Annotated in this window: 57 protein-coding genes (2 of these 57 running past the window's edge); 34 read left to right on the top strand and 23 right to left on the bottom strand. The window is 59.4% G+C overall.

Annotation, left to right across the window (positions count from 1 at the left end):
* Positions 1-1,349: the 3' portion of an adenylate/guanylate cyclase domain-containing protein gene (locus tag AC2TAD_RS05850; RefSeq protein WP_480866509.1), read on the top strand. Its footprint begins 34 nt before the window's first position; 1,349 of the gene's 1,383 nt are visible here — the last part of the coding sequence; its start codon lies off the left edge, out of view; the stop codon is at positions 1,347-1,349.
* Between the two features lie 78 nt (positions 1,350-1,427).
* Here the strand turns inward: AC2TAD_RS05850 and AC2TAD_RS05845 are convergent, their stop codons facing one another.
* Entirely contained in the window at positions 1,428-2,564 is a 1,137-nt protein-coding gene (locus AC2TAD_RS05845; protein WP_480866507.1) for an alkane 1-monooxygenase, read from the bottom strand.
* A gap of 61 nt (positions 2,565-2,625) precedes the next feature.
* A complete protein-coding gene (mutY, locus tag AC2TAD_RS05840; protein ID WP_480866505.1) occupies positions 2,626-3,681 on the bottom strand; it encodes an A/G-specific adenine glycosylase in 1,056 nt (351 codons plus the stop codon).
* An 81-nt stretch (positions 3,682-3,762) separates the two neighbouring features.
* On the opposite strand from mutY, the gene AC2TAD_RS05835 reads away from it, so the two are divergent.
* Positions 3,763-4,269 carry a DUF721 domain-containing protein gene (locus tag AC2TAD_RS05835; RefSeq protein WP_480866504.1) on the top strand — a complete coding sequence of 169 codons (507 nt, stop codon included), beginning with the start codon at positions 3,763-3,765 and terminating at the stop codon, positions 4,267-4,269.
* Positions 4,270-4,283: 14 nt separating this feature from the next.
* On the top strand, positions 4,284-4,940 hold the full coding sequence (locus tag AC2TAD_RS05830) for a DsbA family protein (RefSeq protein ID WP_480866502.1): 657 nt from the start codon (positions 4,284-4,286) through the stop codon (positions 4,938-4,940).
* Between the two features lie 33 nt (positions 4,941-4,973).
* Here AC2TAD_RS05830 and lpxK read toward each other — a convergent pair whose 3' ends face one another.
* The 4 genes from lpxK to AC2TAD_RS05810 are packed head-to-tail and all read right to left on the bottom strand — an operon-like array spanning position 4,974 to position 9,324.
* Positions 4,974-5,972, bottom strand: coding sequence for a tetraacyldisaccharide 4'-kinase (gene lpxK, locus AC2TAD_RS05825; protein WP_480866500.1), 999 nt, complete (start codon positions 5,970-5,972; stop codon positions 4,974-4,976).
* Positions 5,959-7,194 carry a 3-deoxy-D-manno-octulosonic acid transferase gene (locus AC2TAD_RS05820; protein ID WP_480866499.1) on the bottom strand — a complete coding sequence of 412 codons (1,236 nt, stop codon included), beginning with the start codon at positions 7,192-7,194 and terminating at the stop codon, positions 5,959-5,961. The genes lpxK and AC2TAD_RS05820 overlap by 14 nt, the downstream gene beginning before the upstream one ends.
* Positions 7,191-7,991, bottom strand: coding sequence for an inositol monophosphatase family protein (locus AC2TAD_RS05815; protein ID WP_480866497.1), 801 nt, complete (start codon positions 7,989-7,991; stop codon positions 7,191-7,193). The genes AC2TAD_RS05820 and AC2TAD_RS05815 overlap by 4 nt, the downstream gene beginning before the upstream one ends.
* A complete protein-coding gene (locus tag AC2TAD_RS05810; RefSeq protein ID WP_480866495.1) occupies positions 7,978-9,324 on the bottom strand; it encodes a TldD/PmbA family protein in 1,347 nt (448 codons plus the stop codon). The genes AC2TAD_RS05815 and AC2TAD_RS05810 overlap by 14 nt, the downstream gene beginning before the upstream one ends.
* Positions 9,325-9,490: 166 nt before the next feature.
* Here AC2TAD_RS05810 and AC2TAD_RS05805 point away from each other — a divergent pair, with 166 nt between their 5' ends.
* The gene (locus AC2TAD_RS05805) at positions 9,491-10,219 is read left to right on the top strand and encodes an FkbM family methyltransferase (protein WP_480866494.1); all 729 of its coding nucleotides are present in this window, start codon (positions 9,491-9,493) and stop codon (positions 10,217-10,219) included.
* Between the two features lie 35 nt (positions 10,220-10,254).
* Here AC2TAD_RS05805 and AC2TAD_RS05800 read toward each other — a convergent pair whose 3' ends face one another.
* A complete protein-coding gene (locus AC2TAD_RS05800; protein WP_480866492.1) occupies positions 10,255-11,778 on the bottom strand; it encodes a DUF2125 domain-containing protein in 1,524 nt (507 codons plus the stop codon).
* Between the two features lie 139 nt (positions 11,779-11,917).
* Between AC2TAD_RS05800 and AC2TAD_RS05795 the strand changes: the two genes are divergently transcribed.
* The 3 genes from AC2TAD_RS05795 to AC2TAD_RS05785 are packed head-to-tail and all read left to right on the top strand — an operon-like array spanning position 11,918 to position 14,000.
* Positions 11,918-12,661 (top strand): SDR family oxidoreductase, encoded by a 744-nt coding sequence (locus AC2TAD_RS05795; protein WP_480866490.1) that lies wholly within the window; start codon positions 11,918-11,920, stop codon positions 12,659-12,661.
* Positions 12,658-13,266 (top strand): enoyl-CoA hydratase/isomerase family protein, encoded by a 609-nt coding sequence (locus AC2TAD_RS05790; RefSeq protein ID WP_170754589.1) that lies wholly within the window; start codon positions 12,658-12,660, stop codon positions 13,264-13,266. The genes AC2TAD_RS05795 and AC2TAD_RS05790 overlap by 4 nt, the downstream gene beginning before the upstream one ends.
* Positions 13,263-14,000, top strand: a complete 738-nt coding sequence (locus tag AC2TAD_RS05785; RefSeq protein WP_480866488.1) for a VOC family protein — start codon at positions 13,263-13,265, stop codon at positions 13,998-14,000. Before AC2TAD_RS05790 ends, AC2TAD_RS05785 begins: the two co-directional genes overlap by 4 nt.
* Here the strand turns inward: AC2TAD_RS05785 and AC2TAD_RS05780 are convergent, their stop codons facing one another.
* Positions 14,001-14,297: an HNH endonuclease gene (locus tag AC2TAD_RS05780; RefSeq protein WP_170355396.1), complete on the bottom strand. Its 297-nt coding sequence runs from the start codon at positions 14,295-14,297 to the stop codon at positions 14,001-14,003.
* 45 nt (positions 14,298-14,342) lie between these two features.
* Here AC2TAD_RS05780 and AC2TAD_RS05775 point away from each other — a divergent pair, with 45 nt between their 5' ends.
* On the top strand, positions 14,343-15,521 hold the full coding sequence (locus tag AC2TAD_RS05775; protein ID WP_170754584.1) for a TIGR03862 family flavoprotein: 1,179 nt from the start codon (positions 14,343-14,345) through the stop codon (positions 15,519-15,521).
* Here AC2TAD_RS05775 and holA read toward each other — a convergent pair.
* From holA to AC2TAD_RS05755, 4 genes are all read right to left on the bottom strand, one after another.
* Positions 15,518-16,546, bottom strand: a complete 1,029-nt coding sequence (gene holA / locus AC2TAD_RS05770; protein WP_480866487.1) for a DNA polymerase III subunit delta — start codon at positions 16,544-16,546, stop codon at positions 15,518-15,520. The two genes, AC2TAD_RS05775 and holA, sit on opposite strands and share 4 nt — an antisense overlap.
* A complete protein-coding gene (gene lptE, locus AC2TAD_RS05765; protein ID WP_480866485.1) occupies positions 16,543-17,034 on the bottom strand; it encodes an LPS assembly lipoprotein LptE in 492 nt (163 codons plus the stop codon). Before lptE ends, holA begins: the two co-directional genes overlap by 4 nt.
* Entirely contained in the window at positions 17,021-19,555 is a 2,535-nt protein-coding gene (gene leuS, locus AC2TAD_RS05760; protein ID WP_480866483.1) for a leucine--tRNA ligase, read from the bottom strand. The genes lptE and leuS overlap by 14 nt, the downstream gene beginning before the upstream one ends.
* A 72-nt stretch (positions 19,556-19,627) precedes the next feature.
* A complete protein-coding gene (locus tag AC2TAD_RS05755) occupies positions 19,628-20,116 on the bottom strand; it encodes a DUF3576 domain-containing protein (protein ID WP_170355391.1) in 489 nt (162 codons plus the stop codon).
* Positions 20,117-20,398: 282 nt separating this feature from the next.
* Between AC2TAD_RS05755 and AC2TAD_RS05750 the strand changes: the two genes are divergently transcribed.
* Positions 20,399-21,412: a porin gene (locus tag AC2TAD_RS05750; RefSeq protein ID WP_480866481.1), complete on the top strand. Its 1,014-nt coding sequence runs from the start codon at positions 20,399-20,401 to the stop codon at positions 21,410-21,412.
* A gap of 102 nt (positions 21,413-21,514) precedes the next feature.
* Positions 21,515-22,174, top strand: coding sequence for a YggS family pyridoxal phosphate-dependent enzyme (locus AC2TAD_RS05745; protein ID WP_480866479.1), 660 nt, complete (start codon positions 21,515-21,517; stop codon positions 22,172-22,174).
* On the opposite strand, the gene AC2TAD_RS05740 is transcribed toward AC2TAD_RS05745, so the two are convergent.
* The gene (locus AC2TAD_RS05740; RefSeq protein ID WP_480866477.1) at positions 22,158-22,658 is read right to left on the bottom strand and encodes a L,D-transpeptidase family protein; all 501 of its coding nucleotides are present in this window, start codon (positions 22,656-22,658) and stop codon (positions 22,158-22,160) included. The genes AC2TAD_RS05745 and AC2TAD_RS05740 overlap by 17 nt on opposite strands.
* The gene (gene ribA / locus AC2TAD_RS05735) at positions 22,655-23,749 is read right to left on the bottom strand and encodes a GTP cyclohydrolase II (RefSeq protein WP_170355387.1); all 1,095 of its coding nucleotides are present in this window, start codon (positions 23,747-23,749) and stop codon (positions 22,655-22,657) included. The genes AC2TAD_RS05740 and ribA overlap by 4 nt, the downstream gene beginning before the upstream one ends.
* Before the next feature lie 161 nt (positions 23,750-23,910).
* Here ribA and AC2TAD_RS05730 point away from each other — a divergent pair, with 161 nt between their 5' ends.
* The 6 genes from AC2TAD_RS05730 (at position 23,911) to AC2TAD_RS05705 (ending at position 28,524) form a co-directional block, all read left to right on the top strand.
* Complete coding sequence (locus AC2TAD_RS05730; RefSeq protein WP_170355386.1) at positions 23,911-24,597, top strand: response regulator transcription factor; 687 nt, start codon at positions 23,911-23,913, stop codon at positions 24,595-24,597.
* A gap of 223 nt (positions 24,598-24,820) precedes the next feature.
* Entirely contained in the window at positions 24,821-25,813 is a 993-nt protein-coding gene (locus AC2TAD_RS05725; protein ID WP_480866476.1) for an NAD(P)H-dependent flavin oxidoreductase, read from the top strand.
* Between the two features lie 83 nt (positions 25,814-25,896).
* A complete protein-coding gene (locus tag AC2TAD_RS05720) occupies positions 25,897-26,685 on the top strand; it encodes an exodeoxyribonuclease III (protein ID WP_170355384.1) in 789 nt (262 codons plus the stop codon).
* A gap of 76 nt (positions 26,686-26,761) precedes the next feature.
* Positions 26,762-27,679 (top strand): thioredoxin, encoded by a 918-nt coding sequence (gene trxA / locus AC2TAD_RS05715; protein WP_480866474.1) that lies wholly within the window; start codon positions 26,762-26,764, stop codon positions 27,677-27,679.
* Positions 27,680-27,706: 27 nt separating this feature from the next.
* On the top strand, positions 27,707-28,348 hold the full coding sequence (locus tag AC2TAD_RS05710; RefSeq protein WP_170355382.1) for an LON peptidase substrate-binding domain-containing protein: 642 nt from the start codon (positions 27,707-27,709) through the stop codon (positions 28,346-28,348).
* Entirely contained in the window at positions 28,345-28,524 is a 180-nt protein-coding gene (locus tag AC2TAD_RS05705) for a Trm112 family protein (RefSeq protein WP_170355381.1), read from the top strand. Before AC2TAD_RS05710 ends, AC2TAD_RS05705 begins: the two co-directional genes overlap by 4 nt.
* Here AC2TAD_RS05705 and AC2TAD_RS05700 read toward each other — a convergent pair.
* Positions 28,521-29,783, bottom strand: a complete 1,263-nt coding sequence (locus tag AC2TAD_RS05700; protein WP_480866472.1) for an FAD-dependent monooxygenase — start codon at positions 29,781-29,783, stop codon at positions 28,521-28,523. The genes AC2TAD_RS05705 and AC2TAD_RS05700 overlap by 4 nt on opposite strands.
* 52 nt (positions 29,784-29,835) lie before the next feature.
* Here AC2TAD_RS05700 and AC2TAD_RS05695 point away from each other — a divergent pair, with 52 nt between their 5' ends.
* From AC2TAD_RS05695 to AC2TAD_RS05680, 4 genes are all read left to right on the top strand, one after another.
* Positions 29,836-31,164, top strand: a complete 1,329-nt coding sequence (locus tag AC2TAD_RS05695) for an amidase (RefSeq protein ID WP_480866470.1) — start codon at positions 29,836-29,838, stop codon at positions 31,162-31,164.
* Positions 31,165-31,271: 107 nt separating this feature from the next.
* On the top strand, positions 31,272-32,453 hold the full coding sequence (locus AC2TAD_RS05690) for an aminotransferase class I/II-fold pyridoxal phosphate-dependent enzyme (RefSeq protein WP_170756525.1): 1,182 nt from the start codon (positions 31,272-31,274) through the stop codon (positions 32,451-32,453).
* A 14-nt stretch (positions 32,454-32,467) separates the two neighbouring features.
* Positions 32,468-35,365, top strand: a complete 2,898-nt coding sequence (locus tag AC2TAD_RS05685; protein WP_480866468.1) for a DNA translocase FtsK — start codon at positions 32,468-32,470, stop codon at positions 35,363-35,365.
* Positions 35,366-35,404: 39 nt separating this feature from the next.
* Positions 35,405-36,001 carry a LolA family protein gene (locus AC2TAD_RS05680; RefSeq protein ID WP_480866466.1) on the top strand — a complete coding sequence of 199 codons (597 nt, stop codon included), beginning with the start codon at positions 35,405-35,407 and terminating at the stop codon, positions 35,999-36,001.
* Positions 36,002-36,013: 12 nt separating this feature from the next.
* Here the strand turns inward: AC2TAD_RS05680 and AC2TAD_RS05675 are convergent, their stop codons facing one another.
* Positions 36,014-36,595, bottom strand: coding sequence for a transglycosylase SLT domain-containing protein (locus AC2TAD_RS05675; RefSeq protein ID WP_170355376.1), 582 nt, complete (start codon positions 36,593-36,595; stop codon positions 36,014-36,016).
* A 60-nt stretch (positions 36,596-36,655) separates the two neighbouring features.
* Positions 36,656-37,537 (bottom strand): AEC family transporter, encoded by an 882-nt coding sequence (locus AC2TAD_RS05670; protein WP_480866465.1) that lies wholly within the window; start codon positions 37,535-37,537, stop codon positions 36,656-36,658.
* An 80-nt stretch (positions 37,538-37,617) separates the two neighbouring features.
* Between AC2TAD_RS05670 and hspQ the strand changes: the two genes are divergently transcribed.
* On the top strand, positions 37,618-37,944 hold the full coding sequence (gene hspQ, locus AC2TAD_RS05665; protein ID WP_170355374.1) for a heat shock protein HspQ: 327 nt from the start codon (positions 37,618-37,620) through the stop codon (positions 37,942-37,944).
* A 22-nt stretch (positions 37,945-37,966) separates the two neighbouring features.
* Here hspQ and AC2TAD_RS05660 read toward each other — a convergent pair whose 3' ends face one another.
* The 3 genes from AC2TAD_RS05660 to AC2TAD_RS05650 form a co-directional block, all read right to left on the bottom strand.
* Positions 37,967-39,544, bottom strand: coding sequence for a gamma-glutamyltransferase family protein (locus tag AC2TAD_RS05660; protein ID WP_480866463.1), 1,578 nt, complete (start codon positions 39,542-39,544; stop codon positions 37,967-37,969).
* Between the two features lie 209 nt (positions 39,545-39,753).
* Positions 39,754-40,176: an ATP-binding protein gene (locus AC2TAD_RS05655; protein ID WP_480866462.1), complete on the bottom strand. Its 423-nt coding sequence runs from the start codon at positions 40,174-40,176 to the stop codon at positions 39,754-39,756.
* Between the two features lie 42 nt (positions 40,177-40,218).
* Positions 40,219-40,557: an STAS domain-containing protein gene (locus tag AC2TAD_RS05650; RefSeq protein WP_170527408.1), complete on the bottom strand. Its 339-nt coding sequence runs from the start codon at positions 40,555-40,557 to the stop codon at positions 40,219-40,221.
* A 102-nt stretch (positions 40,558-40,659) separates the two neighbouring features.
* On the opposite strand from AC2TAD_RS05650, the gene AC2TAD_RS05645 reads away from it, so the two are divergent.
* The gene (locus AC2TAD_RS05645; RefSeq protein WP_170754548.1) at positions 40,660-41,832 is read left to right on the top strand and encodes a thiolase family protein; all 1,173 of its coding nucleotides are present in this window, start codon (positions 40,660-40,662) and stop codon (positions 41,830-41,832) included.
* A 59-nt stretch (positions 41,833-41,891) separates the two neighbouring features.
* Entirely contained in the window at positions 41,892-42,344 is a 453-nt protein-coding gene (locus AC2TAD_RS05640; RefSeq protein WP_170754546.1) for a GAF domain-containing protein, read from the top strand.
* 6 nt (positions 42,345-42,350) lie between these two features.
* Here the strand turns inward: AC2TAD_RS05640 and AC2TAD_RS05635 are convergent, their stop codons facing one another.
* Complete coding sequence (locus AC2TAD_RS05635) at positions 42,351-42,692, bottom strand: DUF1294 domain-containing protein (protein WP_480866460.1); 342 nt, start codon at positions 42,690-42,692, stop codon at positions 42,351-42,353.
* 57 nt (positions 42,693-42,749) lie between these two features.
* On the opposite strand from AC2TAD_RS05635, the gene AC2TAD_RS05630 reads away from it, so the two are divergent.
* The 9 genes from AC2TAD_RS05630 to rarD all read left to right on the top strand — a co-directional run bounded on the left by AC2TAD_RS05630 (position 42,750) and on the right by rarD (position 53,405).
* The gene (locus tag AC2TAD_RS05630; protein ID WP_170783659.1) at positions 42,750-43,319 is read left to right on the top strand and encodes an XRE family transcriptional regulator; all 570 of its coding nucleotides are present in this window, start codon (positions 42,750-42,752) and stop codon (positions 43,317-43,319) included.
* Positions 43,320-43,943: a LysE family translocator gene (locus AC2TAD_RS05625; protein ID WP_480866458.1), complete on the top strand. Its 624-nt coding sequence runs from the start codon at positions 43,320-43,322 to the stop codon at positions 43,941-43,943. It abuts the gene before it with no gap.
* Between the two features lie 4 nt (positions 43,944-43,947).
* Positions 43,948-44,328 carry a GFA family protein gene (locus tag AC2TAD_RS05620; protein WP_480866456.1) on the top strand — a complete coding sequence of 127 codons (381 nt, stop codon included), beginning with the start codon at positions 43,948-43,950 and terminating at the stop codon, positions 44,326-44,328.
* A 15-nt stretch (positions 44,329-44,343) separates the two neighbouring features.
* Positions 44,344-46,791, top strand: a complete 2,448-nt coding sequence (locus AC2TAD_RS05615) for a GcvT family protein (protein WP_480866454.1) — start codon at positions 44,344-44,346, stop codon at positions 46,789-46,791.
* Positions 46,792-46,793: 2 nt separating this feature from the next.
* Positions 46,794-47,846 (top strand): alcohol dehydrogenase family protein, encoded by a 1,053-nt coding sequence (locus tag AC2TAD_RS05610; protein WP_480866452.1) that lies wholly within the window; start codon positions 46,794-46,796, stop codon positions 47,844-47,846.
* Positions 47,847-47,860: 14 nt separating this feature from the next.
* Positions 47,861-48,754: a homocysteine S-methyltransferase family protein gene (locus AC2TAD_RS05605; protein WP_480866450.1), complete on the top strand. Its 894-nt coding sequence runs from the start codon at positions 47,861-47,863 to the stop codon at positions 48,752-48,754.
* A gap of 4 nt (positions 48,755-48,758) precedes the next feature.
* Positions 48,759-49,703: a GlxA family transcriptional regulator gene (locus AC2TAD_RS05600; protein WP_480866449.1), complete on the top strand. Its 945-nt coding sequence runs from the start codon at positions 48,759-48,761 to the stop codon at positions 49,701-49,703.
* A gap of 89 nt (positions 49,704-49,792) precedes the next feature.
* Complete coding sequence (locus AC2TAD_RS05595) at positions 49,793-52,246, top strand: GcvT family protein (RefSeq protein ID WP_480866448.1); 2,454 nt, start codon at positions 49,793-49,795, stop codon at positions 52,244-52,246.
* 253 nt (positions 52,247-52,499) lie between these two features.
* Positions 52,500-53,405 (top strand): EamA family transporter RarD, encoded by a 906-nt coding sequence (rarD, locus tag AC2TAD_RS05590; protein ID WP_480866446.1) that lies wholly within the window; start codon positions 52,500-52,502, stop codon positions 53,403-53,405.
* Here the strand turns inward: rarD and AC2TAD_RS05585 are convergent.
* Together AC2TAD_RS05585 and AC2TAD_RS05580 are read right to left on the bottom strand one after the other, a co-directional pair.
* Positions 53,396-54,100 (bottom strand): SGNH/GDSL hydrolase family protein, encoded by a 705-nt coding sequence (locus tag AC2TAD_RS05585; RefSeq protein WP_480866445.1) that lies wholly within the window; start codon positions 54,098-54,100, stop codon positions 53,396-53,398. The genes rarD and AC2TAD_RS05585 overlap by 10 nt on opposite strands.
* 1 nt (position 54,101) lies before the next feature.
* Positions 54,102-54,512 (bottom strand): nuclear transport factor 2 family protein, encoded by a 411-nt coding sequence (locus tag AC2TAD_RS05580; protein WP_480866443.1) that lies wholly within the window; start codon positions 54,510-54,512, stop codon positions 54,102-54,104.
* A 95-nt stretch (positions 54,513-54,607) separates the two neighbouring features.
* Here AC2TAD_RS05580 and AC2TAD_RS05575 point away from each other — a divergent pair, with 95 nt between their 5' ends.
* A complete protein-coding gene (locus tag AC2TAD_RS05575; RefSeq protein ID WP_480866441.1) occupies positions 54,608-55,255 on the top strand; it encodes an RluA family pseudouridine synthase in 648 nt (215 codons plus the stop codon).
* A 285-nt stretch (positions 55,256-55,540) separates the two neighbouring features.
* Positions 55,541-55,905, top strand: partial view of a helix-turn-helix transcriptional regulator gene (locus AC2TAD_RS05570; RefSeq protein ID WP_480866439.1) — the 5' portion only. The gene runs 328 nt beyond the window's last position; the window shows 365 of its 693 coding nt (coding positions 1-365); it begins with the start codon at positions 55,541-55,543; its stop codon lies off the right edge, out of view.

Below are 55,905 nucleotides of genomic sequence, written 5' to 3'. Positions count from 1 at the left end.
GCCGGTTTTTTGTGACACAACCAGACAGCTACGATCTGGACAACAAATACACCGAGGCCGCGCTGGAAAAGCACAAGCGCGAAGGGTTGGAACTGGCCGTACGCGCACGTTGGGTCGCGATGGGACTGACCGGTGTGCTTTTGGTCTTTCTGAATCCCCAGTGGGAGGTGATGTGGTATCATTTCATTCTACTGCTGATCTGCGCAAACGGTTGGTTCATCCGACGTGCGGGCCGTGTCGGGCAATCGCGGGTCGAACTGCTTTTGATCTTTGTGGATCTTCTGATCATGACGCTGGGCATGATCATCCCGAACCCGTTCAGCGACGACGTCCGGCCACTGGCCATGCAGTACAGGTTCGATAACTTTCAGTATTTCTTCATTATTCTGGCGGCGGGAACACTTGCTTATTCCTGGCGGACAGTTGTGGCAATCGGGTCGTGGACTGCGATGATGTGGACTATTGGCTGGATCGTTGCGTGGTGGGTTGCGACTCCGATACCCGGTCTCAGCGAACGGGTTGCTCAGGCGTTGGCTGGCTATCCTGACGTGGCCGAGTTCATGGACCCAAACAGCTTTATGCCGTCGCTGCGCATTCAGCAGGTCATTGTGTTCGTGATGGTTGCCGTGACGTTGGGTATCTCGATGCGACGGCTGAACCGGTTGTTGATGACAAATGCCGGGTTGGAGCGGGAGCGCGCCAACCTGTCGCGCTATTTTTCGCCCAATGTGGTGGAAGAGCTGAGCCAAAATGATGAGCCGCTCAAACAGGTACGCAAGGAAAATGTCGCGGTTTTGTTCATAGATATCGTTGGGTTTACCAAATACGCGGCCGGGCGCGATCCATATGAAGTGATCGAAGTCCTACGCGGGTTTCATGCCCGGATGGAGACCGAGGTGTTTCGCCATCACGGCACGTTGGACAAGTATCTGGGGGACGGGTTGATGGCCACGTTCGGAACTCCGGTGCCCACGCCGCTGGACGCCAGTAATGCTGTGGCTTGCGCGCGGGACATGGTGGGGGTCATCAACCGTTGGAATGTTGAAAGACGGCGGCTGGGCGAGCCGGAAATACGGGTTGGGATCGGTGTTCATTACGGCTCGGTCGTATTGGGAGATATTGGGGCGAACCGGTTGGAATTTGCCGTCATAGGCGATGCGGTGAACGTGGCCGCAAAACTAGAGGCGCTGACCCGCGATTTTGACGTCAAAGTGGTGCTGAGTGACGAGGTTTGTGCCCAGCTTTCCGAGGAAGGATCAAACGCTGCGACTTTGACCGAAGGATTTGTGCGACGTACAGGTCAGAGCGTGCGGGGTGTAGAGCATCCGATGGATATTTGGGTGATGTAGGTGCTCCCGCCAGTCTGTACGGCATCAAAGATGCCCTAAAGACTGTTGGGCCGGGCAGCGCGCGGGAGCGCGCTGCGGTCATGCGGAGGGCAACGGGTTTCGCGACTTATTGTAGGGCGTCCAGTTGGTTATCTCGGGGTAGTATTGCCGCCTCCATGCCTTGACACGGGGGTTCATAACGCGCCTCCACAGGGGCGGTATCATGGCGGCAACAGTCATAACGGGATAGCCGTAGGGCAATTGCGGCGCTGCGTCCTGTGAATGGTGTTGCAGCAGGGGAAAGCGGCGGTTGGGTTTGTAGTGGTGGTCCGAGTGGCGCTGTAGATTGATCAGCAGCCAGTTCGACGCCTTTTGCGAGGCATTCCACGAGTGGCGGGGCTGGACATGCTCGTATTTGCCCTCGCCCAAGTGTTTCCGGGTCAGGCCGTAGTGTTCGACATAATTCACCAGCTCCAGTTGCCAGATCGCAACGCCGGCCTGAATCAGGAACAAGGCAAGGCCGGAAAGACCTCCGATCAGCAGGGCCAGCAGCAGCATTCCTGCCTGCAACGCCCAATAGCGCCAGAACGGGTTTGCGCGGTCTGTCCACGGGCGATCTTTGCGGGCCAGCTTTTCGCGCTCGGCGCGGAAGGCCGAAGTTAGGCATTGCCACAGGACACGAGGGTAAAAGCGATGGAAGCCTTCGTTATATCGGGCGGTGACAGGATCTCGGGGGGTGCCGACAAAGCGGTGATGGACCAGCAGGTGTTCCGATCGGAAATGTGAATACAGCACCATCGCCAGCAAGATATCCCCCAGCCAGCGCTCAGCCCGGCCTTTTTGATGCATCAGCTCGTGGCTGTAATTGATCCCGATCGTGCCCGAGATTACGCCCATGCCAAAGAACAGCCCGATCTTGGACGCCGTGGACAGGTGGTTTGTATGTGTCGCGAACCAGATCAACCCGAACAGGGTCAGGAACTGAACCGGCACCCACGCTTTGGTCAACAGGATATGCCAGTGCAGCGCAGTGTCGGGAGTGTCGGGGTCGGCGTTGCTTAGTTCCAGCCCGGTTAGCTTATCCAGTGCGGCAAAGGCCCACCATGTTGAAAGTGGCACCAAAACCACCCACCACCCGCCTAGAACAGCAGTGACCCAGATCAGTGGGATTAGCAGGAATGAAACCCAGAACGGCAGGGCTGATTGCCATCGGGACAGGATGTCTGGTGCGATCATGTATCAGGCTCCGCAGAGATTGAGGCGAGTCTAGCCACAGTTCGAATCGCTGTACAACGCGTTATCGACCGCGCCACAGGTCGTGCGCCTTGCGCATTACCGTTGGCAGATCACCTGGGCGAAACTGGTGTTTGTCTAAGATTATCAGACCGTCGGGCGACGTGTCGTCTGGCAGGTCGGTCGTCCAGACGCGCAAGATCAGATGAAAATGAGTGAAGGTGTGGCGCACCTCTGCAGGCAGAACTTGCCAATCGGCAGCAAAAGGGGGCGTTTCGACCGGCGCGTCGGACCAATCAGAGCCAGGCCAGCCTAGCATTCCGCCCAACAGTCCTTTGTCGGGGCGGCGTTCTAGCAAAACGGCCCCGTCTCGTCGCTGGGCGATGTAAACATGGCCGTATCGCGTTGGTTTTGGCTTCTTTGGCGTTTTGCGCGGCAGGTCCGCCTGTGTTCCGGCCTTGCGGGCCCGACAGGGTTCGCGCAAAGGGCAAATTCCACAGGCCGGAGATTTTGGCGCGCAGATCGTTGCGCCTAAATCCATCACGGCCTGAGCATAATCTCCGGGTCGGGCCTGCGGGGTGTGTGCGGCGGCCTTGTCTTTCAGCTGCGGTTTTGAGCCGGGCAGGGGATCGTGTATGTCGTGCAGCCGTGCCATGACACGTTCGACATTGCCGTCCAGCACCGTCTCGGGGCGATCGAAGGCAATGGCCGAGATAGCGGCGGCAGTATAAGGGCCGATGCCGGGCAGCGTCAGCAAAGCTTCGTAGGTGTCGGGGAACTGACCGCCATGTTCGTCCGCCACCACGCGGGCGCATTTCAGCAGGTTGCGAGCGCGGGCGTAGTATCCCAAGCCGGCCCACTCGCCCATGACCTGATCATCTAGGGCTGCGGCCAGCGCCTGCACCGTGGGCCAACGCGTCGTGAACCGCATGAAATAGTCGCGCACGGCGGCCACGGTGGTCTGTTGCAGCATCACTTCGGACAGCCAGACACGATAGGGGTCGGGCAGCACCCCGGCGGCCCGATCTGTGGGGCTGACGCGCCACGGCATCTGGCGGGCGTGGCGGTCGTACCAGCCCAGCAATTCGCTGCTGACGTCAAATTCGCCTGTGTCACGCAATTTTTAATCATCTCCCTGTCGGGTTTCGCTGGCGCCCGGTGTTCTGCCCTCTACAATAGTGGTGCAGGAGTTGGAAACCAGATGCAGCGCAGACGTTCTTCGACCCGCGGGTTCAAACGCACCGCGACATTGCTGAATACGCAGATCAGGCGTGCGGGCGAAAGCCGCGGGTTTGCCGTGTCGCGCATCCTGACTCACTGGGCCGAGATCGTGGGACAGGATATGGCCGCCATCGCGCGGCCTGTGAATGTGGGCTATGGTAAGGGCGGCATGGGGGCGACGCTGACTGTGCTGACTACCGGCCCGCAGGCACCGATGCTTGAGATGCAAAAGGAACAGCTGCGCGGCAAGGTGAACGCGGTTTACGGCTATAACGCCATCAGCCGGGTGCGTATCACCCAGACCGCTCCGACAGGATTTGCCGAGGGGCAGGCCAGTTTCGATCACAAAGCGAAGCCGGCGAAACCCATACTGAAACCGGAAATCGCGGCCGAGGCGGACCGGGCAGCGCAAGGCGTCCATGATGGCGATCTGCGTGCAGCCCTTGAACGTCTGGGCCGTAACGTTCTATCCAAACAAAAACGCTGAGAAAGGGCTGATTCATGAGCCGTATTGCAACCGGAATTTGCGCGGCCGTCGCCATTGCCGCAGGCGGCTTTTTGCTGTCGTCACCGAACGCGTCATTTTCGCTGATCGGCAGCGCCGAGGCGCAAGAGGCCGAGCTGGACACCTCGACCATCGTCGAGATGACCCTGGGGGCCGAGGACGCACCGGTCGAGATCATCGAATATGCATCCTACACCTGCCCGCATTGCGCGAATTTCCACAAAGGGCCGTATAAGCAGCTCAAGAAGGATTTCATCGACACCGGTAAGGTTAAGTTCACCTACCGCGAGGTTTACTTCGATCGCTACGGCTTGTGGGCCTCGATGGTCGCGCGCTGTGCCGGACCCGATAAATTCTTTGGCATCTCGGACCTGATCTATGAAGGCCAGTCCGAATGGACGCGCGCTGGCGGTCCTGCTGAAATCGTGGATGAACTGCGCAAGATCGGGCGTCTGGCAGGGATCGACAACGATCAGCTTGAAGCCTGTCTGCAGGACGGAGACCGGGCGCGTACTCTGGTCGCTTGGTATCAGGAAAATGCCGAAAAGGATGGTATCCAGTCGACACCTTCGTTCATCGTGAACGGTAAAAAGGTCGACAACCAGTCATATGACGAGTTCAAGAAGCTGATCGAAGCTGAATTGGGCAGTTAATATGGGTTGGCCGGTCTTAGGGCCGGCCGCTACCTACGGCGACGGTGCGATTTTAAGTAGCATCTGCCTGACGTTATCGGCCTCATTGACACGCAAACGGACGGGCAACGTTATTACTTTGCTGCGAAAGGCGGCGGGCAAACGAACAGCATCTTTTTCCGTTGTGACCATTTGAGCGCCCAACAAACGTGCCTCGTTTTCCAGGCGGGTCATCAACGCCGAGGTCAACGGCTGATGATCGTCCAAGGCTTCGGCCCGCAAGAGTGTTGCGCCTTGATTGCGCAAGGTAGCAAAGAACTTTTCCGGGTGTCCGATACCGGCAAACGCCAATACGGGAGTGTCGCTCCAGTCCATACCCGTTTGCAGAGGCTCGACCGCACCGGTGACATTTGGAACAGTTAAATCCCCTGCCCAACGGTCTGAGAATTGGGCCTGTGCATCTGCGTCGCCCAACGACAAAACCAGATCGGCCCGCTGCAGTCCTACGTCGACCGGTTCGCGCAACGGGCCTGCGGGCAGGCACAGGCCATTCCCGAACCCGCGTTCCGCATCCACAACGATGACCGAGAAATCCTTTGCGACCGAGGGATTTTGAAACCCGTCATCCAGCACAATAACCGTTGCTCCAGCTTGGGCTGCGGCTTTTGCTCCGGCGGCGCGATCTTTGGCGACCCAAACATCGGCGAATGCCGCCAGTAAAAGCGGTTCATCGCCAACATCTGCTGCGGTGTGTTTGCCGGGATCGACGCGAACCGGCCCGTCCAGCGATCCGCCATGGCCGCGGGTGACCACATGGGTCTGATGCCAGGCGTCGCGCAGTTGTTCGATCATCCAGATGACCGTAGGCGTTTTGCCAGTGCCGCCTGCGTTCAGATTACCGACACATATAACCGGCACACCGGGGGCAAAGCCGAGATCGCTTGCAACGCGGCGAGCGGTTGCTGCAGCATAAAGGTGCCCAAGCGGCGACAGAAGCCGAGCCGCCAATGACGGTTTGTCCGGCGCAGTATTCCAGAAATCAGGTGCTCGCATGATCTTGGCCCCGCTGGTCCAGACTGTCCTGTACAATTTCGATCAGGTGATCCGTTTGCGGAGCGCCTTCTGACACGATTTCCCAACCCGCCAGAGCCATTCTCGCGGCCTCGTCAGGTGCCAGAAGTTCTACCACTGCATCGCCCAGTTCGGTCGCGGTGCGGGCCAATCTAGCCGCACCTGCTCTGTTTAGCTGATCATATAGCTGCTGATGACGATGCACGAAAGGTCCGTGAATGACCGCGGATCCCAGAGCAGTTGCTGTCAGCGGATCGCGCCCACCCGCACCCCGTTCAAGCGAGCTGCTCATGAATGCTACGGGTGACAGACGATACCACAGACCCAGATTTTCAGGGTCCGATGTCAGTATAACCTGTGTTGTATCTTCGATTGTCCCTCCGTCGTCCCAATTGACGCATCTAAGGTCCATCGAGAGCAGCCTGCGATGCAGTGGTTCGGTCTCGGACATGTCGGCGACATGTAGGATAAGAGCCAAGCGCGGCAGCATCCGCATTGCCTGGCGGTGCGCGCTGAGGACCGAGATGAATTCCTTGTCCTGAACCCAGGTTGCCAACCACACTGACCGGCTGGACAGCGCGTGCGTCATTTCGATCAATTCATCTTCGGGCCAGGGACTTGGATTGGGGCTGACGTGCAACGGCGGGGCCGTGTCGACTTTGGAGGCCGGGACGCCGAGCCTGCGAATGTGTCGAACTGTTTCGGGTGATGTGGCAAGAATTGTTTGAAAACAATCAAAGGTGTATCGTGTGATGTCGGGCAACCATCGTGCGCCGCGTGCCACGTGGATATCAATCTCGGCTTCGATCAGAATCAGGGGTAGCCCACGTTCTTCAGCGCGGGTGATCACGTTGGGCATTAACCCGCCACCGACCCATAGACCAAGGTCGGGACGCCAATGATCCAGAAATTCTCGTGCGGCACCAGTCTGTTCGGACGGTAGATTGACCAAAGGATGGCTGCTTGCATCCCAACGGATCAGGTCAGCTTGAGGGGGCGCAGTCAACAAGACCGACAGGTTGGGACGGGATTGGCGCAGACGTTGGCAGAAGCCCTCGACCACGCGCTGGCGATCCTGAGAGGCGATATGTATCCAGATCAGCTCACCTTCGGGGCGCGGGATGTAGGGTTTGTCCGTCCCGTTTGGAACGCCCCAGGACAGAACGCGATAGGCTGCAAGGCTAAGAGAGCGCGGTTTGCTCATGCCTGTATTCCTGGGCCTTCCGGAGCCAGTCTTTCCGACAATTGGGTGTGAATCCGCTGCCCCGCAGCGATGACCCCGTTCAGGCGCGGATTCGGGTTGTTGAACCGCAATAGGCCTCCAGTGCGATCAGTGCAGGCTCCTCCGGCCTCGCGAATGATAAGATCTCCGGCAGCGATGTCCCATTCCCAGCTCGGGCGTAGGGTCAGCATACCGTCGAACCGCCCCTGTGCTACCAGCGCCAGTCGATAGGCCAAAGACGGACGATAGGTCCGGATGAAGTCTGGCACATCTTGGTTGCGCCAGTTACGCGCGTCCAGATTTGGCTTTGCGGCCAGAACCTGTGAGGTTTCCAAGTCCAAGGCGCCGGACACCCTGATCGGCGCGCCGTTAAGCGTGGCCCCCTGTCCTTTGGCTGCAGCGTAAAGCATGTCGCGCAAAGGCAAATAAATCACTGCGGCCGTGACTTCGCCCTGCTGGGCGACCGCAAGCGAGTGCGCCCAGGTTTTTGATCCTTCCGCAAAACTGCGGGTGCCGTCGATCGGGTCAATAATGAACACGCGATCTTTGGACAGACGCGCCTGCGAGTCTTCGGTTTCTTCGCTGAGCCAACCGTAGTCGGGCCGCGCAAAGGGAAGGCGTTGTTCCAGCATTGCGTTCACGGCCAGATCGGCTTCGGTAACTGGGCCGGCTCCGTCGGGTTTGTCCCAGCGTTGCGCAGTTGTGCCAGAGTACCGCGTTGCGATCCTTCCGGCCTCAAGCGCAGCGTCGATCAGCAGTTGCAGGTCAGTTGCCGGCAAGTGTCATCCCTTCGATCAGAACCGACGGCACAACGCGCGACAGGTAAGGTCGTGCGTCATTTGCCGGAATGATCCGCCTGAGCATGTCGCGCAGATTGCCCGCAATGGTACATTCGTTGACCGGGTAGGCGATCTGCCCATTTTCGATCCAGAACCCCGAGGCCCCGCGCGAGTAATCGCCAGTATTTGGGTTGATCGTGGACCCGATCATCGACGTGACCAGCAGCCCGGTGCCCATGTCACGCAGCAGGTCTTCGCGGCTTTGTGTACCCTGAGTCAGGCTCAGATTCCAATTGCTGGGCGAAGGTGGGCCAGACACGCCGCGTACCGCGTTCCCGGTCGAGAGCATATCCAGTTTGCGCGCACTGGCCAGATCCAATGTCCAGCCAGTCAGGACACCGTTTTCGACAATAGCCCGGCGTTGGGTGGGCAGTCCTTCGGCGTCGAACGGGCGCGATCCGGCAATGCGCGGACGATGCGGGTCTTCGATCAGGGATAAGTGGGCAGGAAGCACCTGCTCTCCCAGACAGTCGGACAGCCACGAAGATCCACGCGCGATGGCGGCTCCGTTGCTTGCACCCAGCAGATGACCGATCAACGAGGACGATATGCGTTCGTCAAACAGGACCGGGAACGTACCGGTCACTGGTTGGCGCGCGCCGACCAGCTGCACAGCCCGTTCACCCGCGCTGCGACCGATGTCATCGGGGCTGCGCAAATCGGACTGGAATGTACGGCTGTCGCCGTCATAGTCGCGCTCCATCCCGGTTCCCTCGCCCGAGATTGCAACGCACGAGGTCGACCGGCTGCTGCGTTCATACCCGCCCGAAAAGCCGTTGGTCGCTGCCAGATGCACGCGGTGAACCCCATAGGCCGCCGCCGCGTCCGATACTTGTGACACGCCTTGCACAGCCAGCGCGGCTGCTTCGGCTGCCAGAGCATCCTTTAGCAAGTCTTCGGCACTCGGCTCGGGCGTTGGATCGAACAACTCAAGTGCCTCTACATCCCAATCAGCTGCCAGCTGATCCGTCCGTGCCAGTCCGGTAAACGGATCCTCGGGTGCTTCTTTCGCCATAGCAACGGCGCGTTCGGCCATGGCTGTCAGGGTCTCGGGGCGGCTGTCAGAACTTGAAACGATCGCTTGACGCTTGCCCAGAAACACCCGCAAACCCAGATCAGCCCCTTCCGAGCGTTCCGCATGTTCCAACGCTCCGCCGCGGACTTCGACCGAAACGGATGACCCGTCAAGTACGATGGCGTCTGCAGCGTCTGCTCCGGCCTTGCGGGCGGCGTCCAGCAGATCTTGGCTGATATCTTCGGGCGTGCGGGTCATGAAACCTCCGGTATGGTTGTATTGGACCTAGCCTTGGACAGCTTGTCCCGCAAGGGCTGTGGGTGGATCAGGACCATAGCAGCTGCGTGAAGGGTGCAAAAACTTTTGGTTTTCAGCAAAAAACCGGCTGCTAAGGACTGGGGCATGGGCTAAACCTGATTGCGAAATGAAGGCTCTGCACGGGTTGGCGCAGGGCAAACGGGCAGGGCAGTTTATGCAAGATCTTCTCTCGTTGCGTGGGGTTCGGATACCGAATGATCCGGATGTCATCACGCCTCAGGTTGCACGATCCATCCGCGCAGAACGGTACGAGAAGGACGAGGTGACCGGCCTGCCGAAATTCATCGATCCCGAGGACCGCGTGGTCGAGCTTGGGGCCGGAATCGGGTTCATCTCGTCCTATCTGGCAACCCAGTTGAATGTTCGTCGCGTGATGTGCATCGAGGCCAACCCAACCCTGTGCGACTTTATCGGCCGCGTCCATGCCGCGAACGGAATTGAAGGGGTCGAAGTGCTGAATGCGGTCGCGCTGGCGGACTCGCACGAATTGGGGATGTCGACGTTTTACATTCGTGATCCGTTCTGGTCGTCTTCTTTGGATCCGAAACCCGAGTATGTACAAGAGGTCAGCGTGCCAGAACGGCACTTGTCAGAAATTCTTGGCGACTTCGACGCCAATGTTCTGATTGTCGATATCGAAGGCGGCGAGAAGTACCTGTTCGACGGAGCCAATCTGGCGAATGTGGACAAGGTCTATCTAGAGGTGCACACCCGCAAGATCGGTCTGCGCGGGATAAAAGCGTGTTTCGACCACCTGTCCGCCCTTGGGTTCGCCTATGATCAGCGCGTCAGCAGTGGCGGGTCTGTACTGTTTCGGCGCGTCGGCCGCAGGTAAAGGGGAAGGCCCCGACAGAAGCCTTCCCTCGATGGTTATTTGATACGCTGGCCGTTCGCCAGAATCTGGCCCTCTTCGGTGAATTCAATCTTGGAGTTCAGCGTGTCAGGTTCTTCGCCCGGAACCGCCATAAGACCCATCATCATGCGGGCACCCAATGCGTCGCTGTCCGACATCAGCCCCATGCCGATCAGCGTGTCGATCAACCCGTTCGCGCCGACAAGCTGCAGGTTCGCAGTACCTTTTGGCGTGGGCAGGCCGTCGAAAGCCTCGGTGTTTGCGTTGTCAAAGGCGAAATCGGCATCGCCGGTCAGCTTGGTTCCCACCAGCGAGATCAACAATTCGTTGATCTTCATCGAATGCAGCTCGCCCGGTGCGGTATCGGACAGGGCAAGTGTCTCAACTGCGTTGGGGTCAAAAAAGTTGGTCAGGATTTTCGCCGTACCGGTCGTGTCCAGCGCAATTGTTGCCGGGTCGCGAGGCAGAGCGCCTGCGGGGTCAAAGATGCTCCACAATACGTCAGACATAGTGAAGTCTGTCAGGTTCATCGCAAAGCCAAAGGGTTGAATTTCTTCAGATTCCTGGACCGGGAACTCAAATTTCAAACCCGCATTTTCCATCGCGACTTCGATCGGGAACGGCAGGTCTGCCGTAGTCACAGCCACTTTGGTGCTGTTTTGTTCGATGTCGTACGCCAAGCGCTGTGCGTCCAGGCTGGCGGCTAGGCGCCCGCCTTGGGACTCGCTTCCCAGTGAAAACGCTTGGCCTTCGCTGGTTCCCGCCAAAGCGGATTTGCCTGAGTCGTAGGTGAAGCGGCCGGAAAAGGCGAAGCCGGCATCATAGAAAGCCTGCGGATCAGCGACGTCGAAATCTGATGGAATGACCGTGGTGCCTTCAAACGCGAGTTGTTGAAGCGCACCGTCCACATTGGCCGTCTCACCGCTTTCGGGATCGTTGAAAACCAGCCCGTATGTCAGGTCGGCGGCTGTAAAGTTCTGGTCAACATCGCGGTTCTCACCGATTTTCATCCGCGAGCTTCCGCTTACGTCGTTCAATGCGATGCTGACGGCCAGCGCGTCCGCGGGCATTTCTTCGCCATTTACGGTAAACCCATCCAACTTGGCCCCAATCGAGCCAGCCGAATAGTCATATGTCATATCCTCGGGCGAGCCCGAGACAACCATCTTGAGGCCGGTATGGGTGTATAGGATTTCGGTCGAGAAGGTCTCGCCACTGCCATCACCCTTCACGGTCATCGGAAAGCTTTCGGGGACGTCTACACTGACGGTGCCGTCTCCGTTTTCGGTCAGGGTCATCTGAGGGACGACCATGTCAAAGGATCCATCCTCTTCCGGCAGAGCCATCGTCATGGTCATATCGGTGACTGTCAGCACATTGCCGTCTGCGGTTTCCTGAGCTTCCACAGAATAGCCCATTTGGGTCAGGTAGGATTTCCAATCATCCCAGACATCCTGCGCGGTGACATCAGCCAGCGCCCCCTGAGAGATTAAGGCATAGGCCAATACAGCACCGCAGCTGCGGTGAAGGAAAACGGACATTATAGAACCCTTCTTGATCAATTTTACAGGCATCGTCGTGTCTGTGACGGCGGGCGTCAAGGGGCAAGGACTGGACCCTTTCCCCCTTCGCGCGGTAGACGTTCACACAATCTCAAAACAACGGAGGTACAGGGTCCACATGCAAGGAAAAACCGTACTGATCACAGGGGCCAGTCGCGGCATTGGGGCCGAGGCGGGGCGCGTTTTTGCCGCAGCCGGGGCGAATGTCGCGCTGGTGGCGCGCAGCCGGGACCAGATTTCTGCACTGGCTTCGGAACTTGGGGACAACGCGATCGCGCTTCAAAGCGATGTCAGCGTGTTTTCGCAGGTCGAGCAAGCCATTGCCGATTGCGTGGATCGCTTTGGTGGGCTGGACGTGCTGATCGGCAATGCAGGGGTGATTGATCCGATCTTTCACCTCGGAAATGCGGATGCAGATGCGTGGGGCAATGCCATAGACATAAACCTTAAAGGCGTTTTCCATGGTATGCGTGCGGCCTTGCCGGTCATGCGAGCTGCTGGGGGCGGTACGGTGATCACTGTCTCATCCGGTGCAGCTTCGAACGCCATTGAAGCATGGAGTCACTACTGCGCCTCGAAAGCGGGGGCAAAGATGCTGACGGAGTGCTTGCATCTTGAGGAATCAATGCACGGCATCCGCGCTATGGGCCTTTCGCCGGGTACTGTGGCCACTGAAATGCAGCGGGTGATTAAGGCCAGCGGCATAAACGCGGTCAGCCAACTGGATTGGAGCGATCATATCCCGGCCGACTGGCCCGCACGGGCGTTGCTTTGGATGTGTTCACAGGATGCCGATGAGTTTTTGGGCACCGAGATTTCCCTGCGGCGGGAAGACATTCGAAAAAGGGTAGGTCTGACGTGATCGAACTGACACAGGTGGATGGTCTTTGGACCGTTACACTTAACAATCCCGACAAAGCCAACGCGCTGACCGGGGCCATGCTAACCGAACTCTGCCAGATTGCCGAGGCGGCAACCGATGCCCGCGCTCTGATCCTGACCGGGAACGGCAAGGTTTTCAGTGCGGGCGCTGATCTGGACGAAGCGCGGGCCGGTCTTGCAACTTCGGATCTGTGGGAGAGGCTTTCAGGGGCCATAGCTGCTTTGCCCTGTCTGACCGTCGCTGCACTGAACGGAACACTGGCCGGTGGGGCCAATGGCATGGTGCTGGCCTGCGACATCCGAATTGCGGTGCCGAATGCCAAGTTTTTCTATCCGGTAATGAAGCTGGGTTTTCTGCCGCAACCGTCCGATCCCGGTCGCATGGCGGCTCTGATCGGACCATCGCGTACGAAGATGATCTTGATGGCCGGGCAAAAGATCACCGCCAAGGACGCCTATGATTTCGGTCTTGTCGACCGCGTGGTCGAGCCGGACGCATTGATGCCAACAGCTTTGGAACTGGTTGCGGACAGCGTGGCCGCCGACCCGGAAACTGCCGCGGGTATCGCGGCGCTGTGCCCATGAGGCTGTCTGCTGTAAGGTTGCGTGTTGCCGATCCTGACCGGTTGGCGGCGTTCTACGGTGATACGCTGGGCATATCCGCGCGTTCTCAGGGGGTTTGTCAGCGTGTGGGGTATACTGGTTTGGATGCTGACCTGGTCCTGATGCCCGGCGGCGGCGGGTACAGTCACGACCGCGGGCAACGGTATTGGAAGATCGGTGTCACAGTACCGGATGTCGATCTGGCGGTTAACGCTCTGCGCGCCAAAGGGGTCGAGGTTTCGGACCCCAAGCAGTTTCTGGACATCGGTTACCTGTGCCACCTGCAAGACCCCGAAGGGTTTGTGATCGAAGTGTTGCAGCATGATTTCGAAGGCAACCGGCCAGACAATGCCGCAAGCCCCGACGCGCCCTTTGCTGATGCGCGGATCGGGCAGATCACGTTGCGTACTGGCGATATCACGGCCGAAGATGCGTTTTGCCGCGCGCAGGGCATGCGCTTACTGTCGATGCAGGATGTGGCACAGTACGGGTTCGATCTGCATTTCTATGCGTTTTCAGAAGATACTCCGCCAAACGCGGATTTATGGTCCGTGGAAAACCGCGAATGGCTTTGGAAACGCCCCTATACGACGTTGGAGTTTCAGCACCTCGCTGGTGCCCAGTTTGCCCCTGTTCCTGATTACCGCGGGTTGGAGTTTGAAGGGATCGACACGCCCCTTGCGGATGCATTTGGTGATCGGGTCTGGCCGGCTTGATCATCGCCCGCGTCGCTTGCCCGGAACTTTCGAGCGGAATCCGGGCGGGCGTTTGCGGACCCAGCTCAGGAATTTCTCAAGTCGGGGATGCGTGCGCAGAGTTTCGACCGTGTTATAGCTGCGGGCCAGTTCGGCCTCGGACAGGGTGGCGTGGACCTCTTTGTGGCAGATGATATGCAGCAAAACCGTAGGTCCGCCCTTGCCCCCTTTGAGTTTTGGGATCAGATGGTGCAGGCTGCCGCCTCCGTCTGGGATGGGGCGGTCACACAGCGGGCAGATGGGATCGCGATCTGACATAGGGCAGAATGTGCGCCCGCAGATGCGAAAAGCAAGAGGTCGGCAATGGCGCAAGCGGTGGTAATCGGGGCCGGTCCTGCCGGTCTGATGGCGGCAGAGCAGCTGGCCGCAGCGGGCCATGATGTGCTGGTGGCCGAGGCCAAGCCATCGGTCGCGCGTAAGTTCCTGATGGCAGGAAAATCCGGTCTGAACCTAACCAAGGATGAACCGCTCCAGACGCTGATGCCCAACTATGGCAGTGCGGCGGATTGGCTGCATCCGATGGTGGCCGAATTTGACTCAGATGCCGTGCAGGACTGGGCGCGCGGGCTGGGGCAAGAGCTGTTCACCGGCTCGACCGGGCGAGTGTTTCCCAGCGCTATGAAAGCCTCGCCATTGTTGCGGTCATGGTTGCGACGGTTGGATGAAGCGGGTGTGCAGATAAGAACCCGCTGGCGCTGGCTGGGCTGGGATGGCAACGCGCTGTCGTTTGACACGCCCGAGGGAGTGCAGGCAATTGCAACTGACGTCACCGTTCTGGCGTTGGGTGGGGCAAGCTGGGCGCGGCTGGGGTCGGATGGGCACTGGGCGCAGGTACTGGCAGAGAAAGGTGTGGCGCCGGCCCCGTTTGAACCGGCGAACTCTGCCTTGTCGGTGGCGTGGAGCCCCCATATGCAACCTCATTTTGGCAAGGCGCTGAAAGCGGTGCGCTGGCTGGCCGGAGAGCTGGAAAGCCGCGGGGAAGCCACGATTTCCGCCACCGGGTTGGAGGGCGGGGGCCTTTATTCCCTGACCCCGGCTCTGCGTTCGGGCGCGGACTTACATGTTGATCTGTTGCCTGATCTGGACGCGGCGACCTTGCAGGCGCGGCTTGCCGCAAAAAGCGCGAAAACCACGTTCACGCAATGGATGAAAAAGGCGCTGAAACTGCCGCCGCAGAAAATCGCTCTGTTTCACGAGATGTCCAAGCAAGCTGCCGTGTCGCAAGGACATGAGGTGGCGGCGCTCAAACGCCTGCCCATCGTGGGCGCACGCCTGCGCCCGATGGACGAGGCGATCTCAACTGCAGGCGGGGTCCAGCGAGACGCGTTGGATGGCCACCTGATGCTAACGGCCAAACCCGGTGTGTTCTGCGCCGGAGAGATGCTGGATTGGGAGGCCCCGACCGGGGGCTATCTGTTGACCGGCTGTCTGGCCACTGGCCGCTGGGCTGGGCGCGGGGCCGTTCGGTGGCTGGATCGCTAGCGCGACCGGGCCAGCATCGCCAGACGGATCATGGCACGTTCAACCAAAGCCATCGCGGGCGCAGTTTGCCCGGCTGACCGCAAGGACAGATCCGTATCGGTCAGAACGGTCAGTGCGGTTTGAAGTTTTGGCGCGCCCCAGCCCTGCGCTTGCCGCAACATCCGGTCGCGCCGCTTGCCATAGACCGGCGGACGCAGCTTGCCGATGCCCTGCGCAGCCCCTCCGGGGTCCGAGGCGCAGGCATACAGAGTTCGAAAATGCCGTGTCGCGCCGATGCACAAGCTGACCGCGTTGGTACCCTGCGACTGCAGACGCCGGATCAGAGGGCCGATTTCGCCTGCCCGACCTTCGGCCACCACGTTCAGAACATCGTCCAGCGCTGCCTCGGTTGAGCGTGGCGCGCAGGCCTCGATATCCTCAATGCTTAGCTCGGCGCTGTCGCCACGTTTGTACAGCGACAGTTTCTCGATCGTCTGGGCAAAGTCGCCCGGGCTGATACCGGTGGCCAGCTCGGCCAGTGCCGACATTGCTTCGTGCGGGATATTCTGCAACCCGGACTGACCTAAGATCCTTTCGATTTCTCCGCGCGAGGGCGGGTCGTCGTAAATGCCCACCGCATAGGCCGAGGTATGACCCTCGAACGCCTTGCGGATTTTCGAACTGGGCTTCAACTGGCCTGCCGTGACGATGATCTGAGCATCGCCAGGGGCCCAATCCTGAAGCGCGGCAATGATCGCGGGGGCGGCAACATCGGTGGTGTCTTCGACAAAGATAGCGCGCGTGCCGGGGAAAAAGCCCACTGCCTTTACCGCATCCAGCAACAGTGCGGGATCGCCGCGCAGGTCGCCCCCCGGCATTCGGGTTAGGCGCATTTCCTCTTCGGCGTTCGCGCCGAGCAAGGCGGCCAGAACCTGTTGGCGCTTCAATGCCACTCGCATCGCGTCCGCGCCATAGATCAGCAGCCCGGCCTTGTCGGTGTCGGGCCGCGCAAAATACCCCTCAGCCTCGCGCGGGCTGAGCTTCATTGCGCAAGATCCGGGGTCGCGTAAAGCCGACTGACGATCTGATCTGACAGAATCACCATCAGACGTTCATTCGCGTCCCGTTCATCCGCCAGTTCGGATACCGTCGATCCTGCGGCCGAGAAACCTACGAAATCCGCGACCGAGCCAGAGGTGATCACCTGGCCCGTCGCATTGGATCTGAGTGCGAAATCCGCTCGCCCTTCGATCGTGTAACGATCCGTTTCATTCGTTTGCGTAATCGCCGCCCGTCGACGGACGGTCGACACATTGACGTTCAGCGCGTAGTCCGAGCCCGAACTTGCACTGCGGCCCAGCCTTTGTTCCAGATTTTGAACCAGAAGATAGCTGTTGACCGAGTTAGGGGCAGAAACCTCGACCCTGCCATTCAGAGCTGAACCCGATCCGCCGGGGGCGTAAACAGGCTCGAACCCGCAAGCGGCCAGCGCCAGCGGTAATAACAAAAGGGTTCTGCGATCAAACAACGACATTCACGATCCGGCCCGGCACAACGATCACCTTCTTCGGCGCATTGCCATCCAGCGCCTTTTGCACAGCTTCGGTGCTGAGCGCGATTTTTTCAACCTCTGCCTTGTCCATATCCTTGGGAACGCTGATTTCCGCACGGCGCTTGCCGTTGATCTGAATGGGCAGGGTGACGGTGTCATCGACCAGCATCGCTTCATCAGCGATGGGCCACGGCGCGGTGGCGACCAGACCTTCGCCGCCCAGCAGCTGCCACAGTTCTTCGGACAGGTGCGGGGTCATCGGCGACATCAGTTGCGCCAGTGTCTTGGCGGCCTGACGTTTGGCATCGGTGCCGGCCTTGGACTTCGCCAACGTGTTGGTGAAGGCATAGAGCTTGGCGATGGATGCGTTGAACCCAAAGGATTCGACCCCGCCCGACACATCATGGATCGCTTTATGCGTCTCACGCAGAAGGGTTTCGTCTTCTCCGTTGGCCGGAACGTCCGACTCGGCGATTTCCGATGCGATGCGATGTACACGGCTGAGATGTTTAAACGCGGCCTCAGCCCCGGATGCGGTCCACTCGACGTCGCGTTCGGGCGGCGAATCGGACAGTACGAACCAGCGCGCGGTATCTGCGCCGAAGGCCGAGATGATGCTGACCGGATCAACCACGTTCTTCTTGGATTTCGACATTTTGGCCGAGGGGATGATCTCGACCTCGGTGCCGTCGGCCAGTTTGCCGTCGGTCACGTCCTCTGGCAGGTGATAGACCGGGCGGCCATTGGCGTCGCGGGTCTGATAGATTTCGTGTGTCACCATGCCCTGAGTGAACAGCGCGTCGAATGGCTCGATGGCTTTCTTCGGTAGGTGGCCGGTGATCTGCATGGCCCGCGCAAAGAAGCGCGAATAGAGCAGGTGCAGAATCGCATGTTCGATGCCGCCGATATACTGGTCGACATTCATCCAGTATTCGGCCTCGGCCAGATCAGTGGGGGTTTCGGCGCGGGGCGCGGTGAAGCGGGCGAAATACCAAGACGAATCGACGAACGTGTCCATCGTGTCGGTTTCGCGCTTGGCCGGTGCTCCGCAGGACGGGCATTCGCAGTCGCGCCAGGTCGGGTGGCGGTTCAACGGGTTGCCGGGTTTGTCGAATGTCACATCGTCGGGCAGGCGAACCGGCAGGTTCTCTTTCTTCTCGGGCACCACGCCGCAGGCATCGCAATGCACGACGGGAATCGGGCAACCCCAGTAGCGCTGGCGGCTCAAACCCCAGTCGCGCAGGCGATATTTGGTGACACCTTCGCCCCAGCCCGCCTTTTCGGCGAAATCGACGGTGGTGTTGATGGCCTCATCACCCGTCGCCTCGGTCAGGCCGGCGAAGTGATTCACCCAGCGGACTTTCTCGGTTTTCGGCGGAACGAAAGCGATCTTGTCGACCGGGGTGTCATCGTCCAGTGCAAAGAACGTATCGACCACCGGCAGACGGTATTTGCGGCAGAAGTCCAAATCACGCTGGTCATGGGCTGGGCAGGCAAAGATTGCGCCGGTGCCGTAATCCATCAGGATGAAGTTCGCGATCCAGACTGGCAGTTCCCAATTCGGGTCCAGCGGGTGTTTGACGGTGATGCCGGTGTCATAGCCCAGCTTTTCTGCGGTCTCGATGGCCTCTTCCGTGGTGCCGCCCTTGCGGCATTCGGCTACGAATTCAGCGACTTCGGCGTTTTCAGCCTCCAGCTGCTTGGCAATCGGGTGATCGGGCGAGATGCCGACAAAAGACGCGCCCATCAGCGTATCGGGGCGAGTCGTGTAGACGGTGATCGGCTCGGCACCATCGGTGCGTTCAAAACTGAACTGCAGGCCGCGCGATTTGCCGATCCAGTTTTCCTGCATCAACCGCACCTTGGCGGGCCAGTTTTCCAGTGTGTCCAGCGCGCCGAGCAATTCTTCGGAATAGTCGCTGATCTTAAAGAACCACTGGGTCAGTTCACGCCGCTCGACCAGAGCGCCCGAGCGCCAGCCGCGCCCGTTTTCCACCTGTTCATTGGCCAGAACGGTCATGTCGACCGGATCCCAGTTCACCACGGCGTTTTTGCGATAGACCAGCCCGGCCTCAAGCATATCCAGAAACAACGCCTGTTGCTGGCCGTAATATTCCGGGTCACAAGTGGCGAATTCGCGCGACCAGTCGATCGACAGGCCAAGCGGTTTCATTTGCCCTCGCATGTCGGCGATGTTGCCGTAGGTCCAGTCTTTGGGATGGCCGCCGATAGCCATCGCAGCGTTCTCGGCAGGCATCCCGAATGCGTCCCAGCCCATTGGATGCAGCACGTTGTGCCCAGTCGCCAGTTTGTGCCGCGCGATCACGTCGCCCATCGTGTAGTTGCGTACGTGTCCCATATGGATTCGGCCAGACGGGTAGGGGAACATCTCAAGCACGTAGTATTTCGGCTTCTCTGCCTTGTGATTGGCGGCAAAGATTCCGGCCTTGTCCCAGGCCTCTTGCCATTTTGCTTCGATTTCGTTGGCCGAGTAGCGCGACATCATGCGGTCCTTCGTGAATGAAAACGCCGGGTGAGAGCCCGGCGTGGTATTAGTGTGATTTTCGGCAAGTTGCTAGAACTTGTTGTCCGCGATGCGCAGCTGGCGGGCTCGGGACAGGATGGCGTCTTCTACCGCGCGTGTGGTCGCCGCGCTGACCGGGTTGCCTCCGCTGGTTTGGAGTGCCACGGAGAGCGACCGCGCTGCGAGGGCTGGATCGCTGATGTGGACGGTCGCGCGATATTGGCGCCCGCCACCCGGTGGGGTGCCGTAACCCGTTACAATTACACCGGTAAACGGATCGACTTCCTGCACAGGCAGAAAGTTGAGAACATCCAGAGAAGCCGTCCACAGATAACGGTTCACATTCGCGACCTGCTCGGCATTGCCTGTATTGAAGACATCCCAGATGGTTGAACGATTTGGGTCGTTCAGTTCCCGCTCGTCCGAACGTCCACCATCCACGTTTCCAAGATTGGGGTTGGGGGCAGCGCTCCGATTCTGTCCGCAGGTCGACACGAGTGCGGTCGCTATGATCAAGCCGAAAATCGTCTGCAGGCGCATTGTAGAGGTGTCCTGTTTCACTGGGTCTCACTTGCTAGGTGATACTCCTAGACAAGGTCCAGTGCGGCAACAACCCTATTATTGTCACATGCGGGTGGGTTTACTGACTGAAGAGGTCACAAAACTGACTGTGACATCCTTGCACCAATCTGTGGCCAATGCGGTCTTCACGTTTATGCCATACTTGCGTGAAGGGGGCAAAAAGAGCGAAACGGTTCCCGTGCTGAGACATGTGCAATGACACTTGTCGAGTTAGAAAACTTTGAAACCGAGGGAAACAAGATGAAAAAAGTTCTCTTCGCATCGACCGCTCTGATCGCAACCGCATCGGTTGCCGCGGCCGAAGTTAGATTCAGCGGTTATGGCCGCTTTGGTATTGGTTACCTGGAGGATCGTGGCTTCACGACCACCACCACCACTGCAAGCGGTGCAACCAACACTTTCTTCAACGAAGCCGACGAGACCATTCTGGTTTCTCGCTTCCGTCTGAACCTGGACGCAAACGTTGAAACCGACGGCGGCGTCGAGTTCTCGGGTCGTGTTCGTCTGCAGGCTGACGAAGATGCAAGCACCGGTGAAGCCAACTCGGCTGGCCTGAACGGTGCGCGTTTCTCGGTCATCTACGGTGGTCTGCGTGTTGACGCGGGCAACGTCGCAGGTGCATTCGACAACCTGGCAAACTACTACGGTAACGAGCCTGGCCTGGAAAACTTCATCGGCCAGTACTCGGGCGTTGACTATAACTTCCTGGGATACTCGTCGACCGGTTCGGGTTCGAACGCTGTGTTCTTCCAGTACGCAGTTGGTGACTTCGCATTTGGCGCTTCGTATGACCAAGCGACCATCTTCCAAGGTCAAGGTGTAAGCAACGACGCTGACCGTTGGGACATCAGCGCGACCTACACCTTCAACAACATCACTGCTGCTCTGGCATACGGTCAAACCGACTCGGACGGTATCCTGGACGACGATCCAAGCCTGCTGGTTCTGACGCTGGGCGCAGAATTCGGTGACTTCTCGGGTACTGTGTTTGTCGCAGACGATAAAACCGAAGTCGACGAAACCGACGGCACCGCATGGGGTGTTTCGGCGGCCTATAATGTTGGTTCGGCTCTGACCCTGACCTTCGCTTACGGTGACGGTAACGCGGACGGTGACCTGCAGCAGTACGGTATCGGTGCTCTGTACGACCTGGGTGGCGGTGCATCGCTGCGCGGTGGTATCGGCAACAGCGACTGTGACATCTGCGACGACTCGCAGCTGCGCGCAGACTTCGGTGCCCAGTTCAACTTCTAAGTTGATCTGAACCGCAAGGTTTAAGGGCAGGTCTTCGGACCTGCCCTTTTCTTTTTGATCGACATGGTGTTTTTCTGCCCCCAAGCCAGAATGAGGAATCCCATGTCACTGCAGGAAATCTCTGCCCGTATTGCCAAAGCCGAAACCGCCGCCGGGCGGCCAGAAGGGTCAGTTCAACTGATCGCCGTCTCCAAGGTGCAGCCCAACGAACGTATCCGCGATGTACTGCAACAGGGTCATAAGTGCTTTGGTGAGAATCGCGTGCAGGAGGCTGCAGGGAAGTGGCCCGAATTCTCTGCAACCTACCCTGATATTGACCTTCATCTGATTGGCCCCTTGCAAACCAACAAGGCCCGGCAGGCGATGGAGCTATTCAGCACAATTCATTCGGTCGATCGCCCGAAGCTGGCGAAAACTCTTGCCCGTTTGGCGCAAGAGATTGGGTCATGTCCCGACCTGTTTATTCAGGTCAATACAGGTGAAGAAGATCAGAAAGCTGGGATTCTGCCAGCTGATGCTGATGCGTTTATTGCCGAGTGCCGAGACCTTGACCTGCCTGTGAAGGGGCTGATGTGCATTCCTCCGGTGGAAGAAGAACCTGCGCTGCATTTTGCCTTGCTGGCCAAGATCGCCGAACGCAACGGTTTGGTAGGCTTGTCGATGGGTATGAGCAGCGACTTTGAGCGCGCAATCGCGCTGGGTGCGACCCATGTGCGGGTTGGATCTGCGATATTTGGCGCACGCGTTAAACCTCAGGAATGATCAGCCGCGTGCCCGGTTGAACATGGGCAGCAATCCAATGGAGGTGATCGCGCCGGAAGGCGACACAGCCTTCAGTTGGATAACCTGGCCGCCGCCATTGATGCAGAAAAATGGCCGACCCTTGCCCTGGTATTGCATTCGGCCAGTTCCAATCCGTGAGCAACACCAGATCATATAACGGGTCGGAACGGCGCAGCTTTTCGTGGCTGCAGGCGTAGGGCGCGCTGACCAGTTGGTTATATCGCGCGTCGCACACATCATCAGACCACAGGTCGCGGGGCCCGATCGGAATCGCCCAAGCGGTTGGGGGTGAAGTCCGGTCTGGCCGATAAAGCATTCCGACGATTTGGTGCTCGCCAGTTGGGGTGGCGCCGTCGCCTTCGCGTTTTGTCGGACTACGCCCGCCTTTTCCGATTGAACATGGAAACATGCGGCCAGCGAACCGAACCCCACGAGGCGTCAGCACCAGATCTTTTGGCGTCACAGCAGATGGCCCGACTTGGCTGCTTTTGTAGCCAGATACCCTCGGTTATGTGCAGTTTCACCAACCTTGAGAGGTACACGTTCGGTCACGGCAATGCCGGTTTTTTCCATCATGGCGATTTTGGCGGGGTTGTTCGTCAACAAGCGCACCGCGTTGAACCCTAGCGACTTCAGGATATCTGAACCCAGCCGGAAATCACGTTCATCATCCTCGAACCCAAGGCGGTGATTGGCTTCGACCGTGTCAAAACCCTGATCTTGCAGGAAATAAGCGCGCATCTTGTTGGCTAGGCCGATCCCGCGCCCCTCTTGGTTAAGATAAAGCAGGACACCAGCCCCTTCAGATCCCATCTGCGCCAGCGCGCCGCGCAACTGTGGTCCGCAATCGCATTTCAGGCTGCCCATCAGGTCGCCGGTAAAACAAGCCGAGTGCAAACGCGCAAGAACCGGTTTGCTGCGATCCGGTCGCCCGATTTCAATGGCGTAATGCTCTTCACCCCCATCTTCGGGGCGGAAGACGTGCAGGCGTCCGGCCTCGGAAACCTCCATGGGCAGGCGCGCGGCGACCACCTCGTTCAGCAGGCTACGATCTGCCAGATGCGGGGCAGCGCGGGTATGGTCGATGCAAGTCAACCCGTTCGAGGCCGCAAAACCGCGCCCATCTTCGATCTGCACAACAACAGCAGAAGGCAGAAGCCGCGCGGATTTGGTAAGGGCAATGGCGATACGGTGAAGGTTCGCATTGCCCGTACGTTCGCTCATCAACGGCCCCTTCATCGGAGCGTTCAGGTCGTCCGAGGGGTCGGCAACGGCCTGAACCCAGGAAATATCGACGTCGGCCGGAACCACGACCCGCGCCAAATCACCGTCATAGGCGCGTGCCTTTAACGTCTCGGCACGGCGAACGGTGATGGCAACCACCGGGTCACCATCCAGGCCTCGCAAATCGGCAAGCCGTTGTGCGCTAAGTGTTTCTGCGGCAATGGCGACAACGCTGAACCCGGTGTCATCGGTCAGAACAACCGGAACGCCCATACGCAGGTCGGCCCGCGCCCGCGCCAGCAGTTCAGAGATATCCGGAATGAGACTCATGTATGTTACCCTATAACGGTCAAAACATCCTCTAGCGCGATCTGAAAGAAATGTGAAACAATTCCTACTCGCCGGACACGAGGGCGTGAGACGATTGCAGCAAACCTTGTTGAACGCGTGTTCTACGCGCAAGTGTCCGAAAAGGCTTAGGAGGACCGGGAATGGCACAGCTTAAGAAAATCCTGTTGGTGGATGATGACGAGGATCTGCGCGAAGCGCTGAGTGAGCAACTCGTGATGACCGAAGACTTCGACGTGTTCGAAGCGTCAGATGGTGCCTCGGCAATGGAGCGCGCCCGCGAGGCGATTTACGATCTGGTGATTCTGGATGTTGGCTTGCCGGATACCGATGGCCGCGAGCTGTGCCGCCTGATGCGCAAGCAGGGCGTCAAAAGCCCGATCCTGATGCTGACCGGTCATGACAGCGACGCCGACACCATCCTGGGCCTGGATGCCGGTGCGAATGACTATGTTCCTAAGCCGTTCAAATTCCCGGTTCTTCTGGCCCGCATTCGCGCCCAGCTGCGTCAGCACGAACAATCCGAAGATGCCGTTTTTGTTCTGGGGCCGTACACCTTCAAGCCCGCGATGAAGATGCTGATCACCGAAGAAGATCGCAAAATCCGTCTGACCGAGAAAGAGACGAACATCCTCAAGTTTCTCTATCGTTCGGCTGATGGCGTTGTCGCGCGCGATGTGCTGTTGCATGAGGTTTGGGGATACAACGCGGGTGTCACCACCCATACGTTGGAAACCCACATCTATCGCCTGCGTCAAAAGATCGAGCCCGATCCATCGAACGCGCGCCTTTTGGTCACAGAATCGGGCGGATATCGGTTGGTATCTTAACTTTGATGGTATGACGCAGATCAAAGTGATACTCTGAAGATATATTTAGGTTACTCCCAACCCGTGCATGTCCGGGTAATGACATGTACCTCCCTGTTGGACTGCCGGGCCTTTGGCCCGGCTTTTTTTGGCTCGAGCGCTCCCCCATAGTCTTGATCCAACTGCTTGACTTATCAGTGGTTCGCGGTGCCAATTCTGCCCAACGAATTGGGAGGCGTGAGACTTGGCAAACGAAATCTGCACTCTGTTGAATATTGAAAAACCCGTTCTGTCGGCCCCTATGGGTGGGGCCGCTGGACCTGAACTTGTTGCGGCTGTCTGTAATGCAGGCGGGTACGGAGTGATTCCCCTATGGGGTAAGCCTGCGGATCAGGTCTCGGACGGGATAGATGCCGTGCGTGCGCTGACGGATCGCAATTTCGCCGTTAACCTGAACCTTGCCTTCCCGTACGAAGACCAGCTGCGGGTATGTATCGACAAGCAGGTTCACGCCGTTTCGTTGTTCTGGGGGATGGAACCTTCGGCCATCTCGCACGCCAAGAAAGGCGGGCTGTGCGTCATGGTCAGTGTCGGTAACGCTGCCGAGGCAAAGGCCGCGCAGGATGCCGGAGCGGACATCATCGTTGCCCAAGGGTGGGAAGCAGGTGGCCATGTCTGGGGGCAGGTCGCGACAATGGCGCTGATTCCGGCCGTCGTGGACGCGGTTTCGATTCCTGTTGTTGCCGCTGGCGGAATCGCCGACGGGCGCGGTATGGCGGCTGCGTTGATGTTGGGGGCATCGGCGGTTTGGGTCGGTACTCGGTTTTTGGCCAGTGCCGAGGCAACGATACACGAAGACTATCGCCGCCGAGTGCTGAATGCGTCTGAGGCGCAGACCGAATGGTACACTGATCTTTATGATGTGAAATGGCCGCAAGCACCACATCGCGCGTTAGCCAATTCTACCGCGCAAACGTGGAAAGAAGCAGGCTCGGCCGCTCCGGGGCATCGCCCGAACGAAGGCGAAATCATCGGGCAGCGCCCGGGTGGAGAGGACGTTGTCCGATACCAGAGCTATACTCCGTTGTCAGGGACAGTAGGGGATATCGAGGCGATGTCACTTTGGTCTGGGCAAGGTGTTGCAATGGTTCGTGAAATCATGCCTGCCGCCCAAATCGTCGAGGAGATTTTTACCGAAGCGCAAGCGCTTTTGAACTCCGCCCCTGCTCGATTTTAGGCTGGGAAAGCGCTGCTTTTTCCGATGGCACCTTGTCTTCTACCGCGTTAACGTCGCGCGCAACCGCGATAAAGGAATCCCCCATGCCTTTCACTCTTGCCACCTGGAATATCAATTCAGTGCGTCTGCGCGAACCTATCGTGCTGAAATTGCTGCAGGAAGAGGCTCCCGATGTGCTGTGTCTGCAAGAGTGTAAATCACCCGTCGAGAAAATCCCGACCGAAGGCTTTGCGGAACTGGGCTATACCCACATGGTTGCGCGCGGGCAAAAGGGCTATAACGGCGTAGCTATCCTGTCGCGTATCCCGATGGAGGAGGTGGGCGACAAGGACTTCGCCGGTCTCGGCCATGCCCGCCACATTGCCGCGCGGCTGGAAAACGGTGTGACCATCCAGAATTTTTATGTTCCTGCGGGCGGTGATGTGCCCGACCGCGAGGTGAATGAGAAGTTCGGGCAAAAGCTGGATTACCTCGCGGACATGCGCGACTGGTTCCGCGCTGAAAAGCCCGAGAAATCCATTCTGGTTGGCGACCTGAACATCGCCCCGCGTGAAGATGACGTTTGGTCGCACAAACAACTGCTCAAGGTCGTCTCGCATACACCGATCGAAGTTGAGGCGCTGGCCGAGACACAGGATGCAGGTGGTTGGGTTGATGTCACCCGTCAGGATATCCCCGAAGGGCAGCTTTATAGCTGGTGGTCCTACCGCGCGCGCGATTGGGATGCGGCGGATAAGGGGCGGCGTTTGGATCACGTCTGGGCGACACCCGATATCTCGAACGCGGGGCATTCCAGCCGAGTCCTGCGCGACGCCCGCGGGTGGGAGAAACCCAGTGATCACGCCCCGGTTTTTGCCACTTTCGACCTATAACAGCACAAATCTGCCCTTGGTTTCCGCGACGCGCGGTTGCATATAAGGCGCAAGTTTGAACCGGAGACGTATCGCCATGGACCTTCTGAACACTGCCACCGGCCCTGCCGCCACTGACCTGATCAAGGACGGGTCCGAGGCCACGTTTATGGCCGACGTCGTCGAAGCCTCGCAAGACGTGCCGGTCATTGTCGACTTCTGGGCTCCGTGGTGCGGCCCCTGCAAAACCTTGGGCCCGATGCTGGAAGAGGCCGTCACCGCCGCCAAGGGCGCGGTCAAGATGGTCAAGATCAATGTCGACGAGGCGCAGATGATCGCAGGCCAGTTGCGCATTCAGTCGATCCCGACCGTCTATGCGTTTCACAAGGGCCAGCCTGTTGATGGTTTTCAGGGCGCGCTGCCGGGATCCGAGATCAAAGCGTTCATCGACCGCGTGATCGAAGCGGCGGGTGGCGAAAGCCCCGGGGGACAGTTGGACGAAGCCGTCGCCGCAGCCGAGGAAATGCTGGTCGAGGGCGCGGCCACGGATGCTGCTCAGACCTTTGCGGCCATTCTGGGCGAAGATCCCAACCACGCCGGTGCCTATGGCGGGCTGGTGCGCGCCCATATTGCTGCGGATGATCTGGAGCAGGCCGAGGCGATCCTGAACGGTGCCCCGGCCGAGATTTCCAACGCGCCCGAATTGGAAGCTGCCCATGCGCAGTTGGAACTGGCCAAACAGGCCGCCGATGCCGGCCCCGTGGCCGAGCTGAAAGCGGCGGTTGAGGCCGACCCCGACAACCATCAGGCCCGGTTCGATCTGGCGCAGGCGCTGCACGCGAACGGCGATGTGGAAGAGGCCGTCGCGCAATTGCTGGACCTGTTCCGTCGCGATCGCGAATGGAATGAAGGCGCGGCCAAGGCGCAGCTGTTCACGATCTTTGATGCACTCAAGCCCAATGATCCGATTGTTCTGAACGGGCGGCGCAAGCTCAGCTCGATGATATTTGCCTAATTTCCGATCAGAGCTACACTCGGGTACATGATGCATCCCGCCGACCTGCCGGAAACGGTTTCCGTATTCCCTCTGCCCGGGGCGCTGCTGCTGCCCCGCGCGCGCCTGCCGCTGCATATCTTCGAGCCGCGCTATCTGCAGATGCTGGATGATGCGTTGAAAACACCGGAACGATTGATCGGGATGGTGCAACCCAACCCGTCTGCCAGCGACGACGCGCGTCTTCACCAGATCGGCTGCGCAGGCCGTGTGACGCAGTTTTCCGAGACCGAGGATGGGCGCTATCTGATCACGCTGTCCGGAGTCTCGAGGTTCCGCATCCGGTCAGAGTTGGACGCTTTCACCCCCTATCGCCGCTGTGCCGTGTCGTGGGAGGGGTTCGACCGCGATCTGGGTAAAACCGAACAGGATGACGGGTTCAATCGTCCGCGTTTCCTGAACCTGTTGGAAAAGTTCTTTTCGTCGCAAAACCTATCGACGGATTGGGACACGTTGAAAGATGCGGATGATGAGCTGCTGGTGAATTCGCTGTCGATGTTGCTGGATTTCGACCCCGAAGAAAAACAGGCGCTGCTTGAGGCACCCTGTCTGCGCACCCGCCGCGAGACCTTGGTAACATTGATCGAATTTGCCATGCGTGGCGGATCGAACGAGGACCACTTACAATGACCGAACACGCGTTTGACCGCCACATGCTTGAGGCGCTGATCTGCCCGCAGACCCACACGACCCTGCATTATGACGCGGACAAGCAGGAGTTGGTGTCGAAAGCCGCCGGGCTGGCGTTTCCGATCCGCAATGGTATTCCTGTTATGCTGGTCGATGAGGCGCGCGAGCTAGACTAGATCGCGCGGCCTTGCAGCAGTTTGGGCAGGTCTCCGGTCAACCCTGCGGCCTCGCGCACAAAGCCGCGCCGTAGGCCCGGCAGCGATCCGACGATCCCCATCCCGATATCGCGACCCATCCGCAGCAGCGGATTGTCGTTGGAAAACAGCTTGTTGAACGCATCCGTCGCCATTGCCAGAGAGGCCGTGTCGAACCTCCGCCATTCCTGAAAGCGCTCCAGCACCAGCACCGATCCGATATCCTCGCCGCGCCGTCCGGCGAGCGTCAGAACTTCGGCCAATGCCCCCACATCGCGCAGACCAGCGTTCAGCCCTTGGCCTGCAATCGGGTGCATCCCGTGGGCGGCATCCCCGACCAGAGCCATGCGGTCACCGATAAAGGAGTTAGCGATGGTCAGGTTCAGCGGATAGGTGAACCGGTCTCCGGCGATGCGAATGTCGCCCAGAAAATCCCCAAACCGGGGGTGCAAGACTTGCAGATAGTCGGCCTGGGGCAGCGCATTGATGCGCTCGGCAGCCTCGGTCCGTTCGCTCCAGACGATGGAACTGCGGTTGCCGGTCAGCGGCAGGATGGCCAGCGGGCCGGGGGGCATGAAGAACTGATGCGCGATACCGTGATGGGGCAGGTCATGTTCAATCGCACAGACCAGCGCGGTTTGGCCGTAATCCCACCCCGTCCGCTTGATCCCTGCGCGCGCGGCGGTGCCGCTGCGGCGGCCATCGCAGCCCACCAGCAGCCCACCCGAAACGGTCGCGCCATCATCCAGTGTAAGGGTCACGCCGGTCGCGTCAGCCTCTTGCGCGACAACCGTGCGTCCGTTGATCTGCGTGATCCGGGGCTCCTCGGCCATGGCGTCCAGAAAGGCGCGGCGCAGATGGCGGTCTTCGACCATAAAGCCCATCGGGCCCTCTTCGATCTCTGCATGGTCGAAATGCATGAAGAACGGAGAGGGGCCTGCGCCCGCATGTCCATCCGTGACCTTGATCTCCAGCATGGGCTGGGCGTGATCGGCGACCTTGCCCCACACACCCACTGCATCCAGCAGCCGTTGCGAGGCCAGCGCCAGTGCATAGGCACGTCCGTCAAACGCCGCGTTCTTGCGGACTTTTTGGGCCAAACTGTCGATGACGGTGACGGAATGCCCCGTCTGTGCCAGCGCCAAAGCCAAAGCCGGGCCATTCAGGCCGCCGCCTACGATCAGGATATCGGTCTTGTGTTCCATGCCCCGCAATATGCGCCCCCTTTCGGGATTGTCCATGTGCGGTCCTGTCGCTACCGTCCCGTCAGCAGAATTTTCCAAGGGGGCAGGGATGCAGGACTGGTTGACCATGACGGCGTGTGATCTGGGGCGGGGGATCGGCATGGGCCAGATTGACCCGGTCGAGCTGACCGAGACCTATCTGACCGCCATCGACGCCCATCCCTACCGCGACCGCATCTATGCGCGCGTCACCCACGACCGCGCCCGGGCCGAGGCCAAAGCCGCGCAGGATCGCGCCGCGCTGGGTCTGCGCCGGTCACTGCTGGACGGGGTGCCGATCAGCTGGAAAGACCTGTTCGATACCGCGGGCACCGGGACCGAGGCCGGATCGGCCCTGCTGAAAGGCCGGGTGCCGCAGGCGGACGCGGTTGTCGTGCGCAACGCCACGGCCATGGGCACGGTCTGTCTGGGCAAAACCCATATGAGCGAGCTGGCCTTCTCGGGCCTTGGTCTGAACCCCATCACCGACACGCCGCCCTGCATTGATGATGTGGAAGCCGTGCCGGGCGGGTCATCCTCGGGCGCGGCGGCCTCGGTCGCTTGGGGTTTGGCGGCTTGTGGGATTGGGTCCGACACCGGAGGCTCGGTGCGTATTCCCTCCGCATGGAACAATCTGGTGGGTCTGAAAACAACTGCAGGGCGGGTCAGCCTTGAAGGCACGGTGCCGCTGTGCCTGCGCTTCGACACCGTGGGCCCGCTGGCCCGGTCGGTTGAGGACGCGGCGCATATGCTGGCCCTGTTGGAAGGCGGCACACCCGCCGATCTGCGTGGGGCCAGCCTGAAAGGCCGCCGCTTTGCCGATCTGCAAAATATCGCCAAGGATAACCTGCGCGACACTCCTCGCGCCGCTTATGACAGCGCGCTGGAGCGTCTGCGCGATGCCGGGGCCGAGATCGTACCGCTGGAAGTGCCCGAACTGGCGGATGCGATGGCGCTGTCCGGTGTGCTTTACACGACCGAGGCCTATGGCCTGTGGCGCGATGTGATCGAAGCCAACCCGGACGCGATGTATCCAGAAATCCTCGAACGGTTCCGCACGGGCAAGAATGTCTCGGGTGCGGATTACATCGCGGCGTGGTCCAAGCTGAAGGCCTCTCGCGCTGCCTGGGATGCGGCCACATCCGGGTTTGATGCTGTTCTGGCACCGACTGCTCCGATTCTACCGCCTAATCTGGATCGGTTGCTGACCGATCACGACTATTACGTCACTGAAAACCTGCTTGCTTTGCGCAACACGCGGATCGGCAACCTGATGGGTCTGGCCGCGCTGACCTTACCGACAGTAACACCGGGCTGCGGGGTGATGATGATGGGCTATCCTGGGTCCGAGGAGGCTCTGCTACGGATCGGATCAGCGGCCGAGGCGGCATTGGCCTGAATGCCACAATCCCCTGATTCGCCATCGCTTTGGCTGGACGAAACGGGGTGCGGCCTGTAACCTGCCTGAAAACGGGGCGCTATGATCCCGAACTTGAGGCAGTAGATATGAATTTCCCCGAGCGGTTTTCGAACCTACCGGAATACGCTTTCCCGCGTCTGCGCACCCTGTTGGACCACCATCAACCGGGCGGCGATGTGATTCACATGACTATCGGCGCGCCGATGCACGATTTCCCGGCCTGGGTGACGGATGTCATCTCTGAGAATGCCGCAGGGTTTCAAGGTTATCCGCCCAACGAAGGCTCACCCGAGCTGCGTGGCGCGATCACCGACTGGATCGCGCGCCGCTATGGCGTGACGATGGACCCCGACACCAACGTGATGGCCCTGAATGGCACGCGCGAGGGGCTGTATAACGCCGCCATGGCGTTGTGCCCCGAGGAAAAGAATGGCCAGAAGCCGGTCATCCTGTGCCCGAACCCGTTCTATCAGGTCTATATGGTGGCCTCGATCTCGGTCGCGGCGGACCCTGTTTTTGTATCGGCCACTGCTGCCACTGGACACCTTCCCGATTATGCAGGCCTGCCCGAGGATGTGCTGAACCGCACCGTCGCGGCCTATATCTGTTCACCCGCCAACCCTCAGGGCGCTGTGGCCTCACGCGACTATTGGGCCGAACTGATCGGGTTGGCGGAAAAGTACGATTTCCGCATCTTCGCGGATGAATGCTATTCCGAGATCTACCGTGACGAGGCACCGGTCGGTGCACTGACCGTCGCGCAAGAGATGGGCGCAGACCCTGAACGTGTGGTGCTGTTCAACTCACTCTCGAAGCGGTCGAACCTGGCTGGGCTGCGCTCGGGTCTGATTGCGGGCGGGCCGGATACGATCAAACGGGTCAAACAGCTGCGCAACTATGCCGGATCGCCACTGCCTTTGCCGTTGCAGGCCGCCGCCGCACGTGTTTGGGCGGACGAGGAGCATGTCATCCAGAACCGCGCGCTTTATCAGGAAAAATACGCCATCGCGGATGACGTGTTTGCAGGTGTGCAAGGCTATATGTCACCCGAGGCTGGGTTTTTCCTGTGGCTACCGGTCGATAACGGCGAAGAGACCGCATTGAAGCTCTGGCGTGAAACCGGGGTTCGGGTTCTGCCAGGCGCATATCTTTCCCAAGGCGATCCGGGACAAAACCCGGGCGAGCATTTTATTCGGGCCGCGCTTGTGGCTCCAAAAACAGAGTTGCAGCAGGGGCTGATTACGCTCCGCGACTGCATCTATTCGTGAGGTACGAGGGCAAAATGGCATCATTGAACGCGCGCAACCGCGATCCATTGCTGGACAGTACAACGCAAGCCGCCATTGAGCGGCGCAGCAAGGAGTTGATTGGGATTGCCTTGATCCTGCTGGGGCTGGCAGCTGCTGCTATGATCTGGTCCTACACGCCGGATGATCCGAACTGGATGGTCTCGACCGATGCGCCGGTGCAGAACTGGATGGGGCGTATTGGTGCATCTATCGCGGCGCCCTTGTTCATGATCGTGGGCTGGGGCAGCTGGAGCATTGCCTTGGTTCTGATCGGCTGGGGCGTGCGATTTGCGGGACATTTTGGCGAGGATCGCGCGATTGCCCGGTTGATCTTTGCGCCGATCTGGATTGCCGTCGTCTCGGTCTATGCAGCGACCTTGGTGCCCGATGAGGCTTGGCGTTCGACCCATAGTTTCGGCCTTGGAGGGCTGTTTGGCGACACCGTCATGGGCGCGTTGCTAACCCTGTTGCCGGTCGCATCGCATTTCGTGGTCAAGCTGATGTCGCTGGCCATGGCGCTCGGGATGCTGGCGCTGGGCATTTTCGTCTTGGGCTTTACGAAGGACGATGTGCGCAAAGGCTTCCGGGCGTTTTTGCTGGGCTTGGTGATGTCTTACGACGCGCTGATGAACCTGCTGGGCCGCAGTGCGTCGGCAACCGCGCAAGCGGCTCGTGACCGCCGCGCGCAATGGGATGAGCGCAAAGCCGCGCGTGTCGAAGCCGCCGAAGCCGTGTTCGACGATGAACTGGCTTACGCCGATCCGCCGTTCGAAGAGCCTCCGCTGACTGCGCCCGAGCCCGTGAAATCGGGCTTGCTGTCGCGTATCCCCGATCTGATCCGCCGCCCGGACCCTATGCCCGAGCCCGAATTGATCGACCGCGAGCCTCTCGCCGATTTTGAAGAGATGCCGGGCGAAGACCGCATCCGGTCCAAGATTTCCGCCGCTGTGCGCAACCGCAAGGTCGCCGCGGGTGAGATGGTACCTGAACATGACCCAAACCTGCCGCTGACCAAGGGGCGGGGACGTGGGCCCGATCCGTTGATCCTGAACTCTGGCGCGGGTGAATTGCCGCCGGAACCGCCGATGACGTCGACTGGTTTGCCACCCGAGCCGATGCTGACGGCAGAACCAACCGAATGGCATGAACCTCTGCATCAGGATTTTGCGCCCGAGCCGGACTATGATGAGGCCGTGTTCGAGGATGAGCCGATGGTTGAACCCGAGCCCGCCCCTGAGTCGCGCCCGGCGATGAAAATCCCGGTGGCTGAACCGCGCAAACCGGTTGTCGCGCAACCTGTGCGTCGCGCGCCGCAGCCTTCGCGCCGCGCGCAGGCCGAAGCGCAACCTGCGCTGTCGTTCGAGGACAAGCATTCCGATTTCGAATTGCCGCCTTTGGGCCTGCTGGCCAACCCCGCCAGCATTCAGCGCCATCACCTCAGCGATGAGGCGTTGGAGGAAAACGCCCGGATGCTGGAAAACGTGCTGGATGACTATGGCGTCAAGGGTGAGATCGTCAGTGTTCGCCCCGGTCCCGTTGTCACCATGTATGAACTGGAACCGGCACCCGGTCTGAAAGCCAGCCGTGTGATCGGTTTGGCCGACGATATCGCACGCTCGATGTCGGCGCTGTCCGCACGTGTTTCGACCCTGCCCGGGCGCTCGGTCATCGGCATCGAACTGCCCAATGAGAACCGTGAGATGGTGGTGCTGCGTGAAATCCTTGCCAGCCGTGATTTCGGCGACGGCAACCATGCGCTGCCGTTGGCCTTGGGTAAGGATATCGGCGGTGAGTCGGTCGTGGCGAACCTTGCCAAGATGCCTCACCTGCTGATCGCAGGGACCACGGGGTCCGGTAAATCGGTGGCGATCAACACGATGATCCTGTCGCTGCTCTATAAGTTGACACCCGATGAATGCCGCCTGATCATGATCGACCCCAAGATGCTTGAACTCAGCGTCTATGACGGTATCCCGCATCTGCTGTCGCCCGTTGTGACTGACCCGAAAAAGGCGGTTGTCGCCCTGAAATGGGTCGTGGGCGAGATGGAGGACCGCTATCGCAAGATGTCCAAAATGGGCGTGCGCAATATCGCGGGCTACAACGGTCGTGTGAAGGATGCGTTGGCCAAGGGCGAGATGTTCAGCCGCACGGTCCAAACGGGCTTTGACGACGAGACCGGCGAACCCACCTTCGAGACCGAAGAATTCGCACCCGAGGCGATGCCCTATATCGTCGTTATCGTCGACGAGATGGCCGACCTGATGATGGTCGCGGGTAAAGAGATCGAGGCGTGTATTCAACGTCTGGCGCAGATGGCGCGGGCCTCGGGTATTCACCTGATCATGGCCACGCAGCGGCCTTCGGTTGATGTGATCACCGGCACGATCAAGGCAAACTTCCCCACCCGGATCTCGTTCCAGGTGACCTCGAAAGTCGACAGCCGCACCATTTTGGGCGAGATGGGCGCCGAGCAACTGCTGGGGCAGGGCGACATGCTCTATATGGCTGGCGGGGCCAAGATCACCCGCTGCCACGGCCCGTTCGTGTCGGACGAAGAGGTCGAAGAAATCGTCAACCACCTGAAACAGTTCGGCCCGCCCGATTACATGAGCGGTGTCGTCGATGGCCCGGCCGAGGAAAAGGCCGACAATATCGATGCAGTTCTTGGCCTGAATACCGGTGGCAACACCAATGGCGAGGATGCTTTGTACGATCAGGCGGTGGCGATTGTGATCAAGGATCGCAAATGCTCGACCTCGTATATCCAGCGGAAACTTGCCATCGGTTACAACAAAGCCGCCCGTCTGGTTGAGCAAATGGAGGACGAAGGCGTTGTTTCCGCAGCCAATCATGTCGGAAAGCGCGAAATCCTCATCCCCGAGCAATAGGATATTTAATAACAAGGGCAGAAGGCCTATCTGTGCCTTATGAAACAGATTGCTTTTGCCCTTGCTTTGACATTGACCGCACCCGCCGCGTGGGCCGCGGATAAGCTGCCATTGTCGCAGATATCAAACTATCTGAACGAGTTGAAAACCGTTCAGGCCACCTTCACTCAGGTCAATGATGACGGGTCGCTCAGCACCGGTAAGCTGTGGATTGAACGGCCGGGCAAGATGCGGTTCGAATACGACCCGCCTAACAGCGCTGTTGTTCTGGCGCGGGCTGGGACGGTTCAGATTTTCGATCCAAAGTCCAATCAACCACCCGAGCAATACCCCTTGCGGCGCACACCGCTGTCATTGGTTCTGGCGAGGAACGTGAACTTGGCTCAGGCGAATATGGTGGTCGGGCACGACTTTGACGGCACGGCTACGGTTGTGACAGCGCAAGATCCCAAAAACCCGGATTCGGGCCGGATCGAACTGATGTTCACCGGCGATCCGGTAGAGCTGCGCAAATGGGTGATCCATGACAACGCAGGCAGCCAGACTACGGTCTTGCTAGGGCCGCTTGAGACGGGCGGGAACCTGGATAACAACCTCTTCTCGCGCCGGACCAGAAGCGGGTCAGGCAATCGCTGACCCGCTGACCTTTTAGTAACGGCAGCCTGACAGTTGTGCCTGATACAGTTTGGCGCGTGCATCTACATTGTTGGCGACGTTCAACAGCCAAGTTTTGCTGTAATGACTGCCGCGAGCATAGCCGGTATGGCCCTCATGATACGCCAGATACTGGTTACGCGTGTCGTGCAGTTGGATCCCATTGCGATCTAGACTTTTGGTCATGTACCAGCCGATAAAGTCGGACGCATCACGGATACGGTCCCGCTTGGCACGGCGTTTGCCGGTCTCGCGCTGGTATTCCTCCCACGTGCCGTCCAAAGCTTGGCTAAAGCCATAAGCGCTGCTTTGGCGGCCCATCGGGATGACACCCAGCACGTATTGGTGTGGAGTGCGCGCATCGTGCCGATAGCGGCTTTCCTGATAGATTGTCGCCATCTGTACGTGAACTGGGACACCCCATTTCCGCTCTGTGGTTTTGAATGCCTTGATAAAGTCGGGCCGCTCGCGCGCAATGCTGCACGCGTCATTCAGCTTGCTGGGCGGCTGTTTCGAGCCGCCACTACAGGATGCCAAAAGCAGCACCCCGAAGAGTACGATAAGAATTCTGCTCATGTGCCTCGTGCCTTTTTTCTTTATTCTAGCGCAGATTGAGCGTTTTGGAAATCACAAACGCTACAGCACAATAGCTAGAATTATGGGCATTGCGCCCACCGACAACACGGTCGAGACCATAACCATACCCGCTACTGCGTCCGCGTCGGCTTCGAACCGTTCGGCCAGCAAGTATGAGGTCACGGCCACAGGCGCACACATTTGCAGCACCAGAACCCCGAATGCGACCGAATCCAAAGCGAACGCCAGTGCGATACCCCAGCCAAGCGCGAAACAGACCGCCAGTTTCAACGCTGAAAGCCAGATAGCCTGCCCCAGTTTCCGGGTGGTCAGGCGCGCTATTGCGACGCCGACGGTGATCAGCATCATTGGAATAGCCATTTGCCCCAACAGATCCAGTGTATTGGTCAGGAACAGTGGCGTTTCCCACCCGCGCCACAGAAATAGCGCGCCTAGCAAAGTGGCCCATACCATCGGTTCGCGTGCTACTTTGCCAAACGCGCCTTTGCCAGCAACCAGATAAATCCCGTATGTAAAAGAGAAAAGTGCAGTGACGGCCAGAAAGATCACGGCAAATCCAAGCCCGGCCTGGCCAAAGGCAAAAATGCAAAGCGGTAGCCCCAAATTGCCCGTGTTTCCAAAGATGAGCGGTGCAAGGTAGGTTCTGCGATCCAGCCCGGAAAACCGCACAAATAAACCGAATGCGACAGCAAGTACCAGATGGCCAACAATGGCCGCCAGTGTGAACCGCGTCAGCTCGCCTGCGGGAATCTCAGTTTGCATAAGGGCAACAAAAATAAGGCTGGGTACTGCAAGCGTGACCGCCAAACGAGTCACGAATTCCAGTCGGTATTCGAATCCGAACCTGACCCACGCATAGCCGATTCCGGCTAAAAGAAAGACCGGAGCAACAATTTCAAACACTGTCAGTAAGAGGTTCACAGACTGTTTCCCTTAATTTCCGATCATTGATTGGCATTTCAGCGCATAAAAGAGTAGTAAGACCTTTGGGGGCTGAAGATATGCTGAAGACAAACGCCAAGTACCGTCTGGGTCAGGTGGTTCGCCACAAAAAACATCCCTTCCGAGGGGTCATTTTTGATGTGGATCCGGAATTCTCGAACACGGAAGAATGGTATCAAGCGATACCGGAAGACAGTCGTCCGCTCAGGGAACAACCGTTCTATCATTTGCTGGCCGAAAACGACCAATCCTTCTATGTTGCTTATGTTTCTGAACAAAATCTGGTTGCTGACCAGTCGGGCGAACCGGTGGAACATCCCGATATTCCCGACATGTTCGGTCCGTTCGAAAACGGTGCGTACCCTTTGCACTTTCACCTGAACTGACAACGGGGCAGCCGGCGCTTGGTCAGTAGCCAAGCGCGCAACCGTCTTTTCTGGGATCGCTTGCGCCTTCAAGCACACCGTCCTCTTTGATGAGGATTGCCTGGGCGCCGCCGAGCGGGGTTTCCGGAATTTCAACTTTGTGACCCATATCGCCTAATTGTTCAGCCACCTTGCGCGGAATTCCGCGCTCGAGTTTCAGTACACCCCCATCAGCGAATGCGCGTGGCGCGTCGATGCTGGCCTGAAGGTCCAAACCGTGATCGGTGAGGTTCGACAACAGGCGCGCATGGCCGGTTGGCTGGAACGCTCCGCCCATCACGCCGAAGGGCATGGTGATCCGGTTGTCCTGCATGACCATGCCTGGAATGATGGTATGCATCGGGCGTTTGCCGCCGCCCATTTCGTTGGGGTGGCCCTGTTGCAGCGTGAACCCAGCGCCGCGGTTTTGCAGCAAAATCCCATATTTCTCGGATGCGATGCCCGAGCCAAAACTGTGGAAGATCGAATAGATCAGTGACACTGCCATTCGGTCGCGATCGACGACGGTGATATAGATCGTATCTTTGTGAATTGCTTCAGTGACCGGTGCAGCAGCGGGCATCGCGCGATTGGGGTCGATTAACGCGGCTAAGCTGTCGGCAATACCCTGATCAGTGAACTTCTGAGCCTGTGCCATATGATCGGGGTCAGCAATGAACCGGTTGCGGGCGTCATAGGCCAACTTTGAGGCTTCAGCCTCAATATGAATACGCTCGACCCCGAACGGGTCCATACCGGACAGATCAAAGTTCTTCAGAATATTAAGCAGAAGAATCGCCGTGGCCCCCTGACCGTTGGGCGGATGTTCGAACAGTTCGGTGTCATGGTACCGGCCGCTCACCGGTTTCGTCTTGGAAAAGGCGGTCGAGGCGAAGTCCGCTTCTGTATGTACGCCGCCCCGGCTTGTCAGGGCATCGATCATGTCCAGCGCGATGTCCCCGGTGTAAAACGCATCCCTGCCGTATTTGGCAATCTGCCGCAGCACCTGGGCCTGACCGGGCGCGCGAAAAACCTGCCCGATTTTGGGTGCGGCCCCGTTGAACAGATAGTGGTCTCGTGCGGCGCCTTGCAGGTTGGATGCGCCCGATATCCAGTCAAATGCCACCCGCGGCGCGACCGGAACCCCGATTTCGGCATAATGAACGGCGGGTTGAAGAATGGTTTCAAGCCCGAGTTTTCCCTCGGTATCAGCCAAATGGCAAAATGCATCCACCGCACCGGGGATTGTCACAGCTTCGGGCGTGTTCACGGGGACAGTCTCCAAACCCTTGGCGCGCAGGTCTTGCGCTTTGGCCGAAGCAGGCGCGCGACCTGATCCGTTAAGAGCCCGAACTTTGTTTTCGCCCGCACGATTGAAAAGTACAAAGCAATCGCCGCCGATACCGGTCATTTGCGGCTCGCAAATTCCCAACAAGACCGCTCCTGCGATCGCGGCGTCCATCGCATTGCCGCCCTGCTGCAGAATTTGCAACGCAACCTGAGCCGCCAAAGGATGTGACGTGGCACACATGCCTTCGGTCGCCAGAACCTGTGACCGGCCCGGTGTATGGAAATCGCGCATAGTGATGCTCCCGTGACTGAACGCGCCGAACGTATCGCGCGGGTTGTTATTGTCCAGTCAAATCAAGGGGAAGTTCCTCGGCGCCGTTCACTGGGTGGGGGCTGTGACACTAGGCGCCGAGGGAAGCTATCTGAGCTACGAGTTAACTTTTGCTCTTTGTTTGCGGCGCGACAATGGTCTGATCTGGGCGTTATTGTGACATTTTCGGTCTAGCCCAAGCGTGGAAAGTCAAAGCGCAGGGACAGACGATTGCAGCCGTTCGTGTGTTCATAACGGATTTCGCTGGTCAATTCATGGATCAGAAACCAGCCAAACCCACCTTCGGGCAGATCATTCAGTGAGGAGCCAAGCGGTGCAGGGACACCGTCAGGTACACGAAACCCCGGCAGTGGGTTGCCTGTGTCCGAGATCAGGATCTCAAGCCAGTTTTCGTGCAATCGGCATCTGACCTTGACCTTTGCCGGTGTAATTCCCGCATATGCGTGTTCAACGACATTATTGATCGCCTCGGCCAGCGCTATCTTGACGTCGGCAGCTTTGTGTTGCGGCAGGCCCTGAGCTTCTAGGCAGGTGCTAATTCTGGCGATGCCAGTGCTGGCTTCAGCCTCGGTCGCGGCAAAGTTCAAATCCATGCAATTCTCGTCACACATGGCCATTGCGCCCATTCAGATCCGTCAGTCCGCCGCAGCCGTCAGCGCATCGTCCAATGTCGGGTACAGCTTGAACACCGTATCCATGCGCGTTAGCCGAAACACCTTTTCGACAAATGGGTGCAGCCCGGCCAAATCCAGGCGTCTTTCGCTGCCGAGTTGCTTCATCGACGCCACGATGGCCCCAAGCCCGCTGGAATCAATGAATTCCACATCCGTCAAATCCAGAACGACCCGTGGCGCCCCGCCTTGTGCCGTGCTTCGCATGTCTTCTTTGAACTGGATGGCCATCGCGGCATCAATCCGGTCGGAATGGACCGTAATGACCTGCGTTGTGTCAGTCGTTTTGCTGGTCAGGCTCATACGCGACTATCCTTCAAACTGAAAATAAATGGTAGAAATACGCTAGACGGCAAATCTTACCATTCGGTATCCAAAGGTAGGGAAGTTGAGAGGAGCATCCGTATGAAACAGGTCGTGATCGCAGGGGCTGCACGCACTCCGATGGGTGGATTTCAGGGGATGTTCGACGGGGTCACCGCTGCCGAACTAGGTGGCGCCGCAATCCGTGCGGCGCTTGATGGTGCACAGGCTGACACAGTGGACGAGGTTTTGATGGGCTGCGTTTTGCCGGCCGGTCAGGGTCAGGCGCCCGCGCGGCAGGCGGGCTTTGCTGCCGGGCTTGGCGAGGACGTTCCCGCCACCACACTGAACAAGATGTGCGGGTCGGGCATGAAGGCTGCGATGATTGCGTACGACCAAATCGCCTTGGGTCATTCCGACACGATGATTGCCGGCGGGATGGAGAGTATGACGAACGCACCTTATCTGCTGCCCAAGATGCGTGGCGGTGCTCGGATTGGTCATGGGCAGGTCGTAGACCACATGTTTCTGGATGGGCTCGAGGATGCCTATGACAAAGGCCGTTTGATGGGAACCTTCGCCGAGGATTGTGCCGAGGCGTATCAGTTCACGCGTGAAGAGCAGGATGAATACGCCGTGCGTTCGTTGTCCAACGCGCTGTCCGCGCAGGAAACCGGTGCTTTTGACGCCGAGATCACACCTGTCGTGACCCGCTCTCGTAAGGGAGAGATCACTCATTCGGCTGATGAACAACCGCAATCGGCGCGTCCCGAAAAAATTCCGACGCTAAAACCAGCATTTCGCAAAGACGGGACGGTAACGGCAGCCAACTCCTCCTCTATCTCGGACGGTGCTGCCGCTCTGGTTCTGGCGTCGACCGATGCTGCCGAGGCCCGCGGGCTTACCATACGCGCGCGCATTCTTGGCCATGCCAGCTTTGCTCAGGCACCGGGTTTGTTCACCACTGCTCCGGTTCCTGCGGCGCAGTCCTTGTTGGCGAAAATCGGGTGGTCCAAGGACGATGTGGATCTGTGGGAAGTCAACGAAGCCTTTGCGGTCGTGCCCATGGCCTTCATGCGCGAGATGGGCCTGCCCCGTGACATCGTCAATGTCAACGGAGGGGCCTGTGCGCTAGGGCACCCAATCGGCGCTTCGGGCGCACGGATCATGGTCACGCTTTTGAATGCGTTGGAAAAGCGGAACCTCAAACGGGGTGTGGCGGCCATCTGCATTGGTGGCGGTGAAGGGACGGCGATCGCAATCGAACGGGTTTGACGCTTTGGCGTTTTCGGCATAGGTCGCTGCACAAAGCAAATTGATCCGGACCAGTGACCATGACCGTCGACTATGCGCAGCTTGCTAAAGCCATTGCCGCTCTGACCGAGGGTGAAACGGATGAGGTCGCCCTGATGGCGACCGTCACCTGCGAGGTGCATCACAGCGATGATCGCTTTAACTGGACCGGGTTTTATCGGGTGACCGAGCCCGACCTGCTTAAGATTGGTCCCTACCAAGGTGGCCACGGTTGTCTTGTCATCCCCTTTAGCCGTGGCGTTTGTGGCGCAGCGGCCCGGACCCAAGAGGTGCAGCTTGTGGCTGACGTGGACGCATTTCCCGGCCATATCGCCTGTGCGTCCTCAACCCGGTCGGAACTGGTGCTGCCTGTCTTTGACGCGCAGGGTGAGGTGATCGCGGTGTTTGATATCGACAGCGATCTGCCCGATGCGTTTACTCAGGCAGATGCCGATGGGCTTGCCTCTATCCTCCGCGATGTGTTCGCACGCTGAGGTCGGTTAGCCCAGCAGCGGGGGCAGAAAGGTGAAGGCAGCATAGCAAGCAGCGGCCTGACCGATCAGGATTGCAAATAACCACCTCGAAAATCCCCGTTTGCGGGTCTTGTGGCGGAATATCCACCGCCCGACTATGGCTCCGGGGCTGCCACCCAGCGCAGCCAGCCATAGCAGAGGACGTTCCGGCACCCGGCGCTTGCGCCGCCGCGCGCGCAGTTTGTCCCAGCCAAAGGCCAGCAGGGTCAGGGTATTGATCGCCCACAGATACATTACTGCAATCCACATGCGTGACCGATACCGAACGTGGCCGCGTGACCCAAGTGAAAAAACGCTTGGTTTTTTCATCGATTCGCGCCATCGTGAAAAACAGGGATGAAATTTCACGACAACGCGGAGCGGCAATTGAACTCTCAAGCCCCCCAAAGCGCGACCCTTGGTGCCGATATCCGCGCCCTGCGCAAAGCGCGCGGGCTGACGCTGAGCGAGATTGCTGCAAAGTTGAACCGCTCGGTCGGGTGGCTTAGCCAGGTTGAGCGGGATATGTCCGATCCGTCCATCTCGGACCTGCGGCAGATGGCCGATTGTCTGGGCGTGCCCATGTCGATGCTGTTTGCCCATTCCGCCGCCCCGGCGGATGAGCAGGGTTATGTGGTTCGCGCGGGCTCACGCCGTCCAATGGGATCGGGCGAGGAAGGACTGATCGAGGAATTGCTCTCGCCTGATCTGACCGATGATTTTGAGATGGTGCATTCCACATTCGAGCCCCGCTCGCAGATGCAGACCCCCGCCAATCGCCCGACGCAAGAGGTCGGCTATATGATCTCAGGGCGGCTGGACCTGACGATTGGCGGGCGGCAGTTTTCGGTCGGGCCGGGGGACAGTTTCCGCATCAAACACGAACCTTATCACTGGGCGAACCCCTATGATGAGCCCGCCGTGGCCATCTGGGTCATCGCCCCGCCGGTGTATTGAATGAGCTTCGAGGCCTGGACCATATTCGCTCTGTTCTGGGTGGTGTTCGTCACCACACCGGGGCCGAATGCGGTCAATTGCATCTCAAACGGAATGAGCCTGCCCTTTGCCAAGGCGATGTTGGGCGTGCTGGCGATCCTGACTCAGGCCAGCGCCTTTCTGATCCTGTCCGCGCTGGGCGTCACGGCGCTGATCGCGGCCTCACCCACCGGGTTTTTCATCGCCAAACTGATCGGCGCGGGGTTCTTGATCTGGATGGGCATCCGCGGCTGGATCAATGCCAGCAAACCCGCGCCCGCGTCCGAGCGACCCGCGCGCCACGTCTATCTGCACGCACTGGCGGTGGCAACGATCAACCCCAAAAGCGTGGCCGGGTATCTGGCGGCGTTTTCGCAATTCGTTCAACCCGACGTGCCGGTCTGGCAACAGATGGGGGTGATCATGCCCACCGCGCTGGTCATCACAACGCTCAGCTACACGGGGTTCACCCTGCTGGGTGCGCTGATGGGCAAGGCTGCGCTGGGTGCTGTGTTCAACGTCTGGGTCCGCCGCGTGATGGCGACCTGTTTCATCATCTACGGCGTGATGCTGGGTACCAGCGCAACGCCTACAGCAAGGGGGTAAAGACATGCACACCGGTTCCTGCCTCTGCGGCAAGGTCGCCTACACCATTGACGGAGACCTCGCCGCATCCAACGCCTGCCATTGCGGCCAATGCCGCAGGCAATCGGGTCATCTGTGGGCCTCCTGCGAGACGCATGAAGACAACCTCAGCTTTACCTCCAGTGAGACGCTGGGTTGGTATCGCGCCTCCGACATCGCCAAGCGCGGCTTTTGCAGCGCCTGCGGCTCGTTCCTGTTTTGGCAGCACAATGATGAGGACACGATTGCGGTTTCAATAGGGTCTCTGGACGAGCCCACCGGGCTGAAACTCGCCCAACATATCTTCGTCGCCGACAAGGGCGACTACTACGACATTCAGGACGATCTGCCCCAACGGGCATACTAACAGGGAAGCAAAACCATGAGTGATTTTCCAACCAAGGCCCGTGTGGTCATCATCGGCGGCGGCGTCGTCGGCTGTTCATCGCTTTATCATCTGGCCAAGAAGGGCTGGACCGACTGCGTTCTGCTGGAAAAGAACGAGTTGACGGCCGGGTCCACCTGGCACGCGGCGGGCAATGTGCCGACATTCTCGACTTCGTGGGCGATCATGAACATGCAGCGCTATTCGACCGAGCTGTATTCGCGCCTTGCGGACGAGGTCGATTACCCGATGAACTACCACGTTTCGGGCTCGATCCGTCTGGCGCACAGCAAGGAACGGATGCAGGAGTTCGAACGCGCCCTGTCCATGGGTCGTTATCAAGGCATCCCGATGGAGATGTGGACAGCGGAAGAGGCCAAAGAGCGCTATCCCTTCCTTGAAACCCATGATCTTGAGGGCGTTCTGTACGATCCGACCGACGGCGACATCGACCCGGCGCAGCTGACGCAGGCGCTGGCTAAAGGCGCGCGGGATATGGGGCAAAAGATCATCCGTTTCTGCCCGGCGACCGGCGTGACTCAGCATGAAGATGGCACCTGGACTGTGCATACCGATAAGGGCGATATTGCCTGCGACTACGTGGTCAACGCCGCTGGGTACTATGCGCAGCGCGTGGGCGAATGGTTCAAACCCTTTGGCGGGCGTACGGTGCCTGCGATGGTCATGAGCCACCAATACCTGCTGACCGATGAAATCCCCGAGGTGGAAGCGTGGTCAAAGGAAAACGGCGGCAAGCTGCCGCTGCTGCGCGACGTGGATATCTCGTACTACCTGCGGCAGGAGAAGAACGGCTTCAACCTTGGGCCGTATGAGCCCAACTGCAAGGGCCATTGGATGACCGAAGACGATCCGATGCCCGAGGATTTCAGTTTCCAGCTTTGGAACGACGATCTGGACCGGATCGAAGACATCGTCACCGACGCGATGGAGCGGGTGCCGCTGATGGCAACTTCGGGCGTTGGACGTGTCATCAATGGCCCGATCCCTTACGCGCCGGATGGGTTGCCTCTGATCGGGCCGATGCCCGGCGTAAGCAACGCGTTTGAGGCGCACACCTTTACCTTCGGCATCGCGCAGGGCGGTGGCGCTGGCAAGGTGCTTGCCGAATGGATCGTCGATGGCGCGACCGAATGGGATATGTGGGCCGTCGATCCACGCCGCTACACCGACTACACCGATCAAGACTATTGCAACCAGAAGGGCATGGAGGTCTACGGCAACGAATACGCCATGCACTTCCCCCATCACGAATGGCCCGCGGCGCGCGACAAGAAGCTGTCTCCGGTTCATGACAAGATCAAGGAACTGGGCGGCGTGATGGGTGCCTATAACGGCTGGGAACGTGCCAACTGGTTCGCCAAGCCGGGCGATGACACCTCGCTGGACGCGACGCATACATGGGCCCGATCCGGCCCGTGGGAGCAGCGGATCAAAGAAGAATGCGAGGCCGTGCGCGACCATTGCGGCGTGCTGGACTTGCCGGGTTTCTCGCGCTTCATGGTTAAGGGAGAAGGCGCGGCCGAGGCGCTGCGCGGGCTGGTGACGGGCGGTCTGCCCAAGGTGGGCCGGATCAATCTGGTCTATATCGCCGACGACCGGGGCCGCATCCTGACCGAGATGTCCTGCTTGCGTCTGGGCGAAGATGAGTTCGTCATGATCACCGCCGCCACCGCGCAATGGCACGACCGGGACATTCTGGTGAATGCGATGCCCTCGGGTGTCAGTGTCGAGGATGTTACCACCACACGCGACACGCTGATCGTCACCGGCCCAAAATCGCGGGACATCCTGGCGGGGCTGACCGATGCCGATCTGTCGCTGGGCTGGCTGACCCATCAGGCCGCCACTGTGGCAGGGAAACCCGCCTATCTGATCCGCGTATCCTTTGCTGGCGAACTGGGTTGGGAAGTTCACGCTCTGAACGACGACATGCCTGCGATCTATGACGCGATCCTTGAGGCTGGTGCCACGCCGTTTGGCATGTATGCGCTGAACTCGCTGCGGATCGAAAAAGGCTACCGCGCGTGGAAGGGCGACCTGTCGACCGATTACTCTCTGCTGGAAGGCGGGCTGGGGCGCTTCGTCAAACTAGACAAGCCGCAGGATTTCCCCGGCAAGGCCGCGATCCTGAACGAAAAGCAGCAAGGGGTGAAGAAGTCCTTCGTGACCCTGACGGTCGAGGCCGGTGACTGCGACGCACCCTACATGTCCTGCATCTGGCAAGGCGACCAGATCGTGGGCGAGACCACATCGGGTGCATGGGGCTATCGCGTTGGCAAGTCCATCGCACTGGGCATGATCAAGTCGGAATTGGCAAATCCGGGCACCGCGTTGGAGGTCGAGATCTACGGCCAGAAATACCCCGCTGTGGTGCAAGAGGATCAACCCCTCTGGGATCCGGCCAACGACCGGCTGCGGGCCTGACCATGGCTGTTCCGCGCGTCATGCAGGGCGTTCACCTGACCCGCCACGGCGGGCCAGAGGCGCTGGAGTGGCGCGCGGATATCCCGGTGCCACAACCCGGGCCCGGTCAGGTGCTGGTTCGGGTCGCGGCAGCTGGGGTCAACAACACCGATATCAACACACGTGTCGGCTGGTATTCCTCAGACATTACCGGCGCGACGGATGCGGTGGATCAGGAGGTCGACGCGGGCGGCTGGGGTGGCGCGTTACACTTCCCGCGCATTCAGGGCGGCGATCTGTGCGGCATCGTTGAACTTGCCGGACCCGAGACTGGGTTCCAACCCGGTCAACGAGTCACCTGCCCGATCAACCTGCCGCGCCCACGCCCCGGCAATCCGACAGGGTTCATCGCGCTCGGGTCCGAGATTGACGGGGCCTTCGCGCAATATTGTCTGGTTGAGGCGTCGGACCTGTATGACGTCTCGGCCTCACCGCTGTCGGATGCCGAGATCGCTGCCATCCCCTGTGCTTTTGGCACGGCGGAAAACCTGCTGACCCGCGCAGGCGTGACTGCAGGCCACAAGGTTTTAATCACCGGAGCTTCGGGCGGGGTCGGTCTGGCTGCTGTGCAACTTGCCCGGCTACGCGGAGCGACCGTGTGGGGTGTCACCAGCCCAGCCAAAGCCGATGTGGTCAAAGATCAAGGGGCAACGGATACGTTTGACCGTAACGCGCCCTTGCCGAAAGACATGTTCGATGTTGTGATCGACGTCGTCGGTGGCCCCGCCTGGCCCAACCTGATCCTGTCGCTGAAACCCGGCGGGCAGTATGCGGTATCTGGTGCCATCGCCGGCCCCATCGTTCAGGCCGATCTGCGCGATATCTATTTGCGCGACATCACCATCCACGGCTGCACCCATCAGGCCTTCGAGGTTTTCGGACGATTGGTCGAACTTATGAACGCAGGCCGGATCAAACCTTTGATCTCAAAAACCTATCCGCTAAGAGATATCGCCGAAGCGCAAGAGGACTTTCAGTCCAAAGCATTTGCGGGAAAACTGGTTCTCATTCCCTGAGGAAAGGTAAGGCTATGGCGGATATCACCCTGTTGGACGGCTCGATCGGGCAGGAACTGGTCAAGCGCGGTGGCGAAAAGCCCACGCCTTTGTGGTCAACGCGCGTGATGATAGATCAGCCCGAACTGGTGGGGCAAGTCCATGCCGATTACTTCCGCCGTGGCGCGACGGTGGCGACCACGAACACCTATGCCGTGCACCGCTCGCGCTTGGTGCGCGAAGGGATCGAGGATCAACTGCCCGCCCTGATCGACTCGGCGCTGACACAGGCAGAACGCGCGCGGCCGCCCTCGAGCGGGCGGATCGCAGGGGCACTGGGGCCGCTTCTGGCCTCATACCGGCCCGACCTGAAGCCCGATGTGGAAGACGCGGCCTTGAAATATGCCGAGCTGGTCGGTCTGATGAACGACCGGGTGGACCTATTCCTGCTGGAAACCGTCTCGTCCCTGCAAGAAGCCGAAGGCGCGTTGCGCGGGACGGAAAGCGCAACCAAACCCGTCTGGCTGGCGCTGTCAGTGATGGATAATGACGGCACCCGCCTGCGTTCGGGCGAGCATCTGGCGCAGGTCGCGCCTCTGGTCGATCGCTTTGCGCCGCAAGCGGTGTTGATCAACTGCACCCGCCCGGAATCGGTGATGCCCGCACTGATGATCCTTGAAACGATGGGCCGCCCTTACGGGGCCTATGCCAATGGCTTCACCGGCATCACACAAGGGTTTTTGGAAGACGCCCCCACTGTTGATGCGCTAGAAGAACGTCGTGACCTGACGCCTGAAGCCTATGCCGATTTTGCTATGTCCTGGGTCGAACACGGGGCCACCATCGTCGGCGGCTGCTGCGAGGTCGGCCCCGATCATATCGAGGCGCTGGCCCACGCGCTGCACGCCGCGCGACACCGGATCGTCTAGGGCGATGGCGGGTCAGCAGCATTTCGATATCCTCGTCGCCCCCGGCTATGTGCTGCTGGAACTGGCGTCGCTGGTCGAGGTGCTGCGGCTGGCCAATCGCGTCTGCCCGCACCCGCCCTTTACCTATGCGTATAAGTCGCTGAAGGGTGGACCGATCCATTCCAGCAGCGATGCGATGATCCAGACCGAGGCTGTCAGCACCCAGCCCAACGCGGATTACCTGTTTGTCATCGGCAATACCGACCCTGACCATCCCGACCTTTCGCTGGGTCGCGTGGTTTCGGATTACACATATCGTGGCGCACAGGTGTTCTTGCTGGCTGAAGCCGCCAGCCGTTACATCGACGAACACGGTACCGAGGATATGGCGACCCATTGGGAAAATGCCTCATTCCTGCGCGAACGCGGGGCCCGGTTCGAGGCGAAGCTCTCCATCGCCACACAGCAAGGCGCCGTTGTCACCTGTGCGGGGATGGAGGCGACGACGGATGTGGCCTTGTCTGTGATCGGCCGACACATCTCGGGGCCAGCCAAGATGACCGTGGCCGATATTATGCTGCACGAGAACATCCGCGATTTCTCCTCCATGCAGCCGTTTTCCGGCACACGTCTGACCGCCACCGGGGATGCCAAGCTGGACCAGTGCATCAAGCTGATGCAGGCCAATATCGAGGACCCTCTGCCGATCCATCAGATCGTCGAGGAACTGCATCTGTCCAACCGCTCGCTCGAGCGCAAGTTCAAGACCTTCTTCGGCACCACCCCCAACGGGTTCTACCGCGAGATGCGGTTGGCCAAGGCCAATAACCTGCTTCTCAACACCACCATGAGCGTGCGCGAGATCGGCCTTGCCTGCGGGTTCCCGAACGGGTTTTCGTCTGTTTACAAAAGCTTTTTCGGCGTCACGCCCTTTGTTCTGCGTCGTGAAAAGCGCGCGACACATCGGTGAAAATTACCGATTTTGTGACGCTTTTGGCGCATTTATTGTCGATCTTCCGTGGCATTTTGGCCCAAACCTGACAGCGCGGAGATTTCAGGATGGTTGATCTTCCCAACAAGGCCCGAGTGGTCATCATCGGCGGCGGCGTCATCGGATGCTCGGTCGCATATCACCTGACTAAGAAGGGCTGGAGTGATGTCGTTCTGCTGGAGCGCAAGCAGCTGACCAGCGGCACCACATGGCACGCCGCCGGCCTGATCGCACAGTTGCGGGCGACGGCGAACATGACCAAACTGGCGAAATATAGTCAGGAACTTTACGGCTCGCTCGAAGAAGAAACCGGTGTTGCCACGGGGTTCAAACGCTGCGGCTCGATCACCGTAGCTTTGACCGAGGAGCGAAAGGAAGAGATCTACCGTCAGGCTGCCATGGCCCGCGCCTTTGGGGTCGAGGTTGAGGAAATCTCGAACGAGCGCGTCAAGGAGATGTACCCACATCTAAATGTTGAAGACGTCAAGGGCGCAGTCTATCTGCCGCTGGACGGGCAGGGCGACCCGGCCAATATCGCACTGGCGCTGGCCAAGGGCGCGCGGCAACGCGGCGGGATCGTCAAGGAACGGGTGAAAGTCACCGAGATCGTCAAACAGGGGCGTACAGTCACGGGCGTTGAATGGATTGCCGATGACGGCAGCGCCTCGGGCCATATCGAATGCGATATGGTGGTGAACTGCGCGGGCATGTGGGGGCATGAGGTCGGGCGCATGGCAGGCGTGAACGTCCCGCTGCACGCGTGTGAGCATTTCTATATCGTGACCGAAGGCATTGACGGCCTGACCCAGCTGCCGGTTCTGCGCGTGCCGGATGAGTGCGCCTATTACAAGGAAGACGCGGGCAAAATCTTGCTGGGCGCGTTTGAACCCAACGCGAAGCCATGGGCCATGGAGGGCATCCCCGGCAGTTTCGAGTTCGACCAACTGCCCGAGGATTTCGACCACTTCGAGCCGATCCTTGAGGCGGCAGTAAACCGGATGCCGATGCTGGCCGAGGCGGGGATTCACACCTTCTTCAACGGGCCGGAATCGTTCACGCCCGACGATGCTTATCATCTGGGCCTTGCGCCCGAGATGGACAATTATTGGGTCGCTGCCGGGTTCAATTCGATCGGGATTCAGTCCGCCGGGGGCGCGGGTATGGCGCTGGCCGAGTGGATGGACAGCGGTGAGAAACCCTTTGATCTGGGCGATGTGGATATCAGCCGGATGCAGCCGTTTCAGGGCAACAAGCAGTATTTGTTTGAACGGTCCAAGGAAACGCTGGGCCTGCTTTATGCCGACCACTACCCGTACCGTCAGAAAGCCACCGCGCGCGGCGTGCGGCGCACACCATTCCACCATCACCTGCTGGAACACGGTGCCGTCATGGGTGAACTGGCCGGGTGGGAGCGCGCCAATTGGTTCGCCAACGCAGGTCAGGAACGCGAGTACCACTACAGCTGGAAACGCCAGAACTGGTTCGAAAACTCCGCTGCCGAACACCGTGCGGTGCGCGAGAATGTGGGCATGTATGACATGTCGTCCTTCGGCAAAATCCGCGTCGAAGGGCCGGATGCCGAGGCGTTCATGAACTACGTTGGAGGTGGCGATTACTCAGTGCCCAATGGCAAGATTGTCTACACTCAATTCCTGAACCGCGCGGGCGGGATCGAAGCGGACGTGACCGTCACCCGTCTGACCGAGACAGCCTATCTGGTGGTCACCCCCGCAGCCACGCGCTTGGCCGACCAAACATGGATGCAACGCCACGCGGGTGGGTTCAACGTGGTCATCACCGATGTCACGGCAGGCGAGGGCGTTTTGGCCGTCATGGGCCCCAACGCACGCGGGTTGCTGCAAAAAGTCTCGTCCGCTGATTTCTCGAACGCGGCCAACCCGTTTGGCACAGCGCAAGAGATCGAGATGGGCATGGGCCTCGCCCGGGCGCACCGCGTCACCTACGTGGGCGAGCTGGGGTGGGAGATCTACGTCTCCTCGGACATGGCGGGCCACGTGTTCGAAACCCTGTACGAGGCCGGGCAAGATATGGGCCTGAAACTCTGCGGCATGCATATGATGGATTGCTGCCGGATCGAGAAGGGATTCCGCCATTTTGGCCACGACATCACCTGCGAGGATCACGTGGTCGATGCCGGGCTTGGCTTTGCCGTGAAAACCGACAAGGGCTGCGATTTCATCGGACGTGAGGCGGTTATTGCCCGTAAGGAAAGCGGGCCGCAAAGCCGGTTGTTCCAGTTCAGGCTGACTGACCCCGAGCCACTGCTGTTCCACAATGAACCCATTCTGCGGGATGGCGAATATGTGGGTTATCTGAGTTCGGGCAATTATGGCCACACGCTGGGTGGCGCCATCGGTCTGGGCTATGTGCCCTGTGCGGGCGAGAAGGCTGCGGATGTGCTTGCCTCAAGCTATGAGATCGACGTCTGCGGCGTGAAGGTCAAAGCAGAAGCCTCGCTGAAACCGATGTACGATCCCAAATCGGAACGCGTAAAAGTCTGAAACGCGGGAAAAGGGGGCGCTGCCCCCGCCGCGGCAAGGCGCGAATCCCTGAGGTATTTGAGGCCAGATGAAGTGCAGGATCCGTGCTTCATCTGGCCAAAAATATCTCTGAGCGCGAGGCAGAGCCTCGCATGTTGGTTTGGTTCCAAACATGTGACGTATCAGAATTCCTGATGGCCGGCTTCACAGTTTTCGTGGTTTTCATAGGGCAGAGGTTTGCCGTAGAGAGTCCGATATCAATCGGAGACCCGCCGTGGCAAACACACCCATCCCACAGAATGCCGCAGACACGCCCAAGGGGTTGGTATTGGCTGTCACAGCCTATGTTTTGTGGGGATTCTTGCCGCTCTATGTGAAAGCCATGGCGCATGTCGGGCCGATCGAGATTGTCTCGCACCGTATTATCTGGTCAGTGCCGGTGGCGGGGTTGCTGCTGGTCGCTTTGGGGCGGACGCAGGATTTGAAGGCGGCGCTGGTGAACCCGAAGATGCTGGTTATGGCGTGTTTGACTGCGGCGCTGATCTCGGTGAATTGGGCCATTTATGTGTGGGCTATTGCCAATGACCGGGCATTGGATGCGGCGCTGGGGTACTACATCAACCCGCTGTTCAGCATCGCCTTGGGCGCGGTGTTGTTGCGAGAGCCTTTGACCAAGACACAATTGGCGGCGGTGGCGATTGCGGCGCTGGGGGTGCTGGTGCTGGTCGTCGAAGCAGGCAGCTTGCCGTGGCCTGCGTTGGGTCTGATGGTCAGCTGGGGGTTTTATGCGTTTTTCAAACGGTCTTTGCCCATCGGGCCCAATCAGGGTTTTTTGCTTGAGGTGCTGATCCTGCTGATTCCAGCCCTGATGTATGTCACCTTGCTTGGCGTGAAGGGCACAGGGCATTTTGGCATGGGGCTTACGGACACCCTGCTGCTGGCCTGTGCTGGGATCGTGACGGCTGTGCCATTGTTGGTCTATGCAAACGGGGCCAAACTGGTGCGGTTGTCGACGATGGGCATCCTGCAATACATCGCGCCCACCATGATCTTCATCACCGCCATAGCTGTGTTCGGCGAGCAGATTGACCGGGGCCGCATGATCGCTTTCCCGCTGATCTGGACGGCTTTGGTCGTGTATTCGATCCCGCTGATCCGGCAGATACGGGCTCAGGCCTGACGCAATAGGCGCGCGGCCTCTACCGCCCATATGGCATAGGTTTTCGGGCTTGGATGATACCCGTCAGGTGCCGCAAGTGCCGGGTCGTCCGGCAGATCGAGAGTGAGATGTCGTGCCTGAGCGCAACTTTCCACGACATCTTGCAACCCAAGATCCAACCGGGCGGCTTGTTGGCCCAGTACCCAGGCCAGTGGTTGGGGTAACGCGGGGAAGCGGTTCATGTGTGGTACGGCGGTTACAACAACGCGCCGCGCGCCCAGCTTACCCGTCAGCAACGCAAGCAGCCGCGACTGCCGTTCTATGAAAACCCTTTGGGAAACAGCCCGCGTGACGTCGTTGACGCCCAGAGCGGTCACCGCCATGTCGAATTGCCCGTTCAAAGCCTGCAGGCGTTCGATCGTGTCCAGCGTCGTGTGCCCGGTTGTCGCCTCTAACCGCCACTCTACAGCGTAGTGGCGAGACAGCTCTCGGACCAGACACCCCGATAACGCTTGTGATTGAGTGCCTGCGCCGACACCAGCAGCTGAACTGTCCCCGGCAATCAGAAGACGCAATCGGGGACCGCGCCCTTCTCGCCCTTCACGTGGACCTGAGGGTTCGGGCAGGAACCGCGCGTTCCGGCGTACGGAAAGCCCCTGTGCCGCCAGCACGGGCAACAGGGGAACGCGTAAAAGTTGATCAGCGGCGAGAGGCATATCAGCTTAGAGCGTCTTTGAACTTGAGGAACCGCGCGTCGGTCATAACGCGCGACATCATCGCTTCGCGCAAGGCGCCAACGCTTTTGTAAGGGCGCATGACGACCTCGAAATCCTGGATCAGCCCGTCATCGTTTAGCGTGATCAGGTCAACGCCAACCGCATCCAAATCACCGATCTTGCACTGAAACTCCAGCGCCCAATCTTTGCCGCCCCCCATGATCCGGCGATAATGGAAATCAGAAAACACCTGCCCCACATGTCCTAGCACGGCCGCCACGGGTTCGCGCCCGGTCCATGTGCTGAAATAGGTGGGGGGCGAAAAACGCACGTCCTCGGCCAGCAACTCAAGGATCAGGGTTTCATCGCCCTTTGCGACGACCTCTTGCATACGCTCGATTGTTGGGTGCATTTGTTCTCCTCCGCTTTGGAACAGACTTGCCGAACCGCTCCGGGCAGGCAAGGACGACGTTGCGGGAGGGGGCGCGGTAAGATAGGCAGACGCGCATGAACGACGCCTATAATCCCCCTCAGACCCCACTGGATGTGCTGCACGAAGATGTGCAATTGATTGTGGTCAATAAACCATCGGGTCTGTTGTCAGTGCCAGGACGCGGAGAGCATCTGACCGACTGCTTGCTGACCCGTGTGCAAGCGGTGTTCCCTCAGGCGCTGCTGGTGCATCGGTTGGATCGGGATACATCGGGCGTGATGGTGTTTGCGCAGACGTCGCATGCGCAGCGTCATCTGAGTTTGCAGTTCGAAAAGCGCCAGACCCGCAAGACTTATATCGCCCGCGTTTGGGGGAAGGTTGAGGACAAGACTGGCACTGTCAATCTGCCATTGATTGTCGACTGGCCCAACCGCCCCCGTCAGATGGTGTGCCACGAGACCGGAAAACCCGCCGTAACCGACTGGCGTGTGGTGAAACATGAGGGTGAGACGACACGTATCCGTCTGTTTCCGAAAACCGGCCGCTCGCATCAGTTGCGCGTACACATGCAATCGCTGGGTCATGCCATTCTGGGCGATCCCTTTTACGCGGGAGGGCCAGCGCGGGACTATCCGCGACTGATGCTGCATTCCGAAGAGCTAAGGTTGAAAAGCCCCGATGGCGGCGCGTCGATGAAGTTCCGCGCCGGGGCGGATTTCTAAGCCGTCCCGGTCCAGAGCAGTTTCAAATTTCCAAGCGAAAACCGCCTAATTCGTCGCCGCGGGGCGCAGGGTTGTCGAGTGGACATGAGTTCGCGTTCGATTTCAAACGCCCGCAGGTTGTGGTCCTGCGACCAACGCCCAAGTTGCAGTGTCATCATGACGTGATTGTCGCGGCTTGGCATGGCGGATCTCCTGTGTTGGTGATCCAATCTGGCGCGTCACTACTGACAACACCTTGTCAGGGGGGTGTGCTAAGGTGTCAGCAGAAAAACTCCGGAGACCGCCATGCGTCGCTCGACCCGTTTGTTTGAAATCATCCAGATCCTGCGCGCCACCGACGCGCCGGTCACAGCCGAGGCGCTGGCCGAAAAGCTCGAAGTTTCGGTGCGTACGGTGTATCGCGACATCGCGGCACTTCAGGCGCAACGCACTCCGATTGAAGGCGAAGCAGGCGTCGGCTACATGATGCGGCGCGGGTATGACCTGCCGCCCCTGAATTTCGACGCCGAAGAAGTTGAGGCGCTGTGGGTTGGCCTGTCAATGTTGGCTCGCACCGGAGACAGTACGTTGCAACAGGCTGCCGACCGGGTGTGCCGCAAGATCGAGGCCCTGCGCGCGCCTGCGGACTGGTTGCAGGTGGCGCCGTGGGG

It is taken from the genome of Ruegeria sp. HKCCD7628 (assembly GCF_057221005.1).
Note: the sequence above shows the minus strand (reverse complement) of the source record. Positions and strands in the feature narration are given on the sequence as shown.

Coding starts and splice junctions, on each gene's coding strand:
- AC2TAD_RS05845 (WP_480866507.1), bottom strand. CDS start 2,564: ATGATCGCACCAGACATCCTGTCCCGATGGCAATCAGCCCTGCCGTTC.
- AC2TAD_RS05835 (WP_480866504.1), top strand. CDS start 3,763: ATGCAGCGCAGACGTTCTTCGACCCGCGGGTTCAAACGCACCGCGACA.
- AC2TAD_RS05830 (WP_480866502.1), top strand. CDS start 4,284: ATGAGCCGTATTGCAACCGGAATTTGCGCGGCCGTCGCCATTGCCGCA.
- lpxK (WP_480866500.1), bottom strand. CDS start 5,972: ATGCGAGCACCTGATTTCTGGAATACTGCGCCGGACAAACCGTCATTG.
- AC2TAD_RS05820 (WP_480866499.1), bottom strand. CDS start 7,194: ATGAGCAAACCGCGCTCTCTTAGCCTTGCAGCCTATCGCGTTCTGTCC.
- AC2TAD_RS05810 (WP_480866495.1), bottom strand. CDS start 9,324: ATGACCCGCACGCCCGAAGATATCAGCCAAGATCTGCTGGACGCCGCC.
- AC2TAD_RS05805 (WP_480866494.1), top strand. CDS start 9,491: ATGAAGGCTCTGCACGGGTTGGCGCAGGGCAAACGGGCAGGGCAGTTT.
- AC2TAD_RS05800 (WP_480866492.1), bottom strand. CDS start 11,778: ATGTCCGTTTTCCTTCACCGCAGCTGCGGTGCTGTATTGGCCTATGCC.
- AC2TAD_RS05795 (WP_480866490.1), top strand. CDS start 11,918: ATGCAAGGAAAAACCGTACTGATCACAGGGGCCAGTCGCGGCATTGGG.
- AC2TAD_RS05785 (WP_480866488.1), top strand. CDS start 13,263: ATGAGGCTGTCTGCTGTAAGGTTGCGTGTTGCCGATCCTGACCGGTTG.
- AC2TAD_RS05780 (WP_170355396.1), bottom strand. CDS start 14,297: ATGTCAGATCGCGATCCCATCTGCCCGCTGTGTGACCGCCCCATCCCA.
- AC2TAD_RS05775 (WP_170754584.1), top strand. CDS start 14,343: ATGGCGCAAGCGGTGGTAATCGGGGCCGGTCCTGCCGGTCTGATGGCG.
- holA (WP_480866487.1), bottom strand. CDS start 16,546: ATGAAGCTCAGCCCGCGCGAGGCTGAGGGGTATTTTGCGCGGCCCGAC.
- lptE (WP_480866485.1), bottom strand. CDS start 17,034: ATGTCGTTGTTTGATCGCAGAACCCTTTTGTTATTACCGCTGGCGCTG.
- leuS (WP_480866483.1), bottom strand. CDS start 19,555: ATGTCGCGCTACTCGGCCAACGAAATCGAAGCAAAATGGCAAGAGGCC.
- AC2TAD_RS05755 (WP_170355391.1), bottom strand. CDS start 20,116: ATGCGCCTGCAGACGATTTTCGGCTTGATCATAGCGACCGCACTCGTG.
- AC2TAD_RS05750 (WP_480866481.1), top strand. CDS start 20,399: ATGAAAAAAGTTCTCTTCGCATCGACCGCTCTGATCGCAACCGCATCG.
- AC2TAD_RS05745 (WP_480866479.1), top strand. CDS start 21,515: ATGTCACTGCAGGAAATCTCTGCCCGTATTGCCAAAGCCGAAACCGCC.
- ribA (WP_170355387.1), bottom strand. CDS start 23,749: ATGAGTCTCATTCCGGATATCTCTGAACTGCTGGCGCGGGCGCGGGCC.
- AC2TAD_RS05730 (WP_170355386.1), top strand. CDS start 23,911: ATGGCACAGCTTAAGAAAATCCTGTTGGTGGATGATGACGAGGATCTG.
- AC2TAD_RS05720 (WP_170355384.1), top strand. CDS start 25,897: ATGCCTTTCACTCTTGCCACCTGGAATATCAATTCAGTGCGTCTGCGC.
- trxA (WP_480866474.1), top strand. CDS start 26,762: ATGGACCTTCTGAACACTGCCACCGGCCCTGCCGCCACTGACCTGATC.
- AC2TAD_RS05710 (WP_170355382.1), top strand. CDS start 27,707: ATGATGCATCCCGCCGACCTGCCGGAAACGGTTTCCGTATTCCCTCTG.
- AC2TAD_RS05705 (WP_170355381.1), top strand. CDS start 28,345: ATGACCGAACACGCGTTTGACCGCCACATGCTTGAGGCGCTGATCTGC.
- AC2TAD_RS05700 (WP_480866472.1), bottom strand. CDS start 29,783: ATGGACAATCCCGAAAGGGGGCGCATATTGCGGGGCATGGAACACAAG.
- AC2TAD_RS05695 (WP_480866470.1), top strand. CDS start 29,836: ATGCAGGACTGGTTGACCATGACGGCGTGTGATCTGGGGCGGGGGATC.
- AC2TAD_RS05690 (WP_170756525.1), top strand. CDS start 31,272: ATGAATTTCCCCGAGCGGTTTTCGAACCTACCGGAATACGCTTTCCCG.
- AC2TAD_RS05685 (WP_480866468.1), top strand. CDS start 32,468: ATGGCATCATTGAACGCGCGCAACCGCGATCCATTGCTGGACAGTACA.
- AC2TAD_RS05680 (WP_480866466.1), top strand. CDS start 35,405: ATGAAACAGATTGCTTTTGCCCTTGCTTTGACATTGACCGCACCCGCC.
- AC2TAD_RS05675 (WP_170355376.1), bottom strand. CDS start 36,595: ATGAGCAGAATTCTTATCGTACTCTTCGGGGTGCTGCTTTTGGCATCC.
- hspQ (WP_170355374.1), top strand. CDS start 37,618: ATGCTGAAGACAAACGCCAAGTACCGTCTGGGTCAGGTGGTTCGCCAC.
- AC2TAD_RS05660 (WP_480866463.1), bottom strand. CDS start 39,544: ATGCGCGATTTCCATACACCGGGCCGGTCACAGGTTCTGGCGACCGAA.
- AC2TAD_RS05655 (WP_480866462.1), bottom strand. CDS start 40,176: ATGGATTTGAACTTTGCCGCGACCGAGGCTGAAGCCAGCACTGGCATC.
- AC2TAD_RS05650 (WP_170527408.1), bottom strand. CDS start 40,557: ATGAGCCTGACCAGCAAAACGACTGACACAACGCAGGTCATTACGGTC.
- AC2TAD_RS05645 (WP_170754548.1), top strand. CDS start 40,660: ATGAAACAGGTCGTGATCGCAGGGGCTGCACGCACTCCGATGGGTGGA.
- AC2TAD_RS05640 (WP_170754546.1), top strand. CDS start 41,892: ATGACCGTCGACTATGCGCAGCTTGCTAAAGCCATTGCCGCTCTGACC.
- AC2TAD_RS05635 (WP_480866460.1), bottom strand. CDS start 42,692: ATGAAAAAACCAAGCGTTTTTTCACTTGGGTCACGCGGCCACGTTCGG.
- AC2TAD_RS05625 (WP_480866458.1), top strand. CDS start 43,320: ATGAGCTTCGAGGCCTGGACCATATTCGCTCTGTTCTGGGTGGTGTTC.
- AC2TAD_RS05620 (WP_480866456.1), top strand. CDS start 43,948: ATGCACACCGGTTCCTGCCTCTGCGGCAAGGTCGCCTACACCATTGAC.
- AC2TAD_RS05615 (WP_480866454.1), top strand. CDS start 44,344: ATGAGTGATTTTCCAACCAAGGCCCGTGTGGTCATCATCGGCGGCGGC.
- AC2TAD_RS05610 (WP_480866452.1), top strand. CDS start 46,794: ATGGCTGTTCCGCGCGTCATGCAGGGCGTTCACCTGACCCGCCACGGC.
- AC2TAD_RS05605 (WP_480866450.1), top strand. CDS start 47,861: ATGGCGGATATCACCCTGTTGGACGGCTCGATCGGGCAGGAACTGGTC.
- AC2TAD_RS05600 (WP_480866449.1), top strand. CDS start 48,759: ATGGCGGGTCAGCAGCATTTCGATATCCTCGTCGCCCCCGGCTATGTG.
- AC2TAD_RS05595 (WP_480866448.1), top strand. CDS start 49,793: ATGGTTGATCTTCCCAACAAGGCCCGAGTGGTCATCATCGGCGGCGGC.
- AC2TAD_RS05585 (WP_480866445.1), bottom strand. CDS start 54,100: ATGCCTCTCGCCGCTGATCAACTTTTACGCGTTCCCCTGTTGCCCGTG.
- AC2TAD_RS05580 (WP_480866443.1), bottom strand. CDS start 54,512: ATGCACCCAACAATCGAGCGTATGCAAGAGGTCGTCGCAAAGGGCGAT.
- AC2TAD_RS05575 (WP_480866441.1), top strand. CDS start 54,608: ATGAACGACGCCTATAATCCCCCTCAGACCCCACTGGATGTGCTGCAC.